General features: G+C 70.6%; 54 protein-coding genes and 3 rRNA genes (2 of these 57 only partly in view). 36 read left to right on the top strand and 21 right to left on the bottom strand.

The window, feature by feature from the left end:
• Positions 1-1172 carry the 3' portion of an argininosuccinate lyase gene (argH, locus tag JYK18_RS27680; RefSeq protein WP_206806390.1) on the top strand. The gene continues 244 nt to the left of window position 1, outside the view, so only the last 1172 of its 1416 coding nucleotides appear in the window; its start codon lies off the left edge, out of view; its stop codon occupies positions 1170-1172.
• Here argH and JYK18_RS27685 read toward each other — a convergent pair.
• From JYK18_RS27685 to JYK18_RS27695, 3 genes are read right to left on the bottom strand one after another with little or no spacing between them, the layout of a single operon-like run.
• Positions 1165-1800, bottom strand: coding sequence for a TetR family transcriptional regulator (locus JYK18_RS27685; protein ID WP_307796089.1), 636 nt, complete (start codon positions 1798-1800; stop codon positions 1165-1167). The genes argH and JYK18_RS27685 overlap by 8 nt on opposite strands.
• On the bottom strand, positions 1797-2465 hold the full coding sequence (locus JYK18_RS27690; protein WP_206806392.1) for a DUF4166 domain-containing protein: 669 nt from the start codon (positions 2463-2465) through the stop codon (positions 1797-1799). Before JYK18_RS27690 ends, JYK18_RS27685 begins: the two co-directional genes overlap by 4 nt.
• Entirely contained in the window at positions 2434-2940 is a 507-nt protein-coding gene (locus JYK18_RS27695; protein WP_206806393.1) for an SRPBCC family protein, read from the bottom strand. The genes JYK18_RS27690 and JYK18_RS27695 overlap by 32 nt, the downstream gene beginning before the upstream one ends.
• 107 nt (positions 2941-3047) lie before the next feature.
• Here JYK18_RS27695 and JYK18_RS27700 point away from each other — a divergent pair, with 107 nt between their 5' ends.
• From JYK18_RS27700 to rrf, 6 genes are all read left to right on the top strand, one after another.
• Positions 3048-3659 (top strand): VOC family protein, encoded by a 612-nt coding sequence (locus JYK18_RS27700; protein WP_206806394.1) that lies wholly within the window; start codon positions 3048-3050, stop codon positions 3657-3659.
• Positions 3656-4276 (top strand): DNA-3-methyladenine glycosylase, encoded by a 621-nt coding sequence (locus tag JYK18_RS27705; protein ID WP_206806395.1) that lies wholly within the window; start codon positions 3656-3658, stop codon positions 4274-4276. Before JYK18_RS27700 ends, JYK18_RS27705 begins: the two co-directional genes overlap by 4 nt.
• Before the next feature lie 44 nt (positions 4277-4320).
• Entirely contained in the window at positions 4321-5595 is a 1275-nt protein-coding gene (gene tyrS / locus JYK18_RS27710; RefSeq protein WP_206806396.1) for a tyrosine--tRNA ligase, read from the top strand.
• 363 nt (positions 5596-5958) lie between these two features.
• Positions 5959-7475 (top strand): 16S ribosomal RNA (locus JYK18_RS27715).
• Positions 7476-7756: 281 nt separating this feature from the next.
• Positions 7757-10877 (top strand): 23S ribosomal RNA (locus JYK18_RS27720).
• 83 nt (positions 10878-10960) lie between these two features.
• Positions 10961-11077, top strand: a 5S ribosomal RNA gene (gene rrf / locus JYK18_RS27725).
• The 16S, 23S and 5S rRNA genes sit together here, the layout of an rRNA operon.
• A 156-nt stretch (positions 11078-11233) precedes the next feature.
• Here the strand turns inward: rrf and JYK18_RS48070 are convergent.
• Complete coding sequence (locus JYK18_RS48070) at positions 11234-12496, bottom strand: hypothetical protein (protein WP_307796090.1); 1263 nt, start codon at positions 12494-12496, stop codon at positions 11234-11236.
• On the opposite strand from JYK18_RS48070, the gene JYK18_RS46955 reads away from it, so the two are divergent.
• From JYK18_RS46955 to JYK18_RS27765, 8 genes are all read left to right on the top strand, one after another.
• On the top strand, positions 12431-13009 hold the full coding sequence (locus tag JYK18_RS46955; RefSeq protein WP_307796091.1) for a hypothetical protein: 579 nt from the start codon (positions 12431-12433) through the stop codon (positions 13007-13009). The genes JYK18_RS48070 and JYK18_RS46955 overlap by 66 nt on opposite strands.
• Entirely contained in the window at positions 13002-13988 is a 987-nt protein-coding gene (locus JYK18_RS27735) for an HAD-IIA family hydrolase (RefSeq protein ID WP_206806398.1), read from the top strand. Before JYK18_RS46955 ends, JYK18_RS27735 begins: the two co-directional genes overlap by 8 nt.
• 9 nt (positions 13989-13997) lie before the next feature.
• Positions 13998-14198, top strand: coding sequence for a hypothetical protein (locus tag JYK18_RS27740; RefSeq protein ID WP_206808341.1), 201 nt, complete (start codon positions 13998-14000; stop codon positions 14196-14198).
• 5 nt (positions 14199-14203) lie between these two features.
• Complete coding sequence (locus JYK18_RS27745) at positions 14204-15016, top strand: TlyA family RNA methyltransferase (RefSeq protein WP_206806399.1); 813 nt, start codon at positions 14204-14206, stop codon at positions 15014-15016.
• Entirely contained in the window at positions 15013-15933 is a 921-nt protein-coding gene (locus JYK18_RS27750; RefSeq protein ID WP_206806400.1) for an NAD kinase, read from the top strand. The genes JYK18_RS27745 and JYK18_RS27750 overlap by 4 nt, the downstream gene beginning before the upstream one ends.
• Before the next feature lie 90 nt (positions 15934-16023).
• Positions 16024-17826, top strand: a complete 1803-nt coding sequence (gene recN / locus JYK18_RS27755; protein WP_206806401.1) for a DNA repair protein RecN — start codon at positions 16024-16026, stop codon at positions 17824-17826.
• Positions 17827-17945: 119 nt separating this feature from the next.
• The gene (steA, locus tag JYK18_RS27760; protein WP_206806402.1) at positions 17946-19130 is read left to right on the top strand and encodes a putative cytokinetic ring protein SteA; all 1185 of its coding nucleotides are present in this window, start codon (positions 17946-17948) and stop codon (positions 19128-19130) included.
• The gene (locus JYK18_RS27765; RefSeq protein WP_206806403.1) at positions 19127-20074 is read left to right on the top strand and encodes a copper transporter; all 948 of its coding nucleotides are present in this window, start codon (positions 19127-19129) and stop codon (positions 20072-20074) included. The genes steA and JYK18_RS27765 overlap by 4 nt, the downstream gene beginning before the upstream one ends.
• A 71-nt stretch (positions 20075-20145) precedes the next feature.
• Here the strand turns inward: JYK18_RS27765 and aroA are convergent, their stop codons facing one another.
• Positions 20146-21417: a 3-phosphoshikimate 1-carboxyvinyltransferase gene (aroA, locus tag JYK18_RS27770; protein ID WP_206806404.1), complete on the bottom strand. Its 1272-nt coding sequence runs from the start codon at positions 21415-21417 to the stop codon at positions 20146-20148.
• 173 nt (positions 21418-21590) lie between these two features.
• Here aroA and JYK18_RS27775 point away from each other — a divergent pair, with 173 nt between their 5' ends.
• On the top strand, positions 21591-23291 hold the full coding sequence (locus JYK18_RS27775) for a CTP synthase (RefSeq protein WP_206806405.1): 1701 nt from the start codon (positions 21591-21593) through the stop codon (positions 23289-23291).
• A complete protein-coding gene (locus tag JYK18_RS27780; protein WP_206806406.1) occupies positions 23288-23908 on the top strand; it encodes an NUDIX hydrolase in 621 nt (206 codons plus the stop codon). The genes JYK18_RS27775 and JYK18_RS27780 overlap by 4 nt, the downstream gene beginning before the upstream one ends.
• Positions 23909-23953: 45 nt before the next feature.
• Here JYK18_RS27780 and JYK18_RS27785 read toward each other — a convergent pair whose 3' ends face one another.
• Positions 23954-24457, bottom strand: a complete 504-nt coding sequence (locus JYK18_RS27785) for a DUF1707 domain-containing protein (RefSeq protein WP_206806407.1) — start codon at positions 24455-24457, stop codon at positions 23954-23956.
• A 104-nt stretch (positions 24458-24561) separates the two neighbouring features.
• Between JYK18_RS27785 and xerD the strand changes: the two genes are divergently transcribed.
• The 6 genes from xerD (at position 24562) to JYK18_RS27815 (ending at position 29231) form a co-directional block, all read left to right on the top strand.
• On the top strand, positions 24562-25464 hold the full coding sequence (gene xerD / locus JYK18_RS27790) for a site-specific tyrosine recombinase XerD (RefSeq protein WP_206808160.1): 903 nt from the start codon (positions 24562-24564) through the stop codon (positions 25462-25464).
• 145 nt (positions 25465-25609) lie between these two features.
• Positions 25610-26599 (top strand): ParA family protein, encoded by a 990-nt coding sequence (locus JYK18_RS27795; protein ID WP_206806408.1) that lies wholly within the window; start codon positions 25610-25612, stop codon positions 26597-26599.
• Positions 26596-27012 (top strand): cobyrinic acid a,c-diamide synthase, encoded by a 417-nt coding sequence (locus JYK18_RS27800; RefSeq protein ID WP_206806409.1) that lies wholly within the window; start codon positions 26596-26598, stop codon positions 27010-27012. Before JYK18_RS27795 ends, JYK18_RS27800 begins: the two co-directional genes overlap by 4 nt.
• Positions 27012-27875: a ScpA family protein gene (locus tag JYK18_RS27805; RefSeq protein ID WP_206806410.1), complete on the top strand. Its 864-nt coding sequence runs from the start codon at positions 27012-27014 to the stop codon at positions 27873-27875. The genes JYK18_RS27800 and JYK18_RS27805 overlap by 1 nt, the downstream gene beginning before the upstream one ends.
• Before the next feature lie 11 nt (positions 27876-27886).
• The gene (gene scpB, locus JYK18_RS27810) at positions 27887-28504 is read left to right on the top strand and encodes an SMC-Scp complex subunit ScpB (protein ID WP_206808161.1); all 618 of its coding nucleotides are present in this window, start codon (positions 27887-27889) and stop codon (positions 28502-28504) included.
• Positions 28491-29231 carry a pseudouridine synthase gene (locus JYK18_RS27815; RefSeq protein ID WP_206806411.1) on the top strand — a complete coding sequence of 247 codons (741 nt, stop codon included), beginning with the start codon at positions 28491-28493 and terminating at the stop codon, positions 29229-29231. The genes scpB and JYK18_RS27815 overlap by 14 nt, the downstream gene beginning before the upstream one ends.
• Positions 29232-29316: 85 nt before the next feature.
• On the opposite strand, the gene JYK18_RS27820 is transcribed toward JYK18_RS27815, so the two are convergent.
• From JYK18_RS27820 to JYK18_RS27830, 3 genes are all read right to left on the bottom strand, one after another.
• On the bottom strand, positions 29317-30507 hold the full coding sequence (locus JYK18_RS27820) for a cation:proton antiporter (RefSeq protein WP_206806412.1): 1191 nt from the start codon (positions 30505-30507) through the stop codon (positions 29317-29319).
• A 46-nt stretch (positions 30508-30553) separates the two neighbouring features.
• The gene (locus tag JYK18_RS27825; RefSeq protein WP_194239804.1) at positions 30554-31036 is read right to left on the bottom strand and encodes a cation:proton antiporter regulatory subunit; all 483 of its coding nucleotides are present in this window, start codon (positions 31034-31036) and stop codon (positions 30554-30556) included.
• 81 nt (positions 31037-31117) lie between these two features.
• Positions 31118-31711: an AAA family ATPase gene (locus tag JYK18_RS27830; RefSeq protein ID WP_206806413.1), complete on the bottom strand. Its 594-nt coding sequence runs from the start codon at positions 31709-31711 to the stop codon at positions 31118-31120.
• 100 nt (positions 31712-31811) lie between these two features.
• Here JYK18_RS27830 and JYK18_RS27835 point away from each other — a divergent pair, with 100 nt between their 5' ends.
• The 4 genes from JYK18_RS27835 (at position 31812) to JYK18_RS27850 (ending at position 39359) form a co-directional block, all read left to right on the top strand.
• Positions 31812-32498 (top strand): 1-acyl-sn-glycerol-3-phosphate acyltransferase, encoded by a 687-nt coding sequence (locus tag JYK18_RS27835; RefSeq protein WP_206806414.1) that lies wholly within the window; start codon positions 31812-31814, stop codon positions 32496-32498.
• Positions 32495-33934 carry a ribosome biogenesis GTPase Der gene (der, locus tag JYK18_RS27840; RefSeq protein WP_206806415.1) on the top strand — a complete coding sequence of 480 codons (1440 nt, stop codon included), beginning with the start codon at positions 32495-32497 and terminating at the stop codon, positions 33932-33934. The genes JYK18_RS27835 and der overlap by 4 nt, the downstream gene beginning before the upstream one ends.
• Before the next feature lie 197 nt (positions 33935-34131).
• Positions 34132-38025, top strand: a complete 3894-nt coding sequence (locus JYK18_RS27845; RefSeq protein WP_374195070.1) for a Pls/PosA family non-ribosomal peptide synthetase — start codon at positions 34132-34134, stop codon at positions 38023-38025.
• Positions 38022-39359, top strand: a complete 1338-nt coding sequence (locus JYK18_RS27850) for a M1 family metallopeptidase (protein ID WP_206806417.1) — start codon at positions 38022-38024, stop codon at positions 39357-39359. The genes JYK18_RS27845 and JYK18_RS27850 overlap by 4 nt, the downstream gene beginning before the upstream one ends.
• On the opposite strand, the gene JYK18_RS27855 is transcribed toward JYK18_RS27850, so the two are convergent.
• From JYK18_RS27855 to JYK18_RS27875, 5 genes are all read right to left on the bottom strand, one after another.
• Positions 39328-39987 (bottom strand): TetR/AcrR family transcriptional regulator, encoded by a 660-nt coding sequence (locus JYK18_RS27855; protein ID WP_206806418.1) that lies wholly within the window; start codon positions 39985-39987, stop codon positions 39328-39330. The genes JYK18_RS27850 and JYK18_RS27855 overlap by 32 nt on opposite strands.
• 10 nt (positions 39988-39997) lie before the next feature.
• Complete coding sequence (locus JYK18_RS27860; protein WP_206806419.1) at positions 39998-41290, bottom strand: cytochrome P450; 1293 nt, start codon at positions 41288-41290, stop codon at positions 39998-40000.
• A complete protein-coding gene (locus JYK18_RS27865; protein ID WP_206806420.1) occupies positions 41287-42501 on the bottom strand; it encodes an MFS transporter in 1215 nt (404 codons plus the stop codon). Before JYK18_RS27865 ends, JYK18_RS27860 begins: the two co-directional genes overlap by 4 nt.
• Positions 42498-43055 carry a TetR/AcrR family transcriptional regulator gene (locus JYK18_RS27870; protein ID WP_206806421.1) on the bottom strand — a complete coding sequence of 186 codons (558 nt, stop codon included), beginning with the start codon at positions 43053-43055 and terminating at the stop codon, positions 42498-42500. Before JYK18_RS27870 ends, JYK18_RS27865 begins: the two co-directional genes overlap by 4 nt.
• Before the next feature lie 82 nt (positions 43056-43137).
• A complete protein-coding gene (locus JYK18_RS27875) occupies positions 43138-44436 on the bottom strand; it encodes an ROK family protein (RefSeq protein ID WP_206806422.1) in 1299 nt (432 codons plus the stop codon).
• Positions 44437-44642: 206 nt separating this feature from the next.
• On the opposite strand from JYK18_RS27875, the gene JYK18_RS27880 reads away from it, so the two are divergent.
• The 3 genes from JYK18_RS27880 to JYK18_RS27890 are packed head-to-tail and all read left to right on the top strand — an operon-like array spanning position 44643 to position 47082.
• Positions 44643-46259 (top strand): ABC-F family ATP-binding cassette domain-containing protein, encoded by a 1617-nt coding sequence (locus JYK18_RS27880; RefSeq protein WP_277992306.1) that lies wholly within the window; start codon positions 44643-44645, stop codon positions 46257-46259.
• 53 nt (positions 46260-46312) lie between these two features.
• Entirely contained in the window at positions 46313-46657 is a 345-nt protein-coding gene (locus JYK18_RS27885) for a helix-turn-helix domain-containing protein (RefSeq protein WP_206808163.1), read from the top strand.
• Positions 46658-46704: 47 nt separating this feature from the next.
• Positions 46705-47082: a hypothetical protein gene (locus tag JYK18_RS27890; RefSeq protein WP_206806423.1), complete on the top strand. Its 378-nt coding sequence runs from the start codon at positions 46705-46707 to the stop codon at positions 47080-47082.
• On the opposite strand, the gene JYK18_RS27895 is transcribed toward JYK18_RS27890, so the two are convergent.
• Positions 47072-47977 carry a phosphotransferase gene (locus tag JYK18_RS27895; protein ID WP_206806424.1) on the bottom strand — a complete coding sequence of 302 codons (906 nt, stop codon included), beginning with the start codon at positions 47975-47977 and terminating at the stop codon, positions 47072-47074. The two genes, JYK18_RS27890 and JYK18_RS27895, sit on opposite strands and share 11 nt — an antisense overlap.
• Before the next feature lie 6 nt (positions 47978-47983).
• Positions 47984-48460, bottom strand: coding sequence for a hypothetical protein (locus tag JYK18_RS27900; RefSeq protein ID WP_206806425.1), 477 nt, complete (start codon positions 48458-48460; stop codon positions 47984-47986).
• Positions 48461-48669: 209 nt separating this feature from the next.
• Between JYK18_RS27900 and JYK18_RS27905 the strand changes: the two genes are divergently transcribed.
• Together JYK18_RS27905 and JYK18_RS27910 are read left to right on the top strand one after the other, a co-directional pair.
• Positions 48670-49167, top strand: a complete 498-nt coding sequence (locus tag JYK18_RS27905) for an NUDIX hydrolase (protein WP_206806426.1) — start codon at positions 48670-48672, stop codon at positions 49165-49167.
• Between the two features lie 19 nt (positions 49168-49186).
• A complete protein-coding gene (locus tag JYK18_RS27910; protein ID WP_206806427.1) occupies positions 49187-50395 on the top strand; it encodes a helix-turn-helix transcriptional regulator in 1209 nt (402 codons plus the stop codon).
• A 76-nt stretch (positions 50396-50471) separates the two neighbouring features.
• Here the strand turns inward: JYK18_RS27910 and JYK18_RS27915 are convergent, their stop codons facing one another.
• Complete coding sequence (locus JYK18_RS27915) at positions 50472-51896, bottom strand: RNA polymerase sigma factor (protein ID WP_307796093.1); 1425 nt, start codon at positions 51894-51896, stop codon at positions 50472-50474.
• 198 nt (positions 51897-52094) lie between these two features.
• Positions 52095-52856 carry a polyphosphate--glucose phosphotransferase gene (gene ppgK, locus JYK18_RS27920; protein ID WP_206806428.1) on the bottom strand — a complete coding sequence of 254 codons (762 nt, stop codon included), beginning with the start codon at positions 52854-52856 and terminating at the stop codon, positions 52095-52097.
• 81 nt (positions 52857-52937) lie between these two features.
• On the opposite strand from ppgK, the gene JYK18_RS27925 reads away from it, so the two are divergent.
• A complete protein-coding gene (locus JYK18_RS27925) occupies positions 52938-53750 on the top strand; it encodes an inositol monophosphatase family protein (protein ID WP_206806429.1) in 813 nt (270 codons plus the stop codon).
• Positions 53751-53820: 70 nt separating this feature from the next.
• Here JYK18_RS27925 and cei read toward each other — a convergent pair whose 3' ends face one another.
• The gene (gene cei, locus JYK18_RS27930; RefSeq protein ID WP_206806430.1) at positions 53821-54498 is read right to left on the bottom strand and encodes an envelope integrity protein Cei; all 678 of its coding nucleotides are present in this window, start codon (positions 54496-54498) and stop codon (positions 53821-53823) included.
• Between the two features lie 456 nt (positions 54499-54954).
• Here cei and JYK18_RS27935 point away from each other — a divergent pair, with 456 nt between their 5' ends.
• On the top strand, positions 54955-55263 hold the full coding sequence (locus tag JYK18_RS27935) for a DUF4193 domain-containing protein (RefSeq protein WP_113692766.1): 309 nt from the start codon (positions 54955-54957) through the stop codon (positions 55261-55263).
• Between the two features lie 85 nt (positions 55264-55348).
• Here the strand turns inward: JYK18_RS27935 and JYK18_RS27940 are convergent, their stop codons facing one another.
• Complete coding sequence (locus JYK18_RS27940) at positions 55349-55861, bottom strand: DUF3093 domain-containing protein (RefSeq protein WP_307796094.1); 513 nt, start codon at positions 55859-55861, stop codon at positions 55349-55351.
• A 24-nt stretch (positions 55862-55885) separates the two neighbouring features.
• Between JYK18_RS27940 and dut the strand changes: the two genes are divergently transcribed.
• On the top strand, positions 55886-56374 hold the full coding sequence (dut, locus tag JYK18_RS27945) for a dUTP diphosphatase (RefSeq protein ID WP_206806431.1): 489 nt from the start codon (positions 55886-55888) through the stop codon (positions 56372-56374).
• The gene (locus JYK18_RS27950) at positions 56374-57027 is read left to right on the top strand and encodes a DUF3710 domain-containing protein (protein ID WP_206806432.1); all 654 of its coding nucleotides are present in this window, start codon (positions 56374-56376) and stop codon (positions 57025-57027) included. The genes dut and JYK18_RS27950 overlap by 1 nt, the downstream gene beginning before the upstream one ends.
• Positions 57028-57091: 64 nt before the next feature.
• Here JYK18_RS27950 and JYK18_RS27955 read toward each other — a convergent pair whose 3' ends face one another.
• Positions 57092-57330, bottom strand: partial view of an alpha/beta fold hydrolase gene (locus JYK18_RS27955; protein WP_206806433.1) — the end only. 469 nt of this gene lie beyond the right edge of the window; only the last 239 of its 708 coding nucleotides appear in the window; the start codon falls outside the window, past its right edge — the gene reads right to left on this strand; its stop codon occupies positions 57092-57094.

A 57330-nucleotide genomic window follows, 5' to 3' on the forward strand; every position in this document is an offset into this window, starting at 1 on the left:
CCCCGGAGATCGCCGACGAGGACGTGCACACCGCGCTCGAACGCGGCCTGCTGGAGCGCGCGGGCGCCGAACTGGGCGGCAAGCTGCGGGCCGGCCGGTCGCGCAACGACCAGGTCGCCACGCTGTTCCGGATGTACCTGCGTGACGCCGCGCGCCGGATGGTGGCCGGCACGCTGGACGTGGTCGAGGCGCTGGTGTCGCAGGCCGAGCGCAACGCCGACGCGATCCTGCCCGGCCGCACGCACCTGCAGCACGCCCAGCCGGTGCTGCTCGCGCACCACCTCCAGGCCCACGCGCACGCGCTGCTGCGTGACATCGGCCGCCTGCGGGGCTGGGACGCGCGCACCGCCGAGTCGCCGTACGGTTCCGGCGCGCTCGCCGGTTCCTCGCTGGGGCTCGACCCGGAGGCCGTGGCCGCGGAGCTGGGCTTCGACACCTCGGTGGAGAACTCGATCGACGGCACCGCCTCGCGGGACTTCGCCGCCGAGTTCGCCTTCGCGCTGGCCATGCTGGGCGTGAACCTGTCCAGGATCGCCGAAGAGGTGATCATCTGGAACACCGCCGAATTCGGCTACGTGACCCTCGACGACGCCTGGGCCACCGGCAGTTCGATCATGCCGCAGAAGAAGAACCCGGACGTGGCCGAGCTGACCCGCGGCAAGTCCGGCAGGCTGATCGGCAACCTGACCGGCCTGCTGGCCACGCTCAAGGCGCAGCCGCTGGCCTACAACCGGGACCTGCAGGAGGACAAGGAACCGGTGTTCGACTCGGTCGAGCAGCTGGACCTGCTGTTCCCGGCGCTCGCGGGCATGCTCGGCACGCTCACCTTCCACACCGACCGCCTCGCCGAACTCGCGCCGGCCGGCTTCACCCTGGCCACCGACATCGCGGAATGGCTGGTGCGCCAGGGCGTTCCGTTCCGCGTGGCGCACGAGGCCGCGGGGGAGTGCGTGCGCGTGGCCGAGGGCAGGGGAGCCGGGCTCGAGGACCTGACCGACGACGAACTGGCCAAGATCCACCCCACGCTCACCCCGCGGGTGCGCGAGGTGCTGACCATCGAGGGCTCGGTCGCGTCACGCGACGCGCGCGGCGGCACCGCGCCGGTGCGGGTCGCCGAGCAGCGTGAGCGCCTGGTCCACCGGATCGGCGAACTGCGCGACTGGCTCAAGTAGCGCGAGACTTCGCCGCCGACCGGAGTTTCGCCCGCAGCGCCTTCGTGGCCACCGGGCCGAGGCTCTCCAGCACGTCGGCCAGCGCGGCGAGCTGGGCGAGCGCACCGAGCGCCTGCTCGCCGCCCTCGGCGTCGACCGCTTCGAACAGGGTGAGCCCCAGGAAACCGGCCGAGGTCGCCCGCGCGAGCCCGGCCGGATCGGTGAACTCGGTCAGCGGGGAACCGGAGAGCACGCGCATCAGCGTGCTCTCCACCTCGGTGGTCCACTTGCCCAGCGCTTCCCTGGTCGCCTCGGCGAGCCGTCCGCCGCCCTGCGCGCCGGCGAGCGTCTGCGCCAGTACGGCGAGATTGCCCTCGGCACGCTCGGCCTCGTGGATCTCGCGGCCGAGTGCGAGCAGTTCGGCCAGCGAGCGCACCTCGGCGAACCGGGGGCGGTGGGCGGCCACGCGGACTTCGGTGGTCTGCACGCAGGTCTGCGCGATCAGTTCTTCCAGGTTGCCGAAGTGGTAGAAGATCAGCGCCTGGTTGGCCCCGGCGGCGGCCGCCACCGAGCGCGCGGAGACCGCCGTGATGCCCTGCTCGCGGATCACCGCGAGCACCCCGTCGATCAGCCGCTGTTTGGTGTTCACCACAACACCTTCTCGCGCAGGGGTTTCACCGCGCCGCTCACCCCCGGTTCGACGAACGAGGCGGCGAACCGGCCGTGGTAGCCGAACACCGGGCCGAACCGCGGGTTGGTCACCTCGACCTGGATCCGGAACTGCCCGATCTCCTCGTCGAACCACTCGTCCACGGTGGCGGTGCCGCTGACCCGCGCCGGCAGCACCGTGCGCAGGGGCCCTTCCCGCAACCGGAACTCGCCAGAGCTGATCCGGAAACCGCCGTCCTCCCGCACCTTCAGCCGCAGCTCGGTGGCCACGTGCTGGTGCGTGCCGAGGTAGTCCACGATCCGGCCGCAGGTCGGGTCGAACACCATCTGCGCGTCGAACCGCCGTCGTTTCCCCGGCAGGTCGAAGGTGCGCACGAACGAGATCGTCTCGCGCCCGAACGAGTCGACGTACGGGTAGTTCTCGATGGTGAACGGCACGTTCTCGCCCTGCTCGGGGAACAGGATGTGCCGCGTGGTGCCGAGCCGGAGGAACGGGGCGGTGTAGACCGGGCCGCGCCAGATCCGGTCCATCACGCCGTGGCCGAGCATGCCGATCCCGGTCGCCGTGCCGAGGTTGAGCCGCTGGCGCACCCTCGGGTGCAGGCGGGCGAAGTCAGTACCGAAAGCTCGTTCGAAGATGGTCAAGGCCGCTCCTCTGCTGTTCGGGTTCGATGCCGTCCTCGAGCCACCGGCGGAGCCGGTCGAAGGACAACGCGGTGAGCCGGGCGAAGACCGGCCGGAACACCCGGTCGGCCGCGCGGCCGAGGGCGCCCCAGCGGGTCGTGTAGTCGAACCCGGTGGCGAAGGCGACGCCGTCGGGTCCCGGGGCGTACCGCCAGTAGCCCGACCCCTGCCGGATCAGGGAGAGCGGGTCGGCCGAGCGGAACCGCAGCGCCGAGGTGCGGCCGCCGTCCGGGCGGTGGCGTTCGCCGGCGTGCGTGCCGAGCCCGGTCACCCGCACGCCGAGGAACTGGCTCGTGTACCGGAACCGGCCGGGTTCCAGCGGTTCGATCTCGGCGAACCGCAGGTCCCACCGCTGGTGCAGCGCCGGGTCCTGGGTGTGCGCCCACACCGTGGCCAACTCGGCCCTGATCAGCGTCTTCACCTGGATCGGAGCCATTGCCCCTCCTCGTCTTGAGCGAGTGCTCAACTCACCGTAGCGCGAGTTGAGCGGTTGCTCAAAACAGCTCCTGGTTAAGATTTTCCCGACGGCATGAGGGGAGAGCGGTGCTGGATCACCTGGTCTACGCGACACCGGACCTGGACCGGACGGTCGAGGAACTGGCCGGACGGGGAATCGCGCTGAGTCCCGGCGGGCCGCACCCCGGGCTCGGCACGCGCAACCACCTCGCCGCGCTCGGCGAGAACGCGTTCCTGGAGGTCATCGGCCCGGATCCGGAGCAACCCGATCCGGCGACCCCGCGCCCGTTCGGCGTCGACGAACTCACCGGGCCCAAGCTGGTGACCTGGGCGATTCAGGTGCCGGACCTCGACGCCGCGCTCGATCGCGCGCGTGCCGCCGGGCACGAACCGGGTGACGCCGTCCCGATGTCGCGCCGCCGCCCCGACGGGGTGCTGCTGTCCTGGCGGCTCGCGTTCCCGCCGGACAACGAGGGCGGGCTGGCCCCGTTCGTGATCGGCTGGGGTGACACTCCGCATCCGTCGCGCACCGCCGCGACCGGCACGACCCTGGTGTCGTTGCGCGGGGAGCACCCCGATCCGGCTCGCCTCGGCCGCGTGCTCGCCGCGCTGGGTGCGGAACTCGACGTGACCGAGGCCGCCGCGCCGGCGCTCGTCGCCGAACTGGGCACCGCGTCGGGCACGGTGGTGCTGCGGTGACGGGACGGCTGGTCACCGCGGACGAACTGGCCATCGACCCGGTGGTCGCGGCACCCTTCCTGCTGGGCTGCGAACTGGAGGCCGACGGTCCCGACGGCACGGTCCGGGTGCGCCTGGTCGAGGTCGAGGCATACCGCGGGCACGACGATCCCGCGTCGCACTGCTACCGCGGCCGGACCCCGCGCAACGATGTGATGTGGGGTCCGGCGGGTCACCTGTACGTGTACTTCGTCTACGGCATGCACTTCTGCGCGAACGTGGTGTGCGGGGTCGACGGCGTGCCGGGCGCGGTGCTGCTGCGCGCGGCCGAGGTGGTCGAGGGCGCCGACGTGGTCCGCGCCCGCCGTCCGAAGGCGCGTTCGGCCGCGGTGGCGAACGGCCCGGCCATCCTGACGTCGGCTCTGGGCCTCGACCGCGCGCACAACGGCGCGGATCTGCTCGACCCGGACTCGCCGGTCCGGCTGCTGCCCGGGGAGCGCGTTGCCACCAGCGAGATCCGCACCGGCCCGCGGGTCGGCGTGGCCGCCGCGATGGACACGCCGTGGCGGTTCTGGGTGGACGGTTCACCCGCGGTGTCGACCTACCGGCGGGGCGGCCGGGTGCGGCCGGGGCGGTGAGCCCGCCCGGAAACCGATTGCGCTGGTGAGGGATCATTCAGTGCGTGAGTGAGCACATCCTTGACGAACTGTCCTGGCGCGGCCTGATCGCGCAGTCCACCGACGTCGACGCCCTGCGGCGAGACCTGGACCAGGGACCGCTCACGCTCTATTGCGGCTTCGACCCGACCGCGCCCAGCCTGCACGCGGGCAACCTGGTCCCGCTGCTGATGCTGAGCCGGTTCCAGCGCGCCGGGCACCGGCCGATCGTGCTGGCCGGCGGCGCGACCGGGATGATCGGTGATCCGCGCGACACCGGTGAGCGCACGCTGAACACGCTCGACGTGGTCGGCGAGTGGGCGGGCCGGATCCGCGGTCAGCTCGAGCGGTTCGTGGACTTCGACGACTCGCCGACCGGCGCGGTGGTGGCCAACAACCTGGACTGGACCGGGCCGCAGTCGGTGCTGGAGTTCCTGCGCGACGTCGGCAAGCACTTCCCGGTCAACACCATGCTGAACCGGGAGACGGTGAAGCGGCGGCTGGAGACCGACGGCATGTCCTACACCGAGTTCAGCTACCTGCTGCTGCAGTCGCAGGACTACCTGCACCTCAACCGCGAGTACGGCTGCACGCTGCAGGTCGGCGGCTCGGACCAGTGGGGCAACCTGGTCGGCGGGGTGGACCTGATCCGGCGGGTGGACGGCAAGAGCGTGCACGCGCTGACCGCGCCGCTGGTGACCGACGCCGAGGGCCGCAAGTTCGGCAAGTCCACCGGCGGCGGCAACCTGTGGCTGGACCCGGAGATGACCTCGCCGTACGCGTGGTTCCAGTACTTCGTCAACGTCGGGGACGCCGACGTGATCCGGTACCTGCGGATGTTCACCTTCCTGACCGCCGAGGAGATCGCGGCGCTGGCCGAGGACACCGAGCAACGGCCGCACCTGCGTGCCGCGCAGAAGCGGCTGGCCGAGGAGTTCACCACGCTGGTGCACGGCGCTGGGCAGACCCGGCAGGTCATCGCGGCCAGCCAGGCGCTGTTCGGCCGTGGTGAGCTGGCCGAGCTGGAGGCGTCCACGCTGGACGCGGCGATGGCCGAGGTGCCCAGCGGCGAGGTGAAGCTGTCCGACGAGCCGACCATCGTCGAGCTGCTGCTGGCCGGCGGGCTGGTGGACAGCAAGGGCGCCGCGCGCCGCACGGTGAAGGAGGGCGGCGCGTACGTGAACAACGCGAAGGTCACCGACGAGGAGTGGAAGCCGTCGGCCGGCGATCTGCTGCACGGGCGGTGGCTGGTCGTGCGCCGGGGCAAGCGCAACATCGCGGGCGTCGCGGCGGCGCACTGAGCGCCCGGGCCGGAATCAGGGGCTTGACCAGCCGTTTCCCCGTTAAGGGACCCCCCCTGATTCCGGCCCGGAACGGCCGTGTAATGTTCTCTTCGTCGCCAGGGAGACCGGGCGGCCGCCGGGAACACGAACCAAGCTCCCACCTCGTGTGGTAGAGTGGGTGGTCCCAAATCCGGAGTAGTAGTTGCCCCCACTGAATCCGAGTGGTTCGACGTTGGGTACACTGCTCCGGGGCCAAAAACCTCGTAGTGTGTTGCTTGAGAACTCAACAGTGTGCTAGTGAACTAAGCCAGTAGAGCTTATATTGAAACCCCCTCGTCGGGGTTTCCTTTGAGATAACTAGAATAGTCTAGATCAAATTCATTGTTGGAGAGTTTGATCCTGGCTCAGGACGAACGCTGGCGGCGTGCTTAACACATGCAAGTCGAACGATGAAGCCCTTCGGGGTGGATTAGTGGCGAACGGGTGAGTAACACGTGGGTAATCTGCCCTGTACTTTGGGATAAGCCCTGGAAACGGGGTCTAATACCGGATATGACTGCGCATCGCATGGTGTGTGGTGGAAAGCTCCGGCGGTATGGGATGAACCCGCGGCCTATCAGCTTGTTGGTGGGGTAATGGCCCACCAAGGCGACGACGGGTAGCCGGCCTGAGAGGGCGACCGGCCACACTGGGACTGAGACACGGCCCAGACTCCTACGGGAGGCAGCAGTGGGGAATATTGCACAATGGGCGCAAGCCTGATGCAGCGACGCCGCGTGAGGGATGACGGCCTTCGGGTTGTAAACCTCTTTCGACAGGGACGAAGGGTGACTGACGGTACCTGTAGAAGAAGCACCGGCTAACTACGTGCCAGCAGCCGCGGTAATACGTAGGGTGCGAGCGTTGTCCGGAATTATTGGGCGTAAAGAGCTCGTAGGCGGTTTGTCGCGTCGGCCGTGAAAACTGGAGGCTTAACCTTCAGCTTGCGGTCGATACGGGCAGACTTGAGTTCGGTAGGGGAGACTGGAATTCCTGGTGTAGCGGTGAAATGCGCAGATATCAGGAGGAACACCGGTGGCGAAGGCGGGTCTCTGGGCCGATACTGACGCTGAGGAGCGAAAGCGTGGGGAGCGAACAGGATTAGATACCCTGGTAGTCCACGCTGTAAACGTTGGGCGCTAGGTGTGGGCGACATTCCACGTTGTCCGTGCCGTAGCTAACGCATTAAGCGCCCCGCCTGGGGAGTACGGCCGCAAGGCTAAAACTCAAAGGAATTGACGGGGGCCCGCACAAGCGGCGGAGCATGTGGATTAATTCGATGCAACGCGAAGAACCTTACCTGGGCTTGACATGCGCCAGACATCCCTAGAGATAGGGCTTCCCTTGTGGTTGGTGTACAGGTGGTGCATGGCTGTCGTCAGCTCGTGTCGTGAGATGTTGGGTTAAGTCCCGCAACGAGCGCAACCCTTATCCTATGTTGCCAGCGGTTCGGCCGGGGACTCGTGGGAGACTGCCGGGGTCAACTCGGAGGAAGGTGGGGATGACGTCAAGTCATCATGCCCCTTATGTCCAGGGCTTCACACATGCTACAATGGCTGGTACAGAGGGCTGCGATACCGTGAGGTGGAGCGAATCCCTTAAAGCCGGTCTCAGTTCGGATCGCAGTCTGCAACTCGACTGCGTGAAGTCGGAGTCGCTAGTAATCGCAGATCAGCAACGCTGCGGTGAATACGTTCCCGGGCCTTGTACACACCGCCCGTCACGTCATGAAAGTCGGTAACACCCGAAGCCCATGGCCCAACCCTTCGGGGAGGGAGTGGTCGAAGGTGGGACTGGCGATTGGGACGAAGTCGTAACAAGGTAGCCGTACCGGAAGGTGCGGCTGGATCACCTCCTTTCTAAGGAGCAACACATCCCGGCCCATCGTGGTTGGGAGTGGCCAGGGTGTAAGTGCCGTACGTGTACTTGCCTTGGTTGCTCAAGGAATTGTGGAACTACTGGTTATGGTCGATGGCTGGGTGCCGGCGATGGTTAGTACTGCTCTTCGGAGCGTGGAACGCGGTCGTGGGTGCTGGGTTTGAGATTGTTTGCTGGCACGCTGTTGGGTCCTGAGGCAGCACGCTGGTGTTGTTTCTGGTGTGGTGTTTGAGAACTGTAGAGTGGATGCGAGCATCTTTGTGGTCAAGTTGTTAAGAGCACATGGTGGATGTCTAGGCATCAGGAGCCGATGAAGGACGTGGGAGGCTGCGATAAGCCTCGGGGAGCTGTCAACCGAGCTGAGATCCGAGGGTGTCCGAATGGGGAAACCCAGCACCAGTGATGTGGTGTTACCCGCACCTGAATATATAGGGTGTGTGGAGGGAACGCGGGGAAGTGAAACATCTCAGTACCCGTAGGAAGAGAAAACAACCGTGATTCCGTGAGTAGTGGCGAGCGAAAGCGGATGAGGCTAAACCGTGCGCATGTCAAGCTGTCAGGCGTTGTGTGTGCGGTGTTGTGGGACCTGTCTTCCAGAAACTGACATTTCTGGCGCGATGCTGCATGGTTAGTGGAATCACCTGGGATGGTGGACCGGAGTGGGTGAGAGTCCCGTACGCGAAAACTGTGTGGGTGTTGTGTGATGGTGTTCCCGAGTAGCAGCGAGCTCGTGGAATTTGCTGTGAATCTGCCGGGACCACCCGGTAAGCCTAAATACTTCCTGGTGACCGATAGCGGACTAGTACCGTGAGGGAAAGATGAAAAGTACCCCGGGAGGGGAGTGAAAGAGTACCTGAAACCGTGTGCTTACAAGCCGTCAGAGCCTTGTGAAGGGTGATGGCGTGCCTTTTGAAGAATGAGCCTGCGAGTTAGTGCTGCGTGGCGAGGTTAACCCGTGTGGGGTAGCCGTAGCGAAAGCGAGTCTGAATAGGGCGTTTGAGTCGCGTGGTCTAGACCCGAAGCGGAGTGATCTACCCATGGCCAGGGTGAAGCGCCGGTAAGACGGTGTGGAGGCCCGAACCCACTTAGGTTGAAAACTGAGGGGATGAGCTGTGGGTAGGGGTGAAAGGCCAATCAAACTCCGTGATAGCTGGTTCTCCCCGAAATGCATTTAGGTGCAGCGTCGCATGTTTCTTCTTGGGGGTAGAGCTACTGGATGGCCTAGGGGCCTTACCGGGTTACCGAAGTCAACCAAACTCCGAATACCGAGAAGTGAGAGTGCGGCAGTGAGACGGCGGGGGATAAGCTTCGTCGTCGAGAGGGAAACAGCCCAGAACACCAGCTAAGGCCCCTAAGTGTGTGCTCAGTGGGAAAGGATGTGGGATTGCCCAGACAACCAGGAGGTTGGCTTAGAAGCAGCCACCCTTGAAAGAGTGCGTAATAGCTCACTGGTCAAGTGGTCCTGCGCCGACAATGTAGCGGGGCTTAAGCACACCGCCGAAGCTGTGTCATTCATGCGATACATCGGCTTGAGCCTTCGGGTTCTTGTCTAGTGGTATGGATGGGTAGGGGAGCGTCCTGCATCCAGGGAAGCCGCGGTGTAAACCAGCGGTGGAGGGTGTGGGAGTGAGAATGCAGGCATGAGTAGCGAATGCAGAGTGAGAAACTCTGCCGCCGGATGACCAAGGGTTCCTGGGCCAGGCTAATCCGCCCAGGGTAAGTCGGGACCTAAGGCGAGGCCGACAGGCGTAGTCGATGGACAACGGGTTGATATTCCCGTACCCGAGCACGTGCGTCCCTGATGAGGCAGTTGATACTAACCACCCAAAGCGTGATGTGAAGTCTTCGGATGGAGCGTCATTGTGGAGCGTGGGGCCTGATTCTGTAGTAGTCAAGTGATGGGGTGACGCAGGAAGGTAGCTCCGCCAGTGAATGGTAGTACTGGTGTAAGCGTGTAGGCCGTCATGTAGGTAAATCCGCATGGCATGTAGGCTGAGACGTGATGCGTAGCCGATTGAGGTGAAGTAGAGTGATCCTATGCTGCCGAGAAAAGCCTCTAGCGAGTGCGTGCACGGCCCGTACCCCAAACCAACACAGGTGGTCAGGTAGAGAATACTAAGGCGATCGGGTGAACTGTGGTTAAGGAACTCGGCAAAATGCCCCCGTAACTTCGGGAGAAGGGGGGCCAAACATCCTGAAGCTTTTTACAGGCTAGGGGTGGGTGGCCGCAGAGACCAGCGGAAAGCGACTGTTTACTAAAAACACAGGTCCGTGCGAAGAAGTAATTCGATGTATACGGACTGACGCCTGCCCGGTGCTGGAACGTTAAGAGGACCGGTTAACTCCCTTTTGGGGGGTGAAGCTGAGAATTTAAGCGCCAGTAAACGGCGGTGGTAACTATAACCATCCTAAGGTAGCGAAATTCCTTGTCGGGTAAGTTCCGACCTGCACGAATGGCGTAACGACTTTCCGGCTGTCTCAACCACAGGCCCGGCGAAATTGCATTACGAGTAAAGATGCTCGTTACGCGCGGCAGGACGGAAAGACCCCGGGACCTTTACTATAGTTTGGTATTGGTTTTCGGTTCGGTTTGTGTAGGATAGGTGGGAGACTGTGAAGCGCTCACGCTAGTGGGTGTGGAGTCGTTGTTGAAATACCACTCTGGCCGGATTGGGAATCTGAACCTACGCCCATGATCTGGGTGAGGGACAGTGCCTGATGGGTAGTTTAACTGGGGCGGTTGCCTCCCAAAGAGTAACGGAGGCGCCCAAAGGTTCCCTCAGCCTGGTTGGCAATCAGGTGTTGAGTGTAAGTGCACAAGGGAGCTTGACTGTGAGACTGACAGGTCGAGCAGGGACGAAAGTCGGGACTAGTGATCCGGCACCACCTGGTGGAAGGGGTGTCGCTCAACGGATAAAAGGTACCCCGGGGATAACAGGCTGATCTTGCCCAAGAGTCCATATCGACGGCATGGTTTGGCACCTCGATGTCGGCTCGTCGCATCCTGGGGCCGGAGTAGGTCCCAAGGGTTGGGCTGTTCGCCCATTAAAGCGGCACGCGAGCTGGGTTTAGAACGTCGTGAGACAGTTCGGTCCCTATCCGCCGCGCGCGTAGGATACTTGCGGAAGGCTGTCCCTAGTACGAGAGGACCGGGACGGACGAACCTCTGGTATGCCAGTTGTCACGCCAGTGGCATGGCTGGTTAGCTACGTTCGGAAGGGATAACCGCTGAAGGCATCTAAGCGGGAAGCCTGTTCCTAGATGAGGTATCCCACCCCTTTGTGGGTTAAGGCCCCCAAGAGACGATTGGGTTGATAGGCCAGAAATGGAAGCGCAGTAATGTGTGGAGTTGACTGGTACTAATAGGCCGAGGACTTGCTACAAAGGTGCTTCGCATCCACTCTACGGCTCTGAAACACCACACCAGAGCACGTGTTACGACACTAGTGTGTTTGTTTCGTAGTGTTTCGGTGGTTATAGCGGCGGGGAAACGCCCGGTCCCATTCCGAACCCGGAAGCTAAGCCTGCCAGCGCCGATGGTACTGCACTCGAAGGGGTGTGGGAGAGTAGGACGCCGCCGAACTTAACGTGAGGAAGCGGGGTTCCAGTCCGAGAGGGCTGGGACCCCGCTTTCGTGCTGTTCAGGCCGTTGGGCACCGCGCCGGAGGGGCGGCGGACCCGGCCAGATACAGTTGTGTGCTGGCCCCCGTGTGGGCCTTTCCCACTTTCGAGGTCTCTGCTAGGAGGACAGGTGTCCGAGTTCGGTCGGCGCGATTCTGAGGACGACCGCGAGGCCGGTCGCCCGCGGCGGCGCGACTCGAGTCCCCGAGGCAAGCAACAAGGCGGCAGCCGAACCAGTGGTGGTGGTCGCCCCCAGCGCCAAGGCAGCCCCGACCGCGGCGGCTACAAGCCCCGCGAAGGCGGCAACTACAAACCCCGCGACGACCGGGGCAGCTTCAAACCCCGCGACGACCGGGGTGGCTACAAGCCGCGCGATGACCGCGGCGGTTACAAGTCCCGTGAGGGCGGCGGCTTCAAGCCGCGCGATGATCGCGGTGGGTTCAAGCCGCGTGAAGACCGGGGTGGCTACAAACCGCGCGAAGGCGGCAGCAACTTCAAGCCCCGCGAAGGCGGTGGCAGCTACAAACCCCGCGATGACCGCGGTGGCTTCAAGCCTCGCGACGATCGCGGCGGCTACAAGCCCCGCGAGGGTAGCGGCGGCTACAAACCCCGCGACGACCGCGGCGGCTACAAACCCCGCGACGACCGGGGCGGTTACAAGCCTCGTGACGATCGTGGTGGGTTCAAGCCTCGGGAGGACCGGGGTGGCTACAAGCCGCGTGAAGGTGGCGGCGGCTTCAAGTCCCGTGACGATCGAGGCGGGTACAAGCCGCGTGACGACCGGGGTGGTTTTAAGCCTCGCGAGGGTGGCTCGGACCGCGGTGACCGTGGCGGCTTCAAGCCCCGTGAGGACCGCGGCGGTTACAAGCCTCGCGATGATCGCGGTGGCTTCAAGCCGCGTGAGGACCGTGGCGGTTACAAGCCTCGGGAGGACCGGGGTGGCTACAAGCCTCGCGAAGGTGGTGACTCCAAGTCCCGTGAGGGTGGGGGTTACCAGTCGCGTGAAGGGGGCAAGCCGCGCGAAGACCGGGGTGCTAAGCCCCGTGAGGGTGGGTTCAAGGCCCGCGAGGGGGGCGGCAAGCCGCGCGAGGGGGGATTCGAGCGGGACCGTGGCTTCAAGCGGGACGATCGCGGCGGCTACAAGCCCCGCGAAGGGTTCAAGCCGCGTGGCCGTCGTGACGAGGAGATGGACGACGCCGCTCTGGCCAGGGAACTCCTCGAGGCGCCCGAACTCCCCGAGGACATCGAGTTCTCCGACCTCGACGAGGAAGCGCGCCGCGAGCTGCGCACCCTGCCCAAGGCGCTCGCCGAGACCGTGGGCAAGCACCTCGTCGCGGCCGGCGGGCTGATCGACACCGACCCCGACGCGGCCTTCGAGCACGCCAAGTACGCCAAGGCGAAAGCCTCCCGCGTCCCCATCGTGCGCGAAGCGCTCGGCCTCGTCGCCTACCACTCCGGCAAGTGGGCCGAGGCGCTCACCGAACTGCGCGCGGTCCGCCGGATGACGCGCAGCGACGCGCACATCGCGATCATCGCGGACTGCGAGCGGGCCCTCGGCCGTGCCGAGCGCGCGCTCGACCTGGCCAAGGAGGTCGATACCGGCCGCCTGTCCAAGGACGTGCAGATCGAGCTGAAGATCGTCACCGCCGGGGCGCGCCGCGACCTCGGGCAGCTCGACGCGGCCGTCGTCTCCCTGCAGGGCGAGGACCTCGACGCGCGCAAGCGCGAGCCGTGGAGCGCGCGCCTGTTCTACGCCTACGCCGACAACCTGCTCGCCGCCGGCCGCCGGGACGAGGCGGTCAGCTGGTTCCTCCACGCCGCCGAGGCCGACGACGACGATCTGACCGACGCCGCCGAGCGCGCCGCCGAGCTGGGGCAGGCCGAAGGTGAGTGACGCGCTGCTGGCGGCCTACGACTCACTGCTGTTCGACCTCGACGGCACGGTCTACCACGGCGCGCGGGTCATCCCCGGCGCACCGGAGGTGATCGGTGAGGCGCGGGCCGCCGGCACGGCGGTGCGGTTCGTCACGAACAACGCCTCCAAGGCCCCCGCCGCGGTCGCCGACCACCTCAACGGCATGGGCATCGACGCCCAGCCCGACGAGGTGCACACCAGCTCCCAGGCCGCCGCGAAGGTGCTCGCCGAGCGCCTCGCACCCCGGGCCCACGTGCTCGTCGTCGGCGCGCAGGCGCTGTGCGACGAGGTCGAAGCCGTCGGACTTCGACCGGTGCGCGAGCACTCCGACCAGGTCGAGGCCGTGGTCCAGGGCCACTCGCCGGACACCGGCTGGGCCAACCTCGCCGAAGCGTGCCTCGCGATCCGCGGTGGCGCGCTCTGGGTGGCCAGCAACGTCGACAAGACCCTCCCCGCCGAACGCGGCCTGCTGCCCGGCAACGGCTCGATGGTCGCCGCCCTGCGCAGCGCCACCGACCGCGAGCCGATCGTCGCGGGCAAGCCGGAGGCCCCGCTCATGCGGACCGCCGCCCAGGGCCGGGCGCTCGTCGTCGGGGACCGGCTCGACACCGACATCGCCGGTGCGGTGGCGGCCGGGCTCGACGCGCTGGTGGTGCTCACCGGCGTGGACACCCCGGCCAGCCTGATCGCCGCCATCCCGGCCGAGCGCGCGCGGTTCCTCGCCGCCGACATCACCGGCCTGCGCGACTCCGCCGAGGAGACGCGCATCGCGCCGAAGGCGGGCTGGGCGATCACCGCCGAGCACGGCGTCCTGCAGGTGCGGGCCGACGGCGGCAGCGATCCGGTCGACCTGCTGCGCGCGCTGTGCGCGACCGCGTGGGACACCGGCGCGACCGAGGTCAAGCCGCTCGACGACACCGCGAAGGGCGCGCTCAGCGAACTCGGCCTCATCGGTTAGCGTGGTGGGGTGCAGGAGCAGAACCACCCCGTCCCGCGGCCGCCGGGACAGCAGTCGCAGCCGCAGCCGATCGACCCGCGCGGCGGGATCGACGAGGCGGTGTCGGGGCTGACCGAGCTGGACCGGATCCCGCTCGCCGAGCACGTGGAGCGCTTCGACGCGGTGCACACCGAGCTGACCGTCGCGCTCTCCAGCATCGACAAGGTCTGAGTCCGATGGCCCGCAGGGCACGGCTCGACGCGGAGCTGGTGCGCCGCGGCCTCGCCCGCTCCCGTGAGCAGGCGAGTTCGCTGATCGCGCAGGGCAAGGTGAGCGTCGGCGGCATGGTCGCCACAAAACCCGCCACCGGTGTGGAGGCCGCCGCCGCGATCGTGGTGCGCGACGAGGACGACCCCGGCTGGGCTTCGCGGGGCGCGCACAAACTCCTGGGCGCCATCGAGGCGTTCGAATCCGGCGGCCTCATCGTCGAGGGCAGGCGCTGCCTGGACGCGGGCGCGTCCACCGGCGGGTTCACCGACGTGCTGCTGCGCGGGGGTGCCGCCCAGGTGGTCGCCGCCGACGTCGGCCGCGGCCTGCTCGACTGGCGCCTGCGCACCGACGAACGCGTGGTCGTGCTGGACAGGACGAATGTGCGGAACCTGACGCCCGAGCTGATCGGCGGCCAGGTCGACCTCGTGGTGGCGGACCTGTCGTTCATCTCGCTCAAGCTGGTGCTGCCCGCGCTCGCCGCGTGCGCGCGCCCCGGCGCGGATCTGCTGCCGATGGTCAAACCGCAGTTCGAGGTCGGCAAGGACCGGCTGGGCAGCGGTGGGGTCGTGCGCGATCCGGAACTGCGGGCCGAGGCGGTGCTGGCGGTGGCGGCCGCGGCGGCCGAGACCGGCCTGACCACCCGCGGGGTGGTCGCGAGCCCGTTGCCCGGCCCGTCCGGCAACGTCGAGTTCTTCATCTGGTTGCGGCGTGCCGCCGCTGAGTCGACCGTGGACGTGGACCAGCTGGTCCGCACCGCGGTCCAGGAGGGTCCTTCGTGACGCTTCGGCGTGAGGTTCTGCTCGTCGTCCACCCCGACCGCGACGCCACCGCGGGCGCGGCCCGCGAGGTCGCCGCGCAGCTGGCGGCCGCCGGCATCCGGCTGCGGGTGGCCGACGAGGAGGTCCGGCAGCTGGTCCAGGCCAACGGGCACGCCCCGGAGTGCACGGTGGTGGCCCCGGACGACGATCCGGCGGCCGGTACCGAGCTGGTGTTCGTGCTCGGCGGTGACGGGACCCTGCTGCGCGCGGCGGAACTGGCGCGCCCGGCCGGGGTGCCGGTGCTCGGGGTGAACCTCGGCCGCGTCGGCTTCCTCACCGAGGCCGACTCCGACGCGCTGGAGGAGACCGTGCGGCGCGTGGTCGAGGGCCACTACCGCGTCGAGGAACGGATGACCGTGGACGTCACGGTCGCCGTCGAAGGCGAGATCGTGGCCCGCACCTGGGCGCTCAACGAGGCCAGCGTGGAGCGCAGTTCGCGGGTGCGGATCCTGGACGCGCTGATCGAGGTCGACGGCCGCCCGGTGTCCTCGTTCGGCTGTGACGGCGTGCTGTGCGCGACCCCGACCGGGTCCACCGCCTACGCCTTCTCCGCCGGCGGCCCGATCATGTGGCCCGACGTGGAGGCGCTGCTGGTGGTGCCCAGCAACGCGCACGCGATGTTCTCCCGCCCGCTGGTGGTCTCGCGGAACTCGGTGATCACCGTCGGCATCGATCCCGAGGGCTCGACGGCGGTGCTGACCTGCGACGGGCTGCGGCACATCGAACTGCCGCGCGGGGCCAGGGTGCGCGTGGTGGCCGGCCGGGTGCCGGTGCGGCTGGCACGCCTGTGGGACGGCCCGTTCACCGACCGGCTGGTGCACAAGTTCGCGCTGCCGGTCAAGAGCTGGCGCGAGCGCGACCGCCACCAACCACGCTGACGGCCCGTTCGCGCGCTTTTCACCAGGAACTTCGCCGTTGTTGCGAGTGCCGGGCGCGCGTCGCCCGGACGGGGCACTACGGTTGGTGGCGTGCTGGCCGAGATGCGCATCCAGGGCCTCGGGGTCATCGAGGACGCCCTGCTCGAGTTGCACCCGGGATTCACCGTGGTCACCGGCGAGACCGGGGCGGGCAAGACCATGGTGGTCACCGGGCTGCACCTGCTCTCCGGAGGACGGGCGGAGGTGTCGAAGGTCCGCGTCGGTGCGGGGAAAGCGCTGGTCGAGGGCCGGTTCGAGGGCGTGACCGGCAAGGTCGCGCTGGACATCGTCGGCGACGCCGGTGCCGAGGTCGAGGACGGCGGCGGGGTGATCGCGCTGCGCTCGGTGGCCAGCGACGGCCGCTCGCGCGCCCACCTCGGCGGGCGCTCGGTGCCCGTCGGCGTGCTGGGCGACCTGTCCGAGCAGCTGCTGGCCGTGCACGGCCAGAACGACCAGCTGCGCCTGCTGCGCCCGGCCGAGCAGCGCGCGGTGATCGACCGGTTCGCCGGCGACGCCGTGGCCGCGCCGCTGGAGCAGTACCGGGCCGTCCGCGAGGAGTGGCAGGCGGTGGTCGCCGAGCTGAACGACCGCACCACGCGTTCGCGCGAGCTGGCCCAGCAGGCCGACATGCTGCGCCTCGGGCTGACCGAGATCAGCTCGGTGGAGCCGACCCCGGGCGAGGACACCGAGCTCACCGAGCAGATCAAGCGGCTGTCCGCGATCGACGAACTGCGGGCGACGGCCACCGAGGCGCACCACGCCGTGTCCGGCGCGCAGGACGGCGACCTGGAGGCGCCCGGCGCGCTCGGCCTGGTCGGCGAGGCGCAGCGGCGGCTGGCCGGTGCCGAGGACCAGGTCCTCCGCGACATGGAGCCGCGGCTGGCCGAGGCCGCCGTGCTGCTCGCCGACGTGGGCACCGAACTGGGCAGCTACCTCGAATCGCTGGAGGCCGACCCGGCGCGGCTGGAGCAGTCGCTGGCCCGGCAGGCTGACCTGAAGAAGCTGATCCGCAAGTACGCCGCCGACATCGACGGGGTGCTCGCCTGGGCCGAGGACGCCCGCGAGCGGCTGTCCACGATGGACACTTCGGAGGAGGCGCTGGCCGAGCTGGCCGCGCGCCGCGACGAACTGGCCAAGCAGCTCGGCGAGCACGCGGCGCGGCTCTCGGCCGCGCGCAAGGTGGCCGCGGGCGAGCTGGCCGGGGAGATCACCGCGGAGCTGGCCGGGCTGGCGATGGGCCAGGCGCAGATCGAGGTGACCGTCGGCGTGCGCGAGGTCGACGAGTCCGACCCGCACGCGCTCACCGTCGACGGGCGGAAGGTGCACGCCGGGCCGGACGGGGTGGACGAGGTCGAACTGCTGCTCCGCGCGCACAAGGGCGCGCCGCCGCTGCCGGTGCACAAGGCGGCCTCCGGCGGTGAGCTGTCCCGGGTGATGCTGGCCATCGAGGTGGTGCTGGCGCACGCGGACACCGTGCAGACGCTGGTGTTCGACGAGGTGGACGCCGGGGTCGGCGGCCGCGCGGCGGTGGAGATCGGCAGGCGGCTGGCCCGGCTGGCGACCAGCCACCAGGTGCTGGTGGTGACCCACCTGCCGCAGGTGGCCGCGTTCGCCGACCGCCACCTGGTGGTGGACAAGGGCATGTCCGACGGCATCACCCGCAGCGGGGTGAAGGTGCTGCAGCAGTCCGAGCGGGTGCTGGAACTGGCCCGCATGCTGGCCGGGATGGACGACACCGAGACCGGCCGGGCGCACGCCGAGGAACTGCTCGCCGCGGCCGACGCGGACAAGTACTCGTTCAGCAGGCTCCCGCGCGACGGCCGGAAAGGATCGAAGAAAAAGCGCACGAAATAGTGATCCCTCCCCGGCGCGGGGGATACCGAGGGTGAACCGCACACCGATCGTTGGATTCTCGAAATGCGTACCGGCGTGGCGGCCACCTTCTCACGTGCCCATTTGTCACCATCGGTCCCATGAAGCTCACCGGCTTGCTCTCGCGGAACGACGAAACCCGTCCCGGCGTGACCGGGGTGGCGCGGGTCGACCGGCGCACCAGGGAGTTGCTCCGCCGGATCTCCCCCGGTGACATCGCCGTGCTCGACCAGCTCGACCTGGACCGGGCGACCGCGGACGCGCTGGTGCGCGCGGAAGTGGCCGGGGTGGTCAACGCCTCGCCGTCGATTTCCGGCCGGTTTCCGAACCTGGGCCCGGAAATCCTGCTCGCCGCCGGGATCCCGCTGATCGATTCCGCCGGTGGCTCGGTGCTGCGCAACGTCAAGGACGGCAGCAAACTGCGCCTGCACGAGGACAGCGTCTACCTCGGTGAGCGCAAGGTCGCCTCGGGCACGCGGCAGACGCGGGAGAGCGTGGCCGACCAGATGATCGAGGCCAAGGCCGGGATGTCCACCCAGCTGGAAGCCTTCTCGGCGAACACGATCGAGTTCCTGCGCCGCGAGCGCACGCTGATCCTGGACGGGGTCGGCGTGCCGGAGCTGCGGTTGTCGCTGCGCGACCGGCACGTGCTGGTGGTGGCCGCGGGCAACGGGCACGCCGAGGACCTGAAGAAGCTGAAGAAGTACATCGGGGAGCACCGGCCGGTGCTGGTCGGGGTGGACGGCGGCGCGGACACGCTGATCGCGCAGGGCCACACGCCCGACGTGATCGTCGGCGACCCGCTGGGCATCGAGGCGGAAACGCTCAAGTGCGGGGCCGAGGTGGTGGTCCCGGCCCAACCGGACGGGCACGCGCCCGGGGTGGCCCGCATCCAGGACCTCGGCATCGGCGCGGTCACCTTCCCGGCCTCGGGCAACGCGGAGGACCTGGCCCTGCTGCTGGCCGACGCGCACGAGGCCAGCCTGGTGGTCACCGTCGGTTTCCAGGCAACCCTGCGCGAGTTCCTCGACCACGGGCGGTCCGGCTCGAACCCGTCCACCTTCCTGACCCGGCTGAAGCTGGGCACGAAGCTGGTCGACGGCAAGGCCGTGGCCACGCTGCACCGCGGCCGGGTCTCCGGCGGGATGATCCTGTTCCTGGTGCTGGCCGCGCTCGCCGTGGTCGCCGCCGCGCTGCTGGTCTCCGACGCCGGTGAGGTCTACCTCGACTGGATCGCCGACACCTGGCGGTCCTTCACGAACTGGGTCAAGGGGCTCTTCACGTGATTTCTCTGCGCTATCACATCGTTTCGATCGCGGCGGCCTTCCTGGCGCTGGCCGTCGGCGTGGTGCTGGGCTCCACCGCGCTGAACGGGCCGCTGCTGTCCGGGCTGTCCGACGACAAGGCCGAACTGGGCCGCCAGGTGTCCGACCTGGAGGCCGAGCGCAACGCGCTGACCGCGCGGCTCGGCGATTCCGACGCCTTCGCCGGTTCGGTCGGGCCGAAGATCGTGGCCGGGCAGCTGGACCAGCGCTCGGTCGTGCTGGTCACCACCGAGGACGCGAAACCGGCCGACCGGGACGCGCTCAAGGAACTGATCGGGCAGTCGGGCGCGACGGTGACCGGTGAGGTGCAGCTGACCCAGTCGTTCGCCGACCCGGCCAAGGCCGACCAGCTGCGCCAGGTGGTCACCCGGCTGCAGCCGGCCGGGGTGAGCTTCCCGACCGCGGGTGATCCCGGCACGCTCGCCGGGGCGCTGCTGGGCTCGACCCTGTTGCTGAACAAGGATTCCGCGCAGCCGCAGTCCACTCCGGACGAACTGGCGGCGGCGCTGGGCGGGCTGTCCGACGGCGGGTTCGTCAAGACCGCGGGTGACGTCAAGCCGGCGCAGGAGGCCGTGGTGCTGGTCGGCGGCAAGGCCACCGGTGACGGCGCGGGGGACCGGGCGGCCACCGTCGCGCGCTTCGCCACGCAGCTGGACCGGTCGGGCGCGGGCACCGTGCTGGCCGGGGACCTGGCCTCGGCCGAGGGCACCGGCGCGCTGGGCGTGGTGCGGGCGGACACCTCCGCCACCTCGATCCTGTCCACTGTGGACAACGTGGACACCGCGGCCGGGCGGGTGGTCACCGTGCTGGCCCTGCGGGAGCAGCTGGACGGGAACGCGGGCCGCTACGGCATCGCGGGCAACGCCCAGAGCCCGGCACCCGGCGTGAACCGCGAAGGCAGCTGACCCCGGCCCAACGCTATGAGTGGGGCATTACTTGCGTTGATTGCAAGTAATGCCCCACTCATAGCATTCGATCAGGGGTGGAGCAGGGTGGTCCAGGCGTCGACGAAGCCGGGGAAGGTCTTGCCGACGGTGGCCGGGTTCTCCACCTGAACGCCCGGGACGCGCAGGCCCGCGACGGCGCCCGCCATGACCAGGCGGTGGTCGTCGTAGGTGTGGAAGACGCCCGCGTGCATGGGGGCCGGGGTGATCCGCAGGCCGTCCTCGGTCTCGGTGACGCCGGCGCCCAGGCCCGACAGCTCGGTGGCCAGCGCGGCCAGCCGGTCGGTCTCGTGGCCGCGCAGGTGCGCCACCCCGCTGATCACCGACGGCCCGTCCGCGAAGCACAGCAGCGTGGCGATCACCGGGGTCAGCTCGCCGACCTCGTGCAGGTCGAACTGCCCGCCGCCGAAGTCGCCGGTGCCCGTCACGGTCAGGCCCGCCTCGTCCAGTTCCACCTTCGCGCCGAGTTCGGCGACCAGGCTGCGCAGCCAGTCGCCCGGCTGCGTGGTGTACGACGGCCAGCCCTCGACCCGCACCGACCCGCCGGTCAGCAGCGGCGCCACCACGAACGGGGCGGCGGTGGACAGGTCCGGCTCGATGGTGAAGTCCGGGCACGACAGCGCCGCGGGCGGCACGAAGAACTCGGTGCCCGAGCGCTCCGGGGCGGCACCGAAGCGGCGCAGGATGTCCAGCGTCATCTCGATGTGCGGTTCGCTCGGCGGCGTGCCGGTCAGGCGCACGCGCACCCCCTCGCCGAACGCCGGGCCCGCCAGCAGCAGCGCGGACAGGAACTGGCTCGACGCCGACGAATCCAGCTCCACCTCGCCACCGGCCAGCCCGCCGTGCCCGGTCACGGTGAACGGCGGCGCGCCGCGGCCGTCGTCGTCGATCCGGGCGCCGAGCGCGGACAGCGCGCCCAGCAGCGGCGCGAGCGGGCGGCGGCGGATGGCCTCGTCGCCGTCGAACCGCACCGTCCGGCCGCCCAGCGCGGCCAGTGCCGGGGTGAACCGCGCCACCGTGCCCGCGTTACCGAGCGTGACCGTGGCGTCGCCGGAACCGGCTTCGATCGGGTGGATCCGCGTGCCCTCCTCGGTTTCCGCGAAACCACCGCCGAGCGCGGACACCGCGCCGAGCATCAACCGGGTGTCGCGGGAGACGAGCGGCTCGCGCACGAGCGTGGGCCCGGTGGCGAGCGCGGCGAGCACGTAGGCCCGGTTGGTGAGCGATTTCGAGCCCGGTACCCGGACGGTCGCGTCCAGTGATCGCGAACTCTCCGGTGCGGTCCAGGTCTCGGCTTCGGCCATGTGTCCTACCCCTCGGCTTCCGTGCGCGGGTGTGGCAGCGGTGGCGCTCGCCGCCGCTCGTGTTAGCGTAAAAGCCCGTGGACGACACTCCTGCGCCGGGACGCGAAGCGCCGGTGGCCGAGTGTGCGTTCTGACCGGCAGACGGTGAGGACTAGTTGAACACGGGAGTCTCCTTGGTGCTTCAAGCACGTACGACCAAGCACGTATTCGTGACCGGGGGCGTCGCCTCCTCACTGGGCAAGGGACTCACCGCCTCGAGCCTCGGCCAGTTGCTGACCTCGCGGGGTCTGCGGGTGACCATGCAGAAGCTGGACCCGTACCTCAACGTCGACCCCGGCACGATGAACCCCTTCCAGCACGGCGAGGTCTTCGTCACCGAGGACGGCGCGGAGACCGACCTGGACATCGGTCACTACGAGCGCTTCCTCGACCGCGACCTCAACGGCTCGGCGAACGTCACCACCGGCCAGGTGTACTCGCAGGTGATCGCCAAGGAGCGGCGCGGCGAGTACCTCGGCGACACGGTCCAGGTGATCCCGCACATCACCGACGAGATCAAGTCGCGCATCCTGGCGATGGCCGAGCCGGACGCCGAGGACCGCCGTCCCGACGTGGTGATCACCGAGGTGGGCGGCACGGTCGGCGACATCGAGTCGCTGCCGTTCCTGGAGGCCTGCCGCCAGGTGCGCCACGACGTCGGCCGCGACAACTGCTTCTTCCTGCACGTCTCGCTGGTGCCGTACCTGGCGCCGTCGGGCGAGCTGAAGACCAAGCCGACGCAGCACTCGGTGGCCGCGCTGCGCAACATCGGCATCCAGCCCGACGCGCTGGTCTGCCGGGCCGACCGGGACCTGCCGGACGACCTCAAGCGCAAGATCGGCCTGATGTGCGATGTGGACACCGAGGCCGTGGTCGCCTGCCCGGACGCGCCGTCGATCTACGACATCCCGAAGGTGCTGCACCGCGAGGCGCTCGACGCGTACGTGGTGCGGCGGCTGGGCCTGCCCTTCCGCGACGTGGACTGGACGGTGTGGGGCGATCTGCTCGACCGCGTGCACAACCCGGCCGAGACGGTGCGCGTCGCCGTGGTGGGCAAGTACATCGACCTGCCCGACGCGTACCTGTCGGTGACCGAGGCGTTGCGGGCGGGCGGGTTCGCCAACCGCGCCAAGGTGGAGATCGTCTGGGTCGCCTCCGACGAGCTCACCACGCCGTCCGGCGCGGCCGCGCTGCTGTCCGATGTGGACGGTGTGCTGGTGCCGGGCGGGTTCGGCGTGCGCGGGATCGAGGGCAAGGTCGGCGCGATCACCCACGCGCGCACCCGCGGCCTGCCGGTGCTCGGGCTGTGCCTGGGCCTGCAGTGCATGGTGATCGACGCGGCGCGCAACCTGGCCGGGATCGCCGGCGCGAACTCCGCCGAGTTCGAGGAGACCGAGCACCCGGTGATCTCCACCATGGCCGACCAGCGCGACGTGGTGGCCGGTGAGCGCGACATGGGCGGCACGATGCGCCTCGGCGCGTACCCGGCGAAGCTGAAGCCGGGTTCGCAGGTGGCCAAGGCGTACGGGCAGACCGAGGTCTCCGAGCGGCACCGGCACCGCTACGAGGTGAACAACAGCTACCGCAAGCAGCTCTCGGACGCGGGCCTGGTCTTCTCCGGCACCTCGCCGGACGACCGGCTGGTGGAGTTCGTCGAGCTGCCCGCCGACGTGCACCCGTTCTTCGTCGGCACGCAGGCGCACCCGGAGCTGAAGAGCCGGCCGACCCGGCCGCACCCGCTGTTCGACTCGTTCATCCGCGCGGTGGTCGCCTACCGCACCGCGGACCGCCTGCCGGTGGCCCTGCCGGAGTCGACCGTCGGCGCTTCCTCGTGACCGCACCGGGTAGCCACGAGTTCACCGTGGTGTCCACTGAGGACGTCCACATCGGACGCGTGGTCGGGCTGCGGGTGGACGAGGTGGCCATGCCGGGCGGGGGCACCGCCCGGCGGGAGGTGGTCGAGCACCTCGGCGCGGTGGCCGTGGCCGCGCTCGACGCCGAGGGCGCGCTGACCATGATCCACCAGTACCGGCACCCGCTGGGGCGCCGGATCTGGGAGCTGCCGGCCGGGCTGACCGACCACCCCGGCGAGGAGCCGGTGGTGGCGGCGGCGCGTGAGCTGGTCGAGGAGGCCGGGCTGAAGGCCGAGCGGTGGGAGACGCTGGTCGACGTGGCCGCGTCGCCGGGGTTCACCGACGAGGTGGTCCGGGTGTTCCTGGCCCGCGATCTGTCCGAAGTGGACCGTGAGGTGCTCGGCGAGGAGGAGGCGGATCTGGTGATCCGCAAGGTGCCGCTGGCCGAGGCGGTGCGGATGGCGTTGCACGGCGAACTGGTCAACGGGGCGACCGTGGCCGGGGTGCTGGCGGCGCACGCGGTGCTCTCGGGGGCGGCCCAGACCCGTCCGGCGGACGCGCCGTGGCGGGATCGGCCGCACCGCTTCGCCGCCCGGTAGCCGCCGATCTCGCCCCCGGGTGACGGTGGCCACCTCGCCCGGGGGTCAGTCGAGCAGGCGGCGGCCCTGGGCGTCGTAGCCGCCGTTGGCCAGGATGACGATGCCGTCGATGATCGGCCAGAGCACGCCGGCGCCGCACGTGACCAGCACCACGAGCAACTGGGCCAGGCCGATCCCGACGTGCCCGGAGTAGAACCGGCCGATGCCGAAGGGCAGCAGGATCTGCAGCAGCCCGGTGGTCAGCTTCGACTTGTCCGACAGGCCGCGTGCCGCCGGGGTGTAGCCGTAGACCGGCTGCGGGTACTGCCCGTAGGCCGGTACCGGCGGCGGCCCCGGCGGGCGCAGCACCGGCGGGTGCGGCTCGGGCAGGTCGGCGAACAACGGGACCAGCTCCGCCTTCGTCTGTGCGCCGAGCGCGGCGGTCACCCGCTGTTCGTACTCGTCGGTCTCGAGGCGGCCCGCGGCGAAGTGGTCGCCGAGCGCGTTGACGCACTGCTCCCGCTCGAAGGTGCCGATGCGCACGGCATCCGGATCTGGCGATGTGCTCACCTCACCGACGGTAATGGAAGCCGCAGTGGTATGTGGGCCGAATCCACGGTGTCGAGTCGCGTTCGTTGCTCTAGAGTGGCGCGGTGCCCAGGCCGGTAGCCGGTGTGATCAAGGCGTACCTCAACCACCTCACGGTGGAGCGGGGCACCGCCAAGAACACCCTGGACAGCTACGCCCGCGACCTGCGCCGCTACGCCGCGCACCTGGAAGCGGCCGGGGTCACCGACTTCACCCTGGTCAGCCCCGAGCACATCGCCGCGTTCGGGGTCGCGTTGCGCGAGGGGGACGGCGAGCACCAGCCGCTGGCGGCCTCCTCCTCGGCCCGGGCGCTGGTCGCCGTGCGCGGGCTGCACCGCTTCGCCCACGCCGACGGCATCACCGAGCAGGACCCCGCGCGCGAGGTGCGCCCGCCGGCCGCGGCCAAGCGCCTGCCCAAGGCGCTCCCGGTGGACCAGGTGCTCAAGCTGCTCGACACGCCCCCCGCCGACGGCGACCGGCCGCTGCGCGATCGCGCGCTGCTCGAACTGCTCTACTCCACCGGCGCCCGGATCTCCGAGGCGGTCGGCCTCGACCTCGACGACATCGACCAGGACGAGCGCACCGTCCGCCTCGACGGCAAGGGCGGCAAGCAGCGCCTGGTGCCCATCGGCCGCCCGGCGGTCGAGGCGCTCAACGCCTACCTCGTGCGCGCCCGGCCGTCACTCGCCGCGCGGGGGCGGGGGAGCGCGGCGGTGTTCCTCAACGCGCGCGGCGGGCGGCTGACCCGGCAGAGCGCGTGGCAGGTGCTCAAGACCAGCGCCGAACGCGCCGGCATCCAGGCCGTGGTCTCGCCGCACACGCTGCGTCACTCCTTCGCCACGCATCTACTCGAAGGTGGGGCGGATGTGCGCGTCGTCCAAGAACTCCTCGGGCACGCCTCGGTGACCACCACGCAGGTGTACACGCTGGTCACGGTCAACACGCTGCGGGAGATCTATGCCACCGCGCACCCCCGCGCACTGGGATGAAAATGCCCGGCTACGCCGAATGGCCCTGGCACCCGGTCGGCTGACGGCGGTCAACTAGTGCGGACACGCCCGGCGAGCCGCTTTTGCACCCCCGTGCTACACGCATAGGCTCCCGGCAGACCGCTGAGCAAGGAGCTTTCGAGGTATGTCGACATCGGAGCCGCCGGAGCGAGCGTCGGAGTCCGCAGGTTCTGCCGCCGCGAGCCTCAGCAAGATGACCATCGCGATCGAAGGAGACACGCTCTCCGACGACGAACTGGACTCGGAGGCTCTCGTTCCACCGCTCAACGGCAAGAAGGCACGCGACCGGCTCGGCCCCACCGGGAGGCCCTACCGCGAGATCGCCGAGCCGCCCCTGCTCGACAAGCACGGCCCGGCCACCATCCTGGCCATGTGCAACCAGAAGGGCGGGGTCGGCAAGACCACCTCGACCATCAACCTCGGTGCCGCGCTGGCCGAATACGGCCGCCGCGTGCTGCTGGTCGACTTCGACCCGCAGGGCGCGCTCTCGGTCGGCCTCGGCATCCAGCCGCACGAACTCGAGTACACCGTCTACAACGTGATCATGGAAAGGTCGGTGAACATCCTGGACGTGGTCCGCTCGACCGGGGTGGAGAACGTCGACCTGCTGCCGAGCAACATCGACCTGTCCGCGGCGGAGGTGCAGCTGGTCGCCGAGGTCGGCCGCGAGCACACGCTGCTGAGGGTGCTGAGACCGGTCATGGACACCTACGACTATGTTCTGGTCGACTGCCAGCCCTCGCTCGGCCTGCTCACGGTGAACGCGCTGACCGCCGCGGACGGCGTGGTGATCCCGCTGGAGTGCGAGTTCTTCAGTCTGCGGGGCGTGGCGCTCCTGATCGACACCATCGAGAAGGTGCGTGAACGCCTCAACCCCAAGCTGGACATCACCGGGATTCTCGCGACCATGTTCGACCCGAGAACCCTGCATTCGAAGGAGGTCATGGCGCGCGTGGTGGAGGCATTCGGCGAGACCGTGTTCGACACGGTCATCAACCGCACCGTGCGGTTCCCGGAGACCACCGTGGCCGGGGAACCGATCACCAAGTGGGCACCCAAGTCGGCCGGTGCGATGGCCTATCGCGCACTGGCCCGCGAGGTGATCGCCCGGTGAGCAGGAGAGCTCCCCTGCCCGGCGCGTCCGAACTGTTCCGCCTGACCAGCAGCAGCAACGCACTCGAACTGACCGTTCCGAACGAGCCCCGCGAGGCCGAGCCGGAGCCCGCGCCCGAGCCGCCGCGGCGGCTGGTGCGCGGGGCCAAGGCCGCCCGGTCCAGCACCCCGCGGCAGAAGCACGACGCGAAGATCACCGTGTACGTCTCCGGCGACGAGCTGCTCGCCATGGAGCACGCCCGCCTCACCCTGCGCGGCGGGCACGGCCTGGTGGTCGACCGCGGCAGGCTGGTCCGCGAGGCGGTCGCCGTGCTGCTGGCCGACTTCGACGAGTTCGGCGAGGACTCGGTGCTGGTGCACCGGCTCCGCGCCGCGGGCTCGGACGACGCCGCCGAGAGCGGGGCCGGCGGCTGATGACCGAAACCGAGCCGGCCGGGGCCCCCGAACCCCAGCCGGAATCGGTGGACGAGGGCGCGGCCGGGCGGTTCAAGGTCCGGCTGGCGAACTTCGAGGGCCCGTTCGACCTGCTGCTGCAGCTGATCTCCCAGCACCAGCTGGACGTCACCGAGGTGGCGCTGCACCAGGTCACCGACGACTTCATCGCCTACACCAGGGCGCTGGGCGCGGAATGGGACCTCGACGAGACCACCGAGTTCCTGGTGATCGCGGCGACCCTGCTCGACCTGAAGGCGGCGCGGCTGCTGCCCGCCGCCGAGGTCGAGGACGAGGACGACCTGGCCCTGCTGGAGGCCCGCGACCTGCTCTTCGCCCGCGTCCTGCAGTACCGGGCCTACAAGCAGGTCGCCGCGTTGTTCGCCGAGCTGGAGGCCGGGGCGCTGCGCCGGTACCCGCGCTCGGTGGCACTGGAGGAGCGCTACCTCGGGCTGCTGCCGGAGGTGATGCTGGGCGTGGACCCGGCGAAGTTCGCCGAGATCGCGCTCGCGGTGTTCCGGCCGAAGCCGCCGCCCACGGTGTCGCTGGACCACCTGCACATGGGCAAGGTGTCGGTGCGCGAGCACGCCGCGCTGCTGCGGTTGCGGCTGGCCGAGGCGGGCACGGCCACCTTCACCACGCTGGTCGCCGACTGCGAGCACACCATCGAGGTGGTGGCGCGGTTCCTGGCGCTGCTGGAGCTCTACCGCGAGTCGAGCGTGCAGTTCGAGCAGCTCGAGGCGCTGGACGAGCTGCACGTGCGCTGGACCGGCGGGTCGGTGGAGCAGGCGAGCGCGGCGGCCGAGCAGGACCGCGCGCGGAGTGAGGACGAGGAGTACGGGTGAACCCCGAAGAGATGCTGGACGTGGACGCGCCGGACCCGGAGGAGGAACTGGTCGCGGTCCGCGGCGGGTCGGGTTCGCCCGACCTCACCGACGACGCGGTGCTGGAGGCGGCGCTCGAATCGCTGCTGCTGGTGGTCGACTCACCGGTGAACGAGGAGTCGCTGGCCGGGGCGCTGGAGCAGCCGGTCGAGCGGGTCACCTCGAAGTTGCAGTCGATGTCGACCGCGCTGACCGAGCGGGCCAGCGGCATCGACCTGCGCCGCGTCGGCGAGGGCTGGCGGTACTTCACCCGCGACACCTACGCGCCGTTCGTGGAGAAACTGCTGCTGGACGGGCAGCGCGCCAAGCTGACCCGTGCCGCTTTGGAGACGCTCGCCGTCATCGCCTATCGTCAGCCGGTCACCCGGGCCAGGGTCGCCGCCGTTCGCGGGGTGAACGTGGACGGGGTGATCCGGACGCTGCTCGCGCGCGGCCTGGTCGAGGAGACCGGCACCGACGCGGAGACGGGTGGCAACCTGTACGTGACGACGGAGCTGTTCCTGGAGCGGCTGGGGCTCTCGTCGTTGACCGATCTCCCGCCCATCGCTCCGTTGCTGCCTGAAGTGGATTCGATCGATGACATCGGCTAACGACGAAGGTGTTCGCCTGCAGAAGGTGCTGGCGAAGGCCGGCGTCGCCTCGCGGCGGGCCGCCGAGGACCTGATCGCCCAGGGGCGGGTCAGCGTGGACGGCGAGATCGTCCGCGAGTTCGGGCGCCGGGTCGACCCGGACCGCGTGGTGATCCGCGTCGACGGCACCCGCGTGGTGCTCGACGAGACGCTGGTGTACCTGGCGCTGAACAAGCCGCGCGGCATGCACACCACGATGACCGACGACCAGGGGCGGCCCTGCGTCGGCGACCTGGTGCGCGACCGGGCCGAGCGGCTGTTCCACGTGGGCAGGCTCGACGCGGACACCGAGGGCCTGCTGCTGCTGACCAACGACGGCGACCTCGCGCACCGGCTGATGCACCCGTCGTTCGAGGTGCTGAAGACCTACCTGGCCGAGGTCGAGGGCACGGTGCCGCGCGGGCTGGGCAAGCAGCTGCGGGCCGGGATCGAACTCGAGGACGGCCCGGCGCGCGCCGACGAGTTCCGGGTCAAGGACATGCAGGCCGGGCGGACGCTGGTGGAGATCGTGCTGCACGAGGGGCGCAAGCACATCGTGCGCCGGATGCTGGCCGAGGTCGGCCACCCGGTGCGGAAGCTGGTGCGCACCTCGGTCGGCGAGATCCACCTCGGGAACCTGCGCTCCGGGCACCTGCGCGCGCTGACCCGCAAGGAAGTCGGCTCGCTGCACAGCTCGGTGGGCATGTAGCGGAGGCAGGGCCAGGCGCAGTGAAGGTGGCTTTCACAGCGGAATGTGCTGTGAAAGCCACATTCACTGCGGTGGAGCGGCTCCGTCAGCTCGCGGAGACGGCGGCTTGGGTCCGGGTCTTCCTGGTGAGGGCCTTGGCGATCGGTTCGACCACGCGGGCGGCGGTCGGGCCCAGGATCGCCATCAGCAGCACGTAGGCGGTCGCGAGCGCGGCCAGTTCCCCGGTGACCGCGCCCGCTGAGACGGCGAGGCCGGCGATCACGATGGAGAACTCCCCGCGCGCCACCAGTGCCGCACCGGCACGGGCGCGGCCCATCCGGCCGACGCCCTGGCGTCTGGCCGCCCACCAGCCGGTGGCCACCTTGGTCAGCGTGGTCACCACCGCCAGCGCCACCGCCCAGCCCAGCACCGGCGGGATCGAGGCCGGGTTCGTGTTCAGCCCGAACACCACGAAGAACACCGCGGCGAACAGGTCCCGCAGCGGCTCCAGCATGTGCGTGGCGTTCTCCGCGGTGGACCCCGAGATGGCGATGCCCAGCAGGAACGCGCCGACCGCGGCGGAGACCTGCATGGCCGAGGCGATGCCGGCCACCAGCAGCGCCGCGCCGAGCACCTTGAGCAGGAAGACCTCGCGGTCGGGGCTGTCCACCACGGCCGAGACGTACCGGCCGAACTTCAGCGCGATCAGCAGCACCACGGTGATCACCAGCAGCGAGATGCCGACCGCCTTGGCGCCGCCGAGCAGGCTGACCCCGCCCAGCACCGCGGTCAGGATCGGCAGGTACAGCGCCATCACCAGGTCCTCGAAGACCAGGATGGACAGCACCACCGGGGTTTCGCGGTTACCGAGGCGCCCGAGGTCGCCGAGCACCTTCGCGATGATGCCGGAGGAGGAGATGTAGGTGACCCCGGCCATCACCAGCGCGCCGACCGGGCCCCAGCCCAGCAGCAGCGCCACCGCGGCGCCGGGCGCGGCGTTGAGCACGATGTCCAGCAGACCGGCCATCCACGAGCGCTTGAGCCCGGTGAACAGTTCGGCGGCGGAGTACTCGAGTCCCAGCAGCAGCAGGAGCAGGACCACGCCGATCTCGCTGGCGAGGTGGGTGAAGTCGCCGATGTCGCCGAGCGGGATGAGCCCGCCCTGGCCGAAGCAGAGGCCGCCGATCAGGTACAGCGGAATGGGCGACATGCCGATCTTGCCGGCCAGCCTGCCGAGCGCGCCGAGGACGAAGAACACGCCGCCGAGCTCGATCAGGGCCAGTGCGGTGTGGTCCACGTTCTCCAGCCTCTGTAATTCAGGTACAACGTCAGGTGATCGACCCTCAGCCGTTCTTGAGGATCTTGTAGGCCGCCTGCAGCCCTTCGGAGGTGCCGACGGTGACCATCAGGTCGCCGCCGGTCAGGGTGAAGTCCGGGGTGGGGGAGGGGTGCACCTGGCCCGCGCGCATCACCGCGACCACCGACACCCCGGTGCGCGAGCGCAGCGCGGTGTCGCCGAGGGTGCGGCCGTCGAACGGCGAGCCGGTGGCGACCGGCAGCTGCTTGGTGTTGATGCCGGGCAGGTCGGCGTGCTCTTCCTTGAGCTGCGCGACCAGCTGCGGCGCCCCGAGCAGGTTGGACAGCGCGGCGGCCTCGTCGATGGTCAGCGGCAGCGCGGCGAGACAGGCGTCGGGATCGTCGGACTTGGACACGATGAGCTCGATCTGCCCGTCCCGGTGGTTCACCACACCCACCCGTCGCCCGCTGCGGAGTGCGAAGTCCTTGCGCACGCCGATTCCGGGCAGGGGAGTCACTTCCACGTTCACCTGTCCACGGTAACCCATCTACCGGGTGACGGGGGTTATCAGGTCAACAAGTCCACTGTGGACCGAAGGGGCGGGGTGCGCTCAGCCGACCGCGCGGACGCCGCGGCGCTCGCGGATCTCGGCGATGGTGCGCTCGACGTGGCGGCGGAGATCGGCCATCGAACCGTCGTTGACCAGGTGGTGGTCGGCCAGCGCGATGGCGGTCGCCTTGTCCAGGGTCCGGATCTCGCGCAGGTCGCGCGAGTGGATTTCAGCCGGGGTGAGCGGGCGCACCGGGCGGTGGGCGAGGCGCTCCTCCCGCACCGCGCGGGGCGCGTGCACGGCGATCAGGCTCAGCTGGTCCGGGTAGCGCTCGTGCAGCAGCTCGTACTCGGCGTAGCTGTACAGGCCGTCGATGATGACCTCGTCGTGCGCGCGGAAGTGCTCGTCGACGTCGCGGCTGGCGAGGTGGGCGATGGCGGACATGCCGTGCTCGGCGCGGAGTTCCTCGCGCACCACGCGCTCGGTCTCCTCGGTCACCTTCAGCCCGCGCCTGCTGACCTCGGCCACCACCACACCGCCGAAGTAGACCACCGGGACGCCGAGCAGCTCGTGCAGGAGTTGCACCACACTGGACTTACCGGTTCCGGCGAGGCCGACGACGGCGAAGATGCCATGTCCAGCATCGTGATTCACAGGCGTTCCTGACCTCGGTCGTCGTGCACGTCGGGGATTCACTTAGTGTACAAGCGACTGGACACGCCTCGAACCAGAGGTCACGAGCACGGATGGGGCGATGGTGCATCAGCGGGACGAGGCCCTGCCCGAAGGCGCGGTGCCCTGGCTGCACGACGCCGGCAAGCTGATCGGCCGCTACGGCTTCCGCCCCGGGTTCCGGGTGCGGGTGCACGGCGCCGAGCGGGTGCCGAGGACCGGCCCGCTGCTGGTGATCGCCAACCACAGCTCGATGCTGGAACCGCAGCTGATCTACGGAATGCTGCCGCGCCGCTGCGCGTTCCTGGTCAAGCAGGAGCTGTTCACCGGGGCCGCCGGCTGGGGACTGCGCCGGCTCGGCCAGATCCCGGTCCGGCGGGGCGCGCCGGACCGGGCGCCGCTGCTGACCGCGGTCTCGGTGCTGCGCGGCGGCGGTGCGGTCGGGGTGTTCCCCGAGGGCACCCGCGGCGCCGGCGACGTGGACAATGCGGAGCGGGGTGCCGCCTGGCTGGTCCGCGCGTCCGGGGCGACCGTGATCGGCGTGGCGACCAGGGGGACCCGCAAGCCGGAGCACGGCGGGCGCCGGTTCCGGCCCCGGGTGGACATCCTGGTGGGCGAACCGTTCACGGTGACCGTGGACAAGGGCCGCGCCGGCCTGGAAACGGCGACGGAACAGCTTCGCGGCGAGCTCGCCGCGGTGGTACGAGCGCTCGACGAGTGGCGCGAAGCGCACGGATTCGGTGCGCAGGGACGGAAAGAGCAGGCATGACCGAGGTAGACGGCACGTGGTCCGACGAGTCGGAGTTCGCGGTGCTGGACGGCGACATCACCGATGGCGCCGAGGGTGACGAGGAGACGGGCCAGGCGCAGCCCGTGCTCGCCGTGGTCGGCAGGCCGAACGTGGGCAAGTCCACCCTGGTCAACCGCATCCTCGGCCGCCGGGAAGCGGTGGTGCAGGACACGCCGGGCGTGACCAGGGACCGGATCGCCTACGACGCGCTGTGGGCCGGTCGCCGGTTCACCGTGGTGGACACCGGCGGCTGGGAGCCCAAGGCCAGCGGGCTGCAGGCCTCGGTGGCCGCGCAGGCCGAGATCGCGATGAACACCGCCGACGCGGTGCTGGTCGTGGTGGACGCCTCGGTCGGGGCGACCGCCACCGACGAGGCCGTGGCCAAGGTGCTGCGGCGCTCGAAGCGGCCGGTGCTGCTGGCCGCGAACAAGGTCGACGACGAGCGCCTGCTGGCCGAGACCGCGTCGCTGTGGTCGCTCGGCCTCGGTGAGCCGCTCCCGGTCAGCGCGCTGCACGGGCGCAGCTCCGGCGACCTGCTCGACGCCATCGTCGAGGCGCTGCCCGAGGCCCCGCGCGACGCCGACCGCCCGGCCGGGCCGCGCCGCGTGGCGCTGGTCGGCAAGCCGAACGTGGGCAAGTCGAGCCTGCTGAACAAGCTCACCGGCGAGGAGCGCTCGGTGGTCGACTCGGTGGCAGGCACCACCGTCGACCCGGTCGACTCGCTGGTCGAGCTGGACGGCGAGCCGTGGCGCTTCGTCGACACCGCGGGCCTGCGCAAGCGGGTGCAGACCGCCAGCGGCACCGAGTACTACGCCTCGCTGCGCACCAAGACCGCGATCGACGCGGCCGAGGTGGTGATCGTGCTGCTGGACGCCAGCGAGCCGATCAGCGAGCAGGACCTGCGGGTGCTGACCATGGTGGTCGAGGCGGGGCGCGCCCTGGTGCTGGCGCTGAACAAGTGGGACCTGGTCGATGAGGACCGCAGGCACCAGCTCGAGCGCGAGCTGGAGCGCGGCCTGGTCCGGGTGCCGTGGGCGGAACGGGTGAACATCTCCGCGCTGACCGGCCGGTCGGTCCGGAAAATGGCCCCGGCCCTGCGGACCGCGCTCGCGTCGTGGGACCAGCGCGTGTCCACCGGTCAGCTCAACGGCTGGCTGTCCGACCTCATCGCGGCCACCCCGCCGCCGGTGCGCGGCGGCAAGCAGCCGAAGGTGCTCTTCGCCACCCAGGCCGGCATTCGGCCGCCCACGCTGGTGCTGTTCACCACCGGATTCCTGGAGGCCGGATATCGCCGTTTCATCGAGCGGAAATTCCGGGAGCGCTTCGGTTTCACCGGCAGTCCGGTGCGCATCAACGTGCGAGTTCGGGAGAAAAAACCCAAGACGGGTGGCAAGAAGCCGGTGAACCGTTCCTGAACTACCTGGCCGGGTGATCTCCGACATAAATCCGAGACCCTGCGGATACCGGGCGTTCACCTGACGTATTCTGGTCGGCCTGGACAACGGGCGCCTCATTCGGGAGAGCAGGCCCGAACGACGCTCGTCGGAAAGGTGAGTGAAGGTCTTCAGTGACCCTGACCGCTGATCATCGACCTTTTGCCTGCGTTGCCGAGGTGACCGTCGCGCCCTCGGCCGCGCCCGTTCTCGATCGCGCGCTGTACTGGTCCGGCCTGGCCGCCAGCGAGCGCACCCTGCTCGACGTGTTCGCCTCGACGGTGGCGCGGCACGGTGGCGCGCCCGCGCTCGACGACGGCCGCACCGTGCTGACCTACCGCAGGCTCGCGGAGGAGGTCGACGACCTCCGCGCCAAGCTGGCGGCGCTCGGCATCGGCGCGGGCGACCGCGTCGGCGTGCGGATCTCCTCGGGCACGGCGGAGCTGTACATCGCCATCCTCGCCGTACTGTCGGCCGGGGCGGCCTACGTGCCGGTCGACGCCGACGACCCGGACGAGCGCGCCGAGCTGGTGTTCGGCGAGGCCGGGGTGTGCGTGGTGCTCGGCGACGGCGGCTCGATCACCGAACTGGCCGCGCCGGCCGGCCGGGCGGGCTCGCCCGCGCCGGGTGACGACGCCTGGATCATCTTCACCTCCGGTTCCACCGGCAAGCCCAAGGGTGTGGCGGTGAGCCACTCGTCCGCCGCCGCCTTCGTCGACGCCGAGGCCCGCCTGTTCCTCACCGACGAGCCGCTCGGTCCCGGCGACCGCGTGCTCGCCGGGCTGTCGGTCGCCTTCGACGCCTCGTGCGAGGAAATGTGGCTGGCCTGGCGCCACGGCGCCTGCCTGGTCCCGGCCCCGCGCTCGCTGGTGCGCACCGGCGTCGACCTCGGCCCGTGGCTGGTCGCGCAGCGCATCACCGTGGTGTCCACCGTGCCGACGCTGGCCGCGCTGTGGCCCGCCGACGCGCTGGAGGACGTCCGCCTGCTCATCTTCGGCGGCGAGGCCTGCCCGCCGGAACTGGCCGAACGGGTCGCCGTCGAGGGCCGCGAGGTGTGGAACACCTACGGCCCGACCGAGGCCACCGTGGTCGCCTGCGCCGCGCAGCTGACCGGCGAGGGCCCGGTCCGGATCGGCCTGCCGCTGGCCGGCTGGCAGCTCGCCGTGGTCGACGAGCGCGGTGAGCTGGTCGGCATGGGCCAGACCGGCGAACTGGTGATCGGCGGCGCGGGCCTGGCCCGCTACCTCGACGAGGCCAAGGACGCGGAGAAGTTCGCCCCGCTGCCCGCGCTCGGCTGGCGCCGTGCCTACCGCAGCGGTGACGTGGTCCGCGCCGAGCCGGAGGGCCTGCTCTTCCTCGGCCGCGCCGACGAGCAGATCAAGCTCGGCGGCCGCCGCATCGAACTGGGCGAGGTCGACGCCGCGCTGCAGGCGCTGCCGGAGATCGCCGGTGCCGCCGCGGCCATCCGCAAGACCAAGGCGGGCAACCAGATCCTGGTCGGCTACGTGGTGCCGCGCGACGGCGCCGAGTTCGACATCGACGCCGCCACCGCGCAGTTGCGCGAAAGCCTGCCCGCCGCACTGGTCCCGCTGCTGGCGCCGGTCACCGACCTGCCGACGCGGACCTCGGGCAAGGTCGACCGCGACGCGCTGCCCTGGCCGCTGCCCTCCGTGCCGGAACAGTCCACTTCGGACAACCAGGGTGGGCTGACCGCCACCGAGGCCTGGCTGGCCGAGGGCTGGGCGGAGATCCTCGGGGTCACCGTGCGCAGCGGCAAGGCCGACTTCTTCAGCAACGGCGGCGGCAGCCTGACCGCCGCGCAGTTGATCGCGCGCATCCGCACCCGGCACCCGTCGGTGTCGGTGGCCGACATCTACCAGCACCCGAAACTGGGTTCGCTGGCCGCGATGCTCGACGAGTTGAGCACCGCCGAGACCAAGCGGCGCGAGATCGCGCCGACCCCGCGGCGCGCCGGGATCGCCCAGAGCCTGCTGATGCTGCCGCTGATGGCGCTGCCCGGCCTGCGCTGGACCACCGTCGCCGCGGCGCTGTCCACCGTGCTCGCCGAGTTCGGCGGCCTGTCCTGGGCGCCCGCGGTGTCCTGGTGGCTGCTCGGCGCGGCCTGGCTGCTGCTGTTCACCCCGGCCGGGCGCATCGCGATCTCGGCCGGTGGCGCGCGCATGCTGCTGCGCGGGGTCCGGCCCGGCAGCCACCCGCGTGGCGGCAGTGTCCACTTGCGACTGTGGACGGCGGAGAAGCTCGCGGAGTACAGCGGGGCCGCCGAAGTCGCCGGTGCGTCCTGGATGACGCACTACGCGCGGGCGCTGGGCGCCAAGGTGGGCAAGGACGCCGACCTGCACTCGCCGCCGCCGGTGACCGGCCTGCTCAAGCTCGGCCGCGGTGCCGCCGTGGAGCCGGAGACCGACCTCTCCGGCTACTGGGTCGACGGCGACGTGGTGCACATCGGCAAGATCCGGATCGGCGCGGACGCGCGGATCGGCGCCCGCAGCACGTTGTTCCCCGGGGTGCGGATCGGCAAGGGCGCGGAGATCGCGGCCGGTTCGACCGTGCGCGGCGCGGTCCCGGCCGGGCAGCGCTGGGCCGGTTCCCCGGCCGAGCGCAGCGGCAAGGACGCGCTCAAGTGGCCGTCGAGCCGACCGCCGCGCCGCCGCCGCTGGTCGGCGATCTACGGGCTGACCTCGTTGCTGCTGGGCCTGCTGCCCGCGGTGGCCGCGGTGCCGGCGCTGGTGCTGCTGGCCAACGGCGTCGCCGGGACGGCGAGCCTCGGCGCGGCGCTGGGCGGCGCGCTGGGGATGGTGCCGCTCGCGACCGTGGCCTACTTCGCCGCGTACGCGCTGCTGGTGCTCGCCGGGGTGCGCGCGCTGAGCGTCGGCATGGTCGAGGGCTACCACCCGGTGCACGGCCGCGCGGCCTGGCAGGTGTGGACCACCGAGCGGCTGATGGGCATGGCGCGGACCGGGCTGTTCCCGTTGTACGCCAGCCTGTTCACCCCGGTCTGGCTGCGCCTGCTCGGGGCGAAGGTCGGCCGCGGCGCCGAGGTGTCCACGGTGCTCGCGCTGCCGAAGATGACCCAGGTCGACGACGGCGCCTTCCTCGCCGACGACACCATGGTCGCCACCTACGAACTCGGCCACGGCTGGCTGCACGTCGCACCCGCCCGCATCGGCAAGCAGGCCTTCCTCGGCAACTCCGGCATCACCGCGCCGGGGCGGTCGGTGCCCAAGCGCGGGCTGGTCGGTGTGCTGTCGTCCACCCCGCTCAAGGCGAAGAAGGGCTCGTCCTACCTGGGCATGCCGCCGATGCCGCTGCGGCGTTCGGTGGAGACCGGGGACGCGAGCCGCACCTACGCCCCGCCGGCGCGGCTGAAGCTGGCGCGCGGGCTGATCGAGCTGTGCCGGATCGTGCCGGTGATGTGCGGCGCGGCGCTGTCGGTGCTGGTGCTGGCCGCGCTGACCGCGCTGGTCACCACCGTCGGCCTCGGCTGGACGCTGCTGCTGGCCGGGCCGGTGCTGTTCGCCGCCGGGGTCACCGCCGCCGCCACCGCCACGGTGATGAAGTGGACGCTGGTCGGGAAGTTCCGCGCGGTCGAGCACCCGCTGTGGAGCTCGTTCGTCTGGCGCAACGAACTCGCCGACACCTTCGTCGAGGTGCTCGCCGTGCCGTGGTTCGTCGGCGGGGTCAGCGGTACGCCGCTGCTGCCGATGTGGCTGCGCACGATGGGCGCGAAGATCGGCCGCGGGGTCTGGCTGGAGACCTACTGGCTGCCCGAGTCGGACCTGGTCACGCTCGGCGACGGCGCCACGGTGAACCGGGGGTGCGTGATCCAGACGCACCTGTTCCATGATCGAATCATGAGCATGGACGGGGTGAGCCTGCACGAGGGAGCCACGCTCGGGCCGCACGGTATCGTGCTGCCGGGCGCCGGGATCGGCGCCCGCACCACGGTCGGACCGGGTTCGCTGGTCACCCGCGGGGACGAGGTACCTGCTGATTCTCGCTGGCTGGGCAACCCGATCGCGGCCTGGCCGGTCAAGGGAGCGCGCCGGGGGTGAGTGCGGCGAAGTCGACGCAGCCCGCGCCCGGCGCGGACACCTCACCGGATTCGTACCTCCCCGCACACGGCAACGGCGGTTACCGGGTCACCCGCTACACCCTGGACCTGGACTACAAGGTCGGCCCGAACCGGCTCGCCGGGCACGCGGTGATCGAGGGCGTGGCCACCCAGCCGCTGTCGCGGTTCAGCCTGGACCTGACCGGGTTCCGGATCGGCCGGGTGCAGGTCAACGGGCAGGCCGCGAAGTACACCCAGCGCGCGGGCAAGCTGCACGTCAAACCGCAGCGCTCGCTGCCGTCGGGCTCGGCGTTCATGGCCGAGATCCGCTACACCGGCAACCCGCGGCCGATCACCTCACCGGACTGGGGTGACATCGGCTGGGACGAGCTGACCGACGGCGCGCTGGTGGCCAGCCAGCCGGTCGGCGCGCCGTCCTGGTTCCCGTGCAACGACCACCCCTCGGACAAGGCGGCCTACCGGATCTCGGTGACCACCTCCTCGGCCTACACCGTGCTGGTCACCGGGAACCTGCTCGCCAAGCGGCAGGGCGCGAGCACCACCACCTGGGTGTTCGAGCGGCCGGAGCCGACCGCCAGCTACCTGATGGGCGTCCACATAGGACGGTACGAGCAGCTGGTGCTGGCCGCCGAGCCGGTGCCGCAGCTGGCCGCGGTGCCCGCCCGGCTGCGCAGGCTGTTCGACCGCGACTTCCGCCGCCAGCCGGACATGATGGACGCGCTGGAGGGCTTCTTCGGGCCGTACCCGTTCAGCGAGTACGTGGTCGTGGTGACCGACGACGAGCTCGACGAGCCGATCGAGGCGCAGGGGCTGTCGGTGTTCGGCGCGAACCTGCTCGACGGCCGCGGCACGCACGAACGGCTGATCGTGCACGAACTGGCGCACCAGTGGTTCGGCAACAGCCTGACCGTGGCGGAGTGGAAGCACATCTGGCTCAACGAGGGCTTCGCCACCTACGCGGAATGGCTGTGGTCGGCCGAATCCGGCGGGCTCGGCGAGGACGCGCACGCCCGCCGGTGGCACGCGGTGCTGGCCGCGCGCCCGGCGGACCTGCGCATCGGCGATCCCGGCGTGGCCAACCTGTTCGACGAGCGCGTGTACAAGCGCGGCGCGCTCACCCTGCACGCGCTGCGCAAACTCCTCGGTGACACGGTGTTCTTCGCGCTGCTGAAGGACTGGGCGAGCCGCTACCGGCACGCGACGGTGACCACCGCGGACTTCACCGCGCTGGCCGAGGAGCACGCCGGCCGCCCGCTCGCGGAGTTCTTCCACGACTGGCTGTTCAGCCCGGAGCTGCCCGCCCTCCCGGGGTGATGATCACCGCCTTGGCCATCCGGACGATCTCGGCGATCACGTCGTCGAGCGGGGTCCGGTAGCCGTCGGTGGACCAGTGGAAGACCAGTTCGTTCACCGCGCCGATCAACGCCACCGCGCCGAGGCCGAACTCGCGTTCCTCGGCCTCGCCGCGGGCCACCGCGCGCTTGGCCTCGGCCACCAGCATCTGCACCCAGCGGGTGCGCCAGGCCAGCCGGTGCGCCTCCACCGCCGGGCTCACCCCGATGATCTCCACATAGGACAGTTTGGCCCGGCGGGGATCGGCGGCGGTGGTGGTGATGTAGGCCCGCACCGCGTGCTCGATGCGGTCGGTGACGTGCTGGTCGTCGACCTCGGCGAAGGCGGTGGCGACCGCCGCCACCGCCGATTCGATCACCTGGTTGTGAATGGCCATCAGCAGTGCTTCACGGCTGCTGAACTCCTCGTAGAAGTTGCGCGTGGACACCGATGCCGCCGCGCACAGCTTCTCGATCGAGCTGGCCGGGTAGCCCTCGGTGCCGAACAGTTCCAGGCCGGCTTCGAGCAGGCGGCCGCGTCGTTCGGCTCGGCGATCGGCCGCCGAGCGGCCGCCGTAGACGCGCCGGGGGGACGGTTCTTTCGCAGGCACCCTTGTCACCCTAGGGCACGGACAGCCGTTTTCCGGGTGCGTTCCGGACCGGGAATCGCAGCAGGCCTCGGATTCCGGCGCTCGGCCGCCGTCGCGGGGTGCCGTCGAGCGCCGGCTCCGGCAGCCGTTCGGCCAGTACCCGCAAGGCGATCTCGGCTTCCAGCCTGGCCAGCGGGGCGCCGAGGCAGTAGTGGATCCCGCTGGAGAAGGCCAGGTGCTCGCGTTCCGGCGTTCGAGTGATGTCGAAGACCTCGGGGTCGGCGAACACCGCCGGATCGCGGCCGGTGGCACCGAGCATGGTGAACACCAGTTCGTTCGCGCGGACGCGCTCGCCCGCGAGTTCGAGGTCCTCGTGCGCCACTCTGGCGGTCGACTGCACGGGCGGGTCGTAGCGCAGCGTCTCCTCGGCGGCGGCCCTGGCCAGACCGGGGTCCTCGCGCAGGAGCGCCCACTGGTCGGGGTGGGAGAGCAGTGCGAGCGCGCTGTTGCCGATCAGGTTGACGGTGGTTTCGAAACCGGCCACCAGCAGCAGTTCGCAGGTGGCCAGCAGTTCCGGCACGGTCAGCTTGCCCGCGTCGTGTGCTTCGGTGAGCTGGGTCAGCACGTCGGCTTCCGGGTGTTCGCGCTTGGCCGCCATCAGCGCGCGGAACATCGTGTACATCTCGTCGGTGGCGGTGCGCAGTTCCCGGACCTGGCGCATCGAACTGATCCCGTCGAGCGCCTGGGCGAGCACGCGGCCGTAGGCGAGGAAGCGCTCGGCGTTCACGTCCGGGATGCCGAGCAGTTCGCTGATCACCCGGATCGGCAGCGGGCCGGCGAAATCGGTGATCAGGTCGAAGCCCCCGTCCTCGGTGGCGCGGTCGAGCAGGTCGTGCGCGATCGACTCGATCAGCGGCCGGTAGCCGTCGAGCTTGGCCGGGCCGAACGCCGGGCGGGCGAGCGCGCGCAGCCGCGTGTGCTCGGGCGGGTCGAGTTCGAGGAACGACAGGACGATCTCCGGGCCGCGGGCCATGGTGATGGTGTCGAAGAACTTCGGCTGGCCGCCGTCGGCCCGCTGCACCCCGAAGCGCCGGTCGCGCAGCACCAGGTTGCAGTGCTCGAAGGTGACGGCCACCCGGAAGCCGAGTTTGCTGCGGTACAAGGCTTTCCGCTCGCGCAGCCGGGCGTAGGCGGGGTACGGGTCGGCGCGGTTGGCGGGGCTGTCGAACCGGGCGAACTCGTCGCCGGTGGCACGCAGCAGCCAGGCGCCGGCGCGCTCGGCGGCGATGCGGGTGGACAGCCGGGCGTCGGACAAGGTGATCACGGTGGTGCTCCTTGCTTGTCGTCGGACGGGATCGTGCGAAGTCCTGGGGCGGTGGCCGCGTACAGCGCGGCGAGCAGGCAGCCCGCGCCGATCACCAGGTAACCGAGGCCGGGGCCGCCGAAGTCGACCAGCGGCCCGAACACCAGCAGCCCGAGCGGACCGGCGGCCAGCGCGAGCGAGGCGGAACTGCCGATCACCCGCCCGCGCAGGTGTTCCGGGGTGCGGGCCTGCATGATCAACGCGGCGATCGGGTTCACCGGGCCGGAAACCACCCCGGCCACCAGCGCGAGCGCCACCAGCACGCCGACCGGTGGCAGCGCGGCGAAAGCGGTGAGCAGCACCCCGGTGACACCGACGGCGGCGACCAGCCCGGCCCGCGGCGGGAGGCGGTCGCCGAGCAGGCCGTAGCCGATCGCACCGGCGATCCCGCCGGCGGCGAAGGCGGCCAGCACCGTGCCGTAACCGGTGGCCTCCCCGGTCTGCCGCAGGTGGACGGTGAGCACCACAGACTGGAACGGTGCCAGGAACAGCACGATGATCGTGCCGGTCAGCACCACTGCGCGCAGGGCCGGTTCCCGCACCACGAACCGCAGTCCGGCCACCACCGAGCGCAGGTACGGCTCCGGCTCGGCGGGTGGCGGCGGGGAGAGGTGGCGGGGGAGCGTCAGCACGGTGGCCACCACGGCCAGCGCGAACATCGCCGCCGCGACCCACAGCGTGCCGAACCCGCCGAGGGTCACCAGCAGCACGCCACCGAGGCCGGGCCCGGCGAGCGCGCCGGCCCCTTCGGCCGCCTCGCCCCAGGCGTTGACCTTGCTGAGCGGGATCCCGCTGTGCCGCGCCACATCCGGCCGCAGCGCCTCCCTGGCCGCGCTGCCCGGCCCGTCGAACACCGCGCCGAGCGCGACCAGCACCAGGATCAGCCCGATGCCGAGGCCGGCGGTGGCGTCGAGCAGGGGGAGCGCGGCGACCGCGAGCGCGCTGCAGACGTCCGCGCCGATGCTGCAGGAACGACGGCCGAGCCGGTCGATCAACGCCCCGCCGAACACCGCCGACAGCGCCACCGGCGCGATCGCCGCGGCGGCGGCGAGCCCGGCCAGCGTCGCGCTGCCGGTGCGCGCGTGCACCACCCACGGCACCGCCACCGAGACGATGCTGTTGCCGGTGAAGGAAAGCGCGGTCGCCGAGAGCAACCCGGCCAGGCTCCTCACCGCACGCCCAGCCCGGTGCGCGCGGTGTCGAGCGCGAGCTTCGGCGCGTCGCGCGGCGCGAGCTTTCCCCGCACGACGCTTTCCCACGCCGCGTAGGTGACGGAGTTGAGCGAGGCGGCCACCCACCACGCGGGGAGGTCGGCGCGCAGGAGGCCGTCGCGCTGGGCGCGGCCGATGAACTCGTCGACGGTCTCCTCCAGCCGGTCGATGGCGAGCTCGATCTCCTTGACCGGGTCCAGCGTGGGCTGGCGGAACAGGAACGCGATCCGGGAGCTGAGCTCGACGGAGGCCTCGACGAACTTGCGCAGGGTCTCGGCGGTCACCGGTCCGTCCGCGGTCACCCCGGTTTCGTCGAGGGCCTGCCAGATCTGCTCGATCGAGTCGCGGGCCACCGCGAGCAGGAGGTCCTGGCGCTTCGGGTAGCGCTTGTGGAGGGTCGTCCGCCCGATCCCCGCCGCCTCGGCGATGCCCGAGAGGGAGGCCGTCGGATCGAGCGCGAGCACGTCCGCCGCGATGCCGAGCGTGGACTTGCGCGTTCCGAAGTGAACATCCATGTTCACCACCGTACACAGATGTTCGCGCCGGGGCGGGTGCTATTTCCGCCCAGCGGGGGTTCGGTCAGGACGAGGCTTCGGCTCAGCGGGGGATTTCGACCAGGGCCGGGCGGCCGGCGGGGGAGCCGGTGTCGATCCAGTGCGCCAGCCGTTCCGGCGCGAACAGCTCGTCGATCACCATGAACGCCGCGCCGACCAGCCCCGCCTCGTCACCCAAAGTGGACCTGGCGATCCGCAGTTCACGCGTGGCCAGCGGGAGCGAACGGCGGTAGACGGTCTCGCGCAGCGTCGCGAGCAGCAGGTCGCCCGCGCCGGACACGCCACCGCCGACGATCACCAGCGCCGGGTTGTAGAAGCTGACCAGCGTCGCCAGCAGGCTGCCGACCAGCCTGCCCGCCTGGGTCAGCAGCTCCACCGAGGTCCGGTCGCCGCTCTGGGCCGCGGTCGAGAGGTCCGCCGCGGTGAGCGAACCGCGTTCGGCGAGGCGGTTCGCCAGGAACTCGCTGCGGCCCTCCTTCGCCGCGGTGCTGCCGTCCCTGGCGAGCGCGGCCCCGCCGGCGAACGCCTCCAGGCACCCGGTGTTCCCGCAGCGGCACACCACCACCGGGTCGTCGGCCACCGCGGCGTGCCCGATGTCGCCGGCGCAGCCCTGGCTGCCGCGGTGCAACCGCCCGCCGGAGACCAGCCCGGCGCCGATCCCGGTGCCGATCTTGATGTAGATGATGTCCTGCTGCCCGCGTGCCGCGCCCGCGCGCAGCTCGCCCAGCGCCATCGCGTTGACCTCGTTGTCCACCCACACCGGCGCGGCGTAGCGCGCGGCCAGCCGGTCCCGCACGGGGTAGCGGTCCCAGCCGGGCATGATCGGCGGCGCGCTCGGCCGCCCGGTGGCGAACTCGACCGGACCCGGCAGGCCGAGGCCGATGCCCCAGACCGGCGCGCCGCCGTCGAGTTCGGTGAGCAGTTCGTCGAACAGCTCCTCCACCCGGTCCAGCACCGCGTCCGGGCCGAGCGCCACGTCGCCGGGCTCCTCGCGCCTGGCCAGCACGCGGCCGGTCAGATCGGTGGCGGCGGTGGCGATGCTGGTGGCCCCGAGTTCGGCGGCGAGCACCACCCCGGCCTCGGCGCGGAAGCGCAGTTCCCGCGGGGCGCGGCCGCCGCTGGACGGGCCGAGCCTGCCCTCTTCGAGCAGTCCGCAGCCGGTCAGCTGGCCGACCCGCTGGGTGATGACCGTGCGCCCGAACCCGGACAGCCTGCCCAGCTCCGGCCGGGTGCGGGCGGCCCCGCCGCGCACCAGGTCGAGCACGGTGGCGAGGCCGTCGAGGTGGTCGGACGGGACCGGGCTGGCCGGCGGGGAGGGCTCCACCCGCCCATTTTCGCCCATTCGGCGGCGCGGGGCGGTAATCACGTTGGCCGTGTCGTGACCGTCCGATATGCTCGCTCGCATGGCTTACCAGTTCTACCTCTGAAATCGGCCGCCCGGCGCCGCGGCTCTTCCGCGAGCGCGGGCTCTTCCGTCGTCATCGACCGGAACTTTCCCGGTGGCTTCCGCGCGTCCGCGCGCCCCGGGCCCGAAATCGGAGTGGAACCTTGTCACGCACCCGAAAATCCGCCCATCTCCAGGCCGAGAACCTGGGTAAGACCTATGCCGCCCAGCCGGTGTTCGAGGACGTCTCACTGGTGGTCAGCGCCGGGCAGTGCCTCGGCGTGGTGGGCGAGAACGGCAGCGGGAAGACCACCCTGCTGCACCTGCTGGCCGGCCAGCTGCCGCCCGACACCGGCACGGTGTCGCGGCACGGCTCGGTCGCGCTGGCCGGGCAGGAGCTGCCGTTCGCCGAACACGACACCGTCGCCTCCCTGCTGGACATCGCGCTGGCCGGTGCGCGCGCCGCACTGGCCGAGCTGGATGCCGCGTCGGCCGCACTGGCCGAGCGGGAACCCGGCGCGGACGACCGCTTCGACACCGCGCTCGCCCGTGCCGAGGAACTGGACGCCTGGGACGCCGAACGGCGCGCCGACCTGGCGCTCGCCGGACTCGGCGCACCCAGCGACCGGGGCCGGAGGCTCGCGGAGCTGTCCGTCGGGCAGCGCTACCGCGTCCGCCTGGCCTGCCTGCTCGCCGAGGGCGTCGACATCCTGCTGCTCGACGAGCCGACCAACCACCTCGACGCGGCCGCGCTCGGTTACCTGACCGGCCGGATCCGCGAGTACCCCGGTGCCGTGGTCCTGGTCAGTCACGACCGGATGCTGCTCGACGAGGTGTGCGGCTCGTTGCTCGACCTGGATCCGACCGCGGGCGGTGGGCCGAAGGTCCACGGCGGTGGGTACACCGAGTACAAGCGGGAGAAAGCGGCCGAACGCGTGCGCTGGGAACAGCGGTACGCGCTCGAATCCGGTGAGGCCGAACGGCTCGAGCACGACGCGAAGGCGGCGGCGAACCGGCTGATCTCGTCGTGGCGCCCGGACAAGGGCACCAACAAGCACCAGCGGGCCACCCGCGCGCCCGGTCAGTTGCACAGCGTCCAGCGGCGCATCGAGGCACTGGCCGGGCGGCGGGTCCCGCCCCCGCCGGAGCGGCTGAGCTTCGCCTGCCCCGACCTGACCGGCACCGGGCAGGGCGTGGTGCTCACCGCGTCCGGGGTGGCGGTGCCCGGCAGGCTGGCCCTGCGGGAGGCCATCGCACTGTCCACAGGGGACCGTCTGCTGATCTCGGGCGCCAACGGGGCCGGGAAGTCGACCCTGCTCAACGTGCTGGCCGGCCGGCTGGAACCGGTTTCCGGCGCGGTGTGGCGGGCCGGTTCGGCCCGGATCGGCTTGCTGTCGCAGGAATCCGACTTCCCGGACACCGCGATCGGCGCGGCCGCGCTGTACGAGCGGCGGGCGGCGAAACTGGTCGCCCGCGGTCAGCTGAGCGCCGGTGCGGTGGTGCCGTTGAAGCGGCTGGGCCTGTTCTCCCCGGCCGACGCGAACCGACCGGTGAACCGGCTCTCCACCGGCCAGCGACGGCGGCTCGCGCTGGCGTTGCTGTTGCTGCACGCGCCGCACGTGCTGTTGCTGGACGAGCCGACGAACCACCTGTCGGTGACCCTGGTCGACGAACTGACCGAGGCGATCCAGCGCACGCCGGTGGCGGTGGTGGTGGCCAGCCACGACCGGCAGTTGCGGGCCGATCTGGCGGACTGGCCGTCGCTGGAACTGGCGGCGTAGCGGCGGGCGGGCCGGGTATGTTCGATCGGGTGAGGCGAGAGCTGGATCCCGAGATGTTCGACCCGGCCTGCCCGAGCGCCGAAACCCCGATCCGGATCGGGGACAAGTGGGCGGGCATGGTGCTGATCTGCCTGGAGGACGGGCCGCGGCGGTTCTCGGAGTTGCGCGTGCCGATGCGCGGGGTGACGCCGAAGGTGCTCACCGAGACCCTGCGGGGACTGGAACGCGACGGCATGGTCGTGCGGACGGTCTACGCGGAGGTGCCGCCCCGGGTGGAGTACGAGCTGACCCCGTTGGGGCGCACGCTGTTCGGGCCGATCGCCGCCTGCCGCGAGTGGGCGGCGAAGCACCTGCCGGAAATGCTGGCGGCACGGGAGGCGTACGCGCGGCGGTCGTAGGATCTGGCGGCGCGGGAGGCATACGCGCGGCGGTCGTAGGATGAGGCATGGGCGTCCTGCTGCTGTACGGGCTCGTGGCCATCGCGCCGACGCTGCTGTTCTGGCTCCTCCTGCGCCTACCACGGGCGATTCGCTATGTGCGGCAACGGTTCTTCCCCGTTCCGGCGCCGCCCGCGCACCCGCCGCTGCAGACCCTCGCGGCTGACCTCCGCCGGGTCCACCGGCTCCTCGCCGCGTACGGGCCGGGCACCCCGGCCGCCCGCCGGACGGGCACCCGGCAGGCCTACGACGCGTTGCTGGTCGAAGCCTGCGAGGTGCTCGAAGTCCCGCACCGCCTGGAGTCCCTGCGGGAGGGCATGGACCGCGACCTGGAACGGCTGCGCGTCGAAGAAGCCCTGCGCACGGCCGGACTGGTCATCCCGTAAAACGCTCGGTGACCGCCAGTCGGTGTTCGGCCCACCGCCTGGCCGTCGTCGTGAGCCTGGCTCGCATCGGCAGCGGGTCGGTGTGCTGCAAGTACGTCCACGTGCCGAGCAGCGCTACGGAGAACGCGGTCAGCGCCTCCGCCGAGGCGGCGGACCAGGCGGCTGTCGTGGCCGCCCAGCTCTCCGCGGCGTCCGGCGAGTGGCCCTGGTCGATGAGACGGACGACCAGGTGAGCGGCGTCGACCCAGGCGGCGCCGGTGTGGGACCACGCCCAGTCGATGACCCACGCCCGGCGGTCGTCGACCAGGAGGTTGAGCGGGTGCAGGTCGGTGTGCACCAGGCTGTCCCCGGCTGCCGCGTCGACGCCGTCGGCCTCCCAGGCCACGAGCAGGTCGAGCCGGTCGTGACTCCACCGGTCCAGCTCGGCGGGTGGCTGGTGACGCAGCCGCCGCCAGCCCGACAGCCACGCCATTTTCTTGGCCAGCTCCGGGACACCCGGTGCGGCACAGGCGGCCAGCTCCTTGTCCATTGTGGACACGGCTTCGGCGACGAACGGCAGGTCCGGCGAGTCCGGTGAGAGGTCGGCGTAGTGGCCGGTGATGTGCTGGAAGCCGAGGAGCAGCCAGTCATCGGCCTCGGCCCGCCACAACAGCCGGGGCGCGACGGCTGGGGGCAGGTACGGGTTGATGTCCGCCTCGTGGCGGTGCATCCTCCCGCGCTTTCCCCCGGCGTCGGCGATGCCCTTGCAGAAGACCATGCCGTGGCCGGTGTGCAGGGTGGCGGCGAAGTCGGAGTTGCGCCCGGCCGCCGGCACTTCCACGTCGGTGACCGATCCGGCCTCGGCTTCGATCGCGGCGCGCACGGCGGTGGGGAGGTCGTCCCAGGTGTGAAGCATGCGTCCTCAGCTGGCGGGTGGCGGGTCGTCGGAGCAGCCGTTCTTGCACTGCGAGCAGTCCACGTTGCACTTCCCGCCGGCGGCGGGCCACAGCTCGGGATCGACAGCGTATCCAGCACGCTCGATCGCGGCGACCGCGCGCATCAGCGTGGTGTGGGCGGCTTCGCCGGTCGCCGCCGGGTCGCCGTCTTCGGTGGGCACATGGTGCAGGAAGCGGCCTGCGATCCGGTCGCAGAAGTCGGCGTAGTCGCGCGTGTGGAGGATGAAGGTGTGCCAGCCGATGTCGACCAGCTCGCTGGGCCCCAACGGCGCACCGGTGTTGCGGGCGCACGCGGCGAGGAACGCCAGCGCCTGCTCCACGATGCGCTCGGCCAGGTCACGCGACAGCTGTTCCTCGGCGACGATCCGGCTGGCGAGCCGGTCGAACAAGGTGGCTGGCACGAGCACGCGGCCGGTCGCGAAACGGGTCAGGACAGCGTTCACTGGTTCTCCTCGGTTGGTTGGCCGGTGGCGCTCGCGCCAGGTCACTTGCTGCCTCGCGTGTCGGCTGGCCGCGAAGACCTTCCCAGCGTCGACCTGGTTGACCGGCGAAACCACCGCCTCCGAGCAGGTGTTCCCGGCGGCGGCCACCCGTTCTCTGCCTTTCGAGCAGGGAAAGTGGTGATCCGCTGGGAGCGGTAGCCTGCGACACCGTGGACCTCTTGCCTTTCCGCGAGTACGCGGCTTCGCTCAACCGGAAGCGCACAGCCGCCGGCGTGTTGCTGCGTGATGACCGGTCGCGCGTGCTGCTGGTGGAGACCACGTACAAGCCCGAATGGGAGATCCCGGGCGGCGCGGTCGAGGCGGAGGAAGCACCGTGGGCGACGGCGGCCCGTGAACTTCACGAGGAACTCGGCATCACCCGAACCCTGGGCAAGCTGCTGGTCATCGACCACATCCGCACCCAGGGAGTGATGCCGGAGGGCCTGGCGTTCGTGTTCGACGGCGGCCTCATCACCGAGGGTGAAGTCGGCGACATCCGGTCCACCGACCCGGAGATCCAGTCCGTCGGGCTGTACACGCTGGGCGAAGCCGAGGCGCTGGTGAAGCCCACGCTGCACGCCCGGATCAGCACGGCCTTGCGCGCGGCGGACATCGGCGCGACCGTGTTCTGCGAAGCCGGTCATCCTGCGACGACCGTGCCGAACTGAGCACGTCGAGGAGGGAACGGTGTCGAGCCCGCTGGCGGAGAACCTGGCGCGCTTCCGCAAGGCACGCAACCTCTCGCAGGAGGAGCTGGCGGCGGCTGCCTCGGTGGGAGTGGACACCGTGGGGCGCATCGAGCGCGGCGAACGGCGGACCACCCGCCCCGCCACCGTCGCGAAACTCGCACGGGTGCTGGCGGTCACCCCGGACGCGTTGCTCGGATTGCTGCCCGCAGCTCATGCGGTGCGGGATGCCGAAATCGCGAATCTGAGGCAAGCCATCACGGCAAGTGCCGAGGTGCCCGGCTTGGACGAGCTCGCCGACACCGACGACGTCAGCGACCCGGCCATCTTGGCCAAAGCCGGCCACGCCGCCTGGCGCGCCTATGTGGATGGTCGCCACGGTGAACTGCTGCACGCCCTGCCGGTCCTTCTCGCCGACGCCCGACGCCTCGTGCACGTGACCACCGGTGACGCGAACGCCGCCGCACAGCAGTTGCTGTCCACGGCCTATCGGCTCGGAGCCGGGATCGCGGGACGGCTCGACATGGACGACCTCGCGTGGACCGCCGCTGAACGCGCCTTGATCGCTGCCCGCGAGTCCGACCAGCCGGAGATCGACTCCGCGATCTCGCTCCGCTACCTCGCGTGGGCGCTGATCAAGCAGGGACGCGCGGAAGAGGCCGAACGCGTGGCGGTGAAGGCCGCGGAGCGGATCGAACCCAGGATGCTCGACCGGGACACCATCCGGGCGGGCGTGTTCGGCAATCTGTTGTTCAACGCCGCCCACGCCGCACTGCGCTCCGGCAGCGGCGACCGCGCCAACGACCTCCTGGCCATCGCGCAATCAGCAGCGCTGCGAGCCGGTCGGGACACCGCGACCGAGGCCGCCATCTTCGGCCCCCGGGTCGCCGCCTTCCAGGCCGTGGACCACGCTGTTCGGCTCGGGGATCCGGAGACCGCCCTCCGGCTCGCGGATCGCATCGCCGGACCACGGGGCCCGGTGCCCGCATTCTGGGAGGCCGGCCATCGGCTGCACCTGGCTCACGCCGCGGCTCAGCTCCGGCGTGACCGGTCGGCCGTGGGGCTGGTGAGCGAGGCCCGGGAGCTCGCACCGGACTGGGTGCAGCGCCAGCCACTCGGGACCACGGTCATGCGCGGGCTGGTGGATCGGGCTACTCGCAGGCGCGGACGCCACTTCGCGGAACTCGCGGCGCACTATGGCGTTCTCTGAAAGCGTTGTGCCCGCACAACCGAAGGGCCGTTGTCCCGCGCAGTCGCGAGGCAACGGCCCTTCGGTTCGAAAACCGTCAGTCCAGGTAGTCGCGCAGGACCTGGGAGCGGGACGGGTGGCGCAGCTTCGACATGGTCTTCGACTCGATCTGCCGGATGCGTTCCCGGGTGACCCCGTACACCTGCCCGATCTCGTCTAAAGTGCGCGGCTGGCCGTCGGTCAGGCCGAAGCGGAGGCGGACCACGCCCGCCTCTCGTTCGGACAGGGTCTGCAGCACCGACTGGAGCTGGTCCTGCAGCAGCGTGAACGACACCGCGTCCACCGCGACCACGGCTTCGCTGTCCTCGATGAAGTCACCGAGCTGCGAATCGCCCTCGTCGCCGATGGTCTGGTCGAGCGAGATCGGCTCCCGGGCGTACTGCTGGATCTCCAGCACCTTCTCCGGGGAGATGTCCATCTCCTTGGCCAGCTCTTCCGGAGTCGGCTCGCGGCCGAGGTCCTGCAGCAGCTCGCGCTGGATGCGGCCGAGCTTGTTGATCACCTCGACCATGTGCACCGGGATGCGGATGGTGCGGGCCTGGTCGGCCATCGCGCGGGTGATCGCCTGCCGGATCCACCAGGTCGCGTAGGTGGAGAACTTGAAGCCCTTGGTGTAGTCGAACTTCTCCACCGCGCGGATCAGGCCGAGGTTGCCCTCCTGGATCAGGTCCAGGAACGCCATGCCACGACCGGTGTAGCGCTTGGCCAGCGACACCACCAGGCGGAGGTTCGCCTCGAGCAGGTGGTACTTCGCCCGCTCGCCGTCGCGCACGATCCACTTCAGGTCGCGCCGCATCTGGGTGGTGAGCTTCTCGCCCTCCTCCTCGGCGGTGCGCACGCGCTCGGCGGCGTAGAGCCCGGCCTCGATCCGCTTGGCCAGCTCCACCTCCTCCTCGGCGTTGAGCAGCGCGACCTTGCCGATCTGCTTGAGGTAGGCGCGGACGGAGTCGGCCGACGCGGTGAGCTCGGCGTCCTTGCGGGCCTGCCGCAGCACCTCCGACTCCTCTTCGTCCCAGACGAAGTCGGGGTCGTTGGCGTTCTTGCCGCCCTTGGCCGCCGTGCGCTCGCCGCGGGTGCCGGCGGCCGGGGTCTCGGCCTCCTCCGCCTCGGGCTCGTCCTCGTCGGCCTCTTCGCTCACCGTGGCGTCGACGACGTCGATCTCGACGCTCTCGAGATCGGCGAGGTCGGCGTCCAGCGCGGCTTCGTCGATCTCCTCGCCGACGCCCTCGCCTTCAGCGCCCTTGGCCTCGTCGCCCTTGCCCGCGGCCTTCTTGGTGCGGGCTCCCTTCGCCGGGGCCTTCTTGGCGCCTGCCTTGGCACCGGGCTTGCGAGCGGCGGGCTTCGCCTCCCCGGCGGTGCCGTCGGGCTGGGTCTCGGGATCCACGTCCTTGCCTTCCGGCGAGGCCTTGGCGGCGCTGGTCGTCTTCGTCCCGCCTCGGGTTGCGGTTCTTGCGGCTGCCACGTACGCCCTTTCGCAGCGGTCGATCATGGCGAGCCGAGACACTCCGGCCTCAGCTGCCTCAGATTCGGGGAACACCCCTCGGCCTGCGGTTTTGCCCGCTGTGGCCGTGGGCCGTGTTCCATTGTAACGACGTTGCCTCCCAGCGTCGCGAAGCGATCATCCCCGGGCATGGCGAGGGGGGTGCCGCCGGCGCCCCGATCAGTGCTCGATACCCTCCACGGCCGCGGCGGCCGCGCCGACGATCCCGGCGTTGTTCTGCAGCGAGGCGACCACGATCGGGGTGCGGATCTCGAGCAGCGGGACCCACTTCTCGGACTTCTTGCTGACGCCGCCGCCGACGATGAACAGATCCGGCCAGATCAGGTTCTCCAGCACGGAGAGGTACCGGTCGACCCGCTTCGACCACTCCGGGTAGGACAGGCCCTCGTTGTCCTTGACCGAGGCGGCCGCCTTCTTCTCCGCGTCGTGCCCGTCGACCTCGAGGTGGCCCAGTTCGGTGTTGGGCACCAGCCTGCCGTCGAGGAACACCGCGCTGCCGATACCGGTGCCGAAGGTGAGCAGCGCGGTCACGCCCTTGCGCGCGGCCGGGTCACCGAAGCGGATTTCGGCCATGCCCGCCGCGTCCGCGTCGTTGAGCATGGCGATCTCGTCCACCCCGCGCCCGAGCCGCTTGGCGAACAGCGCGTCGGCGTCGGTGCCGATCCAGCTCGGGTCGATGTTCGCCGCGGTCATCGCGACGCCCTTCTTGATCACCGCGGGCAGGGTGATCCCCACCGGGCCGGCCCAGCCGAACTCCCCGACGATCTCGGCCACCACGTCCGCCACCGCGTCCGGGGTGGCGGGGCGCGGCGTGTCGATCCGGAGCCGGTCGCCGATGAGCTTGCCGTTCTCCAGGTCGACCAGGGCGCCCTTGATCCCGCTGCCGCCGATGTCGATGCCGAACCCTCGGGTCGCCGTCATGGGCGTGGTCCCTTCCTTCTCGATTCAGAAAGTCGCTCGGGTGACTGTAACGGCACCGGTTCGCATGATGTGGTGGGAGCTATGGAGTCGATATCGACGCAACTGACGGTGACCGCGGAACGGGTCGCCGCCGAGGCCGCCGAACGGGTGCTGACCGCTCGGGAGAAGGTGCTCGCCGGCGGATCCGTGCTGGTGGACACGAAGTCCAGTGAAACCGATGTGGTGACCGCGGTCGACCGCGAGTCGGAGCGTTTCGTCCGCGCCAGGCTGGCCGAACTGCGGCCGGGGGAGCCGGTGCTCGGCGAGGAGGACGGCGGCGAACTGGCCGACGGCGGGGTCACCTGGGTGGTCGACCCGATCGACGGCACGGTGAACTTCCTCTACGGCTACCCCTGGTTCGCCGTCTCGCTGGCCGCGCAGGTGGACGGGGTGTCGGTGGCCGGTGCGGTGGTCGAACCGGTCAGCGGGCGCCGCTGGACGGCCACCAGGGGCGGCGGGGCGTACCTGGACGGGCGGCCGCTGCGGGCGGGCACGCCGGAGCGCCTGGAGCTGGCGCTGGTGGGCACGGGCTTCGCCTACGACCGGGAACGCCGGACGCGCCAGGCGGGGCTGGTGGCGTCGCTGCTGGGGCGCGTGCGGGACATCCGGCGGGGTGGTGCGGCTTCGCTGGAACTGTGCGCGGTGGCGGCCGGGTGGACCGACGCCTTCTTCGAGCACGGGCTGAACCGGTGGGACTGGGCCGCGGGTGCGCTGCTGGCGACCGAGGCCGGGGCGGTGGTCCACCTGCCGGGGTCCGCGCCGGACCTGGGGGAGGACCTCACCTTCGCGGCCGCGGCACCGATCGCGGACGCGCTGCGGGCGGCACTGGCCGAGGGCGGCAGCGCCCGGATCTGAGCACAGGGACACGAAGGTGGCTTCCGGCCGAGAGCAGTGCCCCGAAATCCACCTTCGGGTTCTCAGCGGGTCAGCAGTAGCCGGTGCGGGCCGCGGCCAGGCGGTCCTTCTCGATCGTCGGGGCGGTCTGCCCGGTGGACTGCTCGTTGCCGCCGGAGTCCGACTCCTGGTTCTTGCTGGACCAGTCGCTCAGCTCCTTGAGGATGTCCAACCCGGCCTGGTTCGGCCGCGGGTCGCCGAACTTGGTGCCGATGCTCAGGTCGACGCTGGCGTCCTGCCGGTTGTCCTCCACCAGTTCCACGCACGGGTCCACCAGGCTCAGCGTGCGCGCGGCGGCGCGGCCGTTCTCGCCGTAGCGGATCTGGCCGCGGCACTTGGCTTCGGTGCTCTCGTAGGCCGGGTCGTTCGCCGGGTCCGCGGCCTCGGTGAAGCCGAGTTCGCGCAGCGTCGCCGTGGTGATCGCGCCCTGGCCGCGGGTGCCGCCGGCGTTGAGCACCTTCAGCGAGATCTTGCCCGGCGGGATCGGCGCGGTGTCGTCGAGCGCGTCGTGCGCCACCGGGGTGTAGGTCACGCCCTCCGGGGCCACCGGCGCCGGTTCGCACCGGATCGCGTCGTTGATGTCGTCCTTGGTGAGCAGGGCGTTGATCCACACGCCCATCGCGATCACCCCGAGCACGCCGATGACGATCAGCGCGGGCCACGGCCGCCGTTTGCGATACAGCCGTGACTTCCCGTTCCCCGACGCCACTGACCTGCCCCTTCCCAGAGCGCAGAACTCGCGCGATGCGCCACCCACCGTTGTGCCGTTCAGACTAGGCGTTACGTCTTCTGGACGCCGGAAGCGGCACCGGGGTTGCCCGCACGAGCACGGAAAAGAATCGCACCACGCCGGCCGGGGCCGGGCAAGGAGGCAACACGCCGGGTGACCGGCCGCCACCGGAGCAGCCTAGTCCCGGGTACCCCCGACTCCTCCTGACGGGTGACTTCGGCACGGACAGGGGTGACGGGTTTCGGTGCGGGGTATGCCATGAGCTACCCTCTGCGGGCTCCGGCCACCCAGCGTGCGCGAGAAAGAGATCTGGCTCACGGGATTCGCCGGGCACAAACAGGGGCGCTGGAACGTTAACCAGCGGCACGGAGGACCACGGGTACGTCCCGGGGTCCGGCCACTGACATTCGAAGCTGATCGCAGGGGTGAGGGACAATGGCGACCGACTACGACGCTCCGCGCCGCAGCGAGGCCGACGAGCTGGCCGAAGACTCGTTGGAGGAGCTGAAGGCGCGCCGGAACGAGAACCAGTCCGGTGTCGTCGACGTGGACGAGGACGCGACGGCCGAGAACTTCGAGCTGCCCGGGGCTGACCTCTCCGGGCTCTCGGGGGAGGACCTGACCGTCAAGGTGGTGCCCAAGCAGGCCGACGAGTTCACTTGCTCGGTCTGCTTCCTGGTGCACCACCGCAGCAGGCTCGCGGAGGAGAGCGGCGGGCGGATGATCTGCCGCGACTGCGCGTGAGGCTGTACCACCAGGGGATTCTCGGGGCGTTTCGGTGAACGGGGCGTTATCGGCGTGGGATGCCGGTAACGCCCCGTTCCGCACATCAGGCGGACCGGTGCGCGGTCAGCAGCTTCGCCAGCGCTTCCGGTTTGCGCGTGCTGAACAGCCAGTACGGCGTCGGGTCCTCGGGGTCGTCCAGCTGGATCCGCAGTGCCGGGCCGACCCAGCCGCGGTGCACCACGAAGGCCGCGGGATCGGCGTCCCGGCCCAGCGCCCGGCGCTTGTCGCTCTTGGGGATGACCTCGACCTCACCGACGTACCGGACGGGGAGATGGGCGTCACCCACCCACAGCTCGGGTCCTTCCTCCTTGGCGAGCACCCGGACCTTCGTCCGGCCCATGCTCAGCAGGAGGGCGACCACCAGCGGCAGCACCACGAGGTACGGCAGCCAGGCCCGTACGCCCGGATAGCCCATGTGGATCTCGGCGGCGAGCAGGCCGCCACCCACCAGCGGGAGCGGCCACAGCCACCACGGGACGTAGAGGCGTTCGGAGTGCAGCACCTCGCCGGTGATCTTGCTCGCCCGTTCTTCGGCCACGTTCGCGCTCTCGGTCACGGGTTCAGGGTAGTCTCGCGGCCCGTGTCCAGCGTGCAGGTACTCCTCTCCCGGGTTGATCCCGGCGTTCCCGTGCCCGGTTACGCCCGTCGTGGCGACGCCGGTGCCGATCTCGTCACCACCTCGGACGTGGTGCTCGATCCGGGGGAGCGGGTGGTGGTCGGAACCGGGATCGCGATCGCGCTCCCCGAGGGCTACGCCGGGTTCGTGCACCCGCGCTCCGGGCTGGCCGCCAGGGCCGGGCTGTCCGTGGTGAACACCCCGGGCACGATCGACTCCGGCTACCGCGGGGAGATCAAGGTCTGCCTGATCAACCACGACCCGCGGGAGCCGCTGAAGCTGACGCGCGGGGACCGGATCGCGCAACTGGTGGTGCAGCGCGTCGAGCACGCGCGGTTCGTCGAGGTGGCGGAGCTGCCGGAGACCGAGCGGGGTGGCGGCGGTTACGGGTCGACCGGCGGCCACGCGGTGTTGAGCTCCGGCGTACCCGCCGGTGAGGAAACGGAGAAGTAGTGGGGATTTTCGGACGTAAGCGGCGCGCGGAGGCCGGGGACGAGCGGCCGAGGGGACGGCACGCGGCGCCCGAGCCGGACGACGGCGAAGACGAGTCGTACCTCGAGCCCGAGGAGACGACCGGGCCCTACGACGTCGCCGACGCCCCGGAGGACGGGATCCCGCGCATCGACCTGGGGTCGGTGCGGGTGCCGGTGCCCGAGGGCGCGCAGGTGCAGGTCGAGATGGACCAGGCCAGCGGCGGGGTGCGCGCGGTGCACGTGGTGACGCCGGTGGGGCAGGTCACCGTCAGCGGGTACGCGGCACCGAAGTCCGGCGGTCTGTGGACCGAGGTCTGCGGGGAACTGACCGAGCAGCTGCGCGCGGACGGCGCGAAGGTGCAGCCGGGCCGCGGCGAATGGGGCCTGGAGCTCTCGGCGATCGTCGGCGAGGTGGCGCTGCGGTTCATCGGGGTGGACGGGCCGCGCTGGATGCTGCGCGGGGTGATCGCCGGGCCGCAGTCGCAGGCCGCCGCCGCGCCGGACGTGCTGCGGGAGATCGTGCGCCACACCATCGTCGACCGCGGTGACGCCCCGATGCCGGTGCGGACGCCGCTGACCATCGAGCTGCCGGAAGCCGTGCAGCAGCACATCGCCCAGCAGCAGGGCGGCTAGGCCGACGTCACGAAGGTGGCTTTCGGGACGCTGGATATCTCGAAAGCCACATTCGTGACAGGGGCTAGAGGGCGCTCGCCCGCTGCCAGGCTTCGACGGCGGCGCGGCCCAGTGCTTCCCGGGTCTCGCCCAGCGCGGCCAGCGTGGTTTCGCACACGTGCGCCCGGGGCAGCGCCGCCGCCCAGGCGTGGGCGACCGCGACCGGGTGCACGGGATCGTCGGTGCAGGCCGCGATCCCCACCGGAACCCGCAGCCGTGCCAACGCTTCCAGCGTCGGCGCGGGGTGGGCGCCCGCGGCCCGCA

Origin of the sequence: Amycolatopsis sp. 195334CR (assembly GCF_017309385.1) — a bacterium.
Lineage (GTDB): Bacteria > Actinomycetota > Actinomycetes > Mycobacteriales > Pseudonocardiaceae > Amycolatopsis.

Bases quoted from the DNA above. Each gene is read 5' to 3' on its own strand.
- JYK18_RS27695 (WP_206806393.1), bottom strand. From the start codon at position 2,940: ATGGCTCCGATCCAGGTGAAGACGCTGATCAGGGCCGAGTTGGCCACG.
- JYK18_RS27745 (WP_206806399.1), top strand. From the start codon at position 14,204: ATGGCCCGCAGGGCACGGCTCGACGCGGAGCTGGTGCGCCGCGGCCTC.
- steA (WP_206806402.1), top strand. From the start codon at position 17,946: ATGAAGCTCACCGGCTTGCTCTCGCGGAACGACGAAACCCGTCCCGGC.
- aroA (WP_206806404.1), bottom strand. From the start codon at position 21,417: ATGGCCGAAGCCGAGACCTGGACCGCACCGGAGAGTTCGCGATCACTG.
- JYK18_RS27795 (WP_206806408.1), top strand. From the start codon at position 25,610: ATGTCGACATCGGAGCCGCCGGAGCGAGCGTCGGAGTCCGCAGGTTCT.
- JYK18_RS27805 (WP_206806410.1), top strand. From the start codon at position 27,012: ATGACCGAAACCGAGCCGGCCGGGGCCCCCGAACCCCAGCCGGAATCG.
- scpB (WP_206808161.1), top strand. From the start codon at position 27,887: ATGCTGGACGTGGACGCGCCGGACCCGGAGGAGGAACTGGTCGCGGTC.
- JYK18_RS27815 (WP_206806411.1), top strand. From the start codon at position 28,491: ATGACATCGGCTAACGACGAAGGTGTTCGCCTGCAGAAGGTGCTGGCG.
- JYK18_RS27835 (WP_206806414.1), top strand. From the start codon at position 31,812: ATGGTGCATCAGCGGGACGAGGCCCTGCCCGAAGGCGCGGTGCCCTGG.
- der (WP_206806415.1), top strand. From the start codon at position 32,495: ATGACCGAGGTAGACGGCACGTGGTCCGACGAGTCGGAGTTCGCGGTG.
- JYK18_RS27870 (WP_206806421.1), bottom strand. From the start codon at position 43,055: ATGGATGTTCACTTCGGAACGCGCAAGTCCACGCTCGGCATCGCGGCG.
- JYK18_RS27875 (WP_206806422.1), bottom strand. From the start codon at position 44,436: ATGGGCGAAAATGGGCGGGTGGAGCCCTCCCCGCCGGCCAGCCCGGTC.
- JYK18_RS27885 (WP_206808163.1), top strand. From the start codon at position 46,313: ATGTTCGACCCGGCCTGCCCGAGCGCCGAAACCCCGATCCGGATCGGG.
- JYK18_RS27890 (WP_206806423.1), top strand. From the start codon at position 46,705: ATGGGCGTCCTGCTGCTGTACGGGCTCGTGGCCATCGCGCCGACGCTG.
- JYK18_RS27895 (WP_206806424.1), bottom strand. From the start codon at position 47,977: ATGCTTCACACCTGGGACGACCTCCCCACCGCCGTGCGCGCCGCGATC.
- ppgK (WP_206806428.1), bottom strand. From the start codon at position 52,856: ATGACGGCGACCCGAGGGTTCGGCATCGACATCGGCGGCAGCGGGATC.
- JYK18_RS27925 (WP_206806429.1), top strand. From the start codon at position 52,938: ATGGAGTCGATATCGACGCAACTGACGGTGACCGCGGAACGGGTCGCC.
- JYK18_RS27935 (WP_113692766.1), top strand. From the start codon at position 54,955: ATGGCGACCGACTACGACGCTCCGCGCCGCAGCGAGGCCGACGAGCTG.